The organism is Enterobacter cloacae complex sp. XAL002, from assembly GCF_049236805.1.
GTDB classification, from domain to species: Bacteria; Pseudomonadota; Gammaproteobacteria; order Enterobacterales; family Enterobacteriaceae; genus Enterobacter; species Enterobacter intestinihominis.
In genome coordinates this window covers 56401-114071 of the sequence record NZ_JBMKJN010000015.1, presented here as the reverse complement: position 1 = coordinate 114071, position 57671 = coordinate 56401, and the positions used below count along the sequence as shown (strand labels likewise).

At 55.1% G+C, this 57671-nt stretch carries 50 protein-coding genes (2 of these 50 only partly in view); 27 read left to right on the top strand and 23 right to left on the bottom strand.

The genetic code is table 11. The annotated features are described in order from the left end of the window. From dusB to ACOT0L_RS15695, 11 genes are all read right to left on the bottom strand, one after another. Positions 1-346: the 5' end (the start) of a tRNA dihydrouridine synthase DusB gene (gene dusB, locus ACOT0L_RS15745; protein ID WP_006812176.1), read on the bottom strand. Its footprint begins 620 nt before the window's first position; the window shows 346 of its 966 coding nt (coding positions 1-346); it begins with the start codon at positions 344-346; its stop codon lies beyond the left edge, outside the window. Positions 347-675: 329 nt separating this feature from the next. Continuing rightward, positions 676-1416: a carbonic anhydrase gene (locus ACOT0L_RS15740; RefSeq protein ID WP_023298748.1), complete on the bottom strand. Its 741-nt coding sequence runs from the start codon at positions 1414-1416 to the stop codon at positions 676-678. A 137-nt stretch (positions 1417-1553) separates the two neighbouring features. Continuing rightward, entirely contained in the window at positions 1554-2435 is an 882-nt protein-coding gene (prmA, locus tag ACOT0L_RS15735) for a 50S ribosomal protein L11 methyltransferase (protein WP_022649571.1), read from the bottom strand. 11 nt (positions 2436-2446) lie between these two features. Next, the gene (panF, locus tag ACOT0L_RS15730; protein ID WP_022649570.1) at positions 2447-3898 is read right to left on the bottom strand and encodes a sodium/pantothenate symporter; all 1452 of its coding nucleotides are present in this window, start codon (positions 3896-3898) and stop codon (positions 2447-2449) included. Continuing rightward, positions 3888-4130 (bottom strand): YhdT family protein, encoded by a 243-nt coding sequence (locus ACOT0L_RS15725; protein ID WP_022649569.1) that lies wholly within the window; start codon positions 4128-4130, stop codon positions 3888-3890. Before ACOT0L_RS15725 ends, panF begins: the two co-directional genes overlap by 11 nt. 108 nt (positions 4131-4238) lie before the next feature. Next, on the bottom strand, positions 4239-5588 hold the full coding sequence (accC, locus tag ACOT0L_RS15720; protein WP_003860388.1) for an acetyl-CoA carboxylase biotin carboxylase subunit: 1350 nt from the start codon (positions 5586-5588) through the stop codon (positions 4239-4241). A 10-nt stretch (positions 5589-5598) separates the two neighbouring features. Continuing rightward, complete coding sequence (gene accB / locus ACOT0L_RS15715) at positions 5599-6060, bottom strand: acetyl-CoA carboxylase biotin carboxyl carrier protein (protein ID WP_010436174.1); 462 nt, start codon at positions 6058-6060, stop codon at positions 5599-5601. 21 nt (positions 6061-6081) lie between these two features. Continuing rightward, positions 6082-6534, bottom strand: coding sequence for a type II 3-dehydroquinate dehydratase (gene aroQ, locus ACOT0L_RS15710; RefSeq protein ID WP_022649568.1), 453 nt, complete (start codon positions 6532-6534; stop codon positions 6082-6084). A gap of 234 nt (positions 6535-6768) precedes the next feature. After that, a complete protein-coding gene (gene msrQ, locus ACOT0L_RS15705; protein WP_022649567.1) occupies positions 6769-7368 on the bottom strand; it encodes a protein-methionine-sulfoxide reductase heme-binding subunit MsrQ in 600 nt (199 codons plus the stop codon). Beyond that, on the bottom strand, positions 7369-8370 hold the full coding sequence (msrP, locus tag ACOT0L_RS15700) for a protein-methionine-sulfoxide reductase catalytic subunit MsrP (protein ID WP_045309168.1): 1002 nt from the start codon (positions 8368-8370) through the stop codon (positions 7369-7371). 77 nt (positions 8371-8447) lie between these two features. Beyond that, positions 8448-9422: an MDR family oxidoreductase gene (locus ACOT0L_RS15695; protein ID WP_023298743.1), complete on the bottom strand. Its 975-nt coding sequence runs from the start codon at positions 9420-9422 to the stop codon at positions 8448-8450. A gap of 183 nt (positions 9423-9605) precedes the next feature. Here ACOT0L_RS15695 and csrD point away from each other — a divergent pair, with 183 nt between their 5' ends. The 8 genes from csrD to tldD all read left to right on the top strand — a co-directional run bounded on the left by csrD (position 9606) and on the right by tldD (position 21879). Beyond that, entirely contained in the window at positions 9606-11546 is a 1941-nt protein-coding gene (gene csrD, locus ACOT0L_RS15690; protein WP_022649564.1) for an RNase E specificity factor CsrD, read from the top strand. 282 nt (positions 11547-11828) lie between these two features. Further along, positions 11829-12872: a rod shape-determining protein MreB gene (mreB, locus tag ACOT0L_RS15685; RefSeq protein ID WP_000913396.1), complete on the top strand. Its 1044-nt coding sequence runs from the start codon at positions 11829-11831 to the stop codon at positions 12870-12872. 62 nt (positions 12873-12934) lie between these two features. Then, the gene (gene mreC / locus ACOT0L_RS15680) at positions 12935-13951 is read left to right on the top strand and encodes a rod shape-determining protein MreC (RefSeq protein ID WP_003860400.1); all 1017 of its coding nucleotides are present in this window, start codon (positions 12935-12937) and stop codon (positions 13949-13951) included. Beyond that, positions 13951-14439, top strand: a complete 489-nt coding sequence (gene mreD / locus ACOT0L_RS15675; protein ID WP_003860402.1) for a rod shape-determining protein MreD — start codon at positions 13951-13953, stop codon at positions 14437-14439. The genes mreC and mreD overlap by 1 nt, the downstream gene beginning before the upstream one ends. A gap of 9 nt (positions 14440-14448) precedes the next feature. Beyond that, positions 14449-15042 (top strand): Maf family protein, encoded by a 594-nt coding sequence (locus ACOT0L_RS15670; protein ID WP_023307082.1) that lies wholly within the window; start codon positions 14449-14451, stop codon positions 15040-15042. After that, the gene (gene rng / locus ACOT0L_RS15665) at positions 15032-16501 is read left to right on the top strand and encodes a ribonuclease G (protein ID WP_003860405.1); all 1470 of its coding nucleotides are present in this window, start codon (positions 15032-15034) and stop codon (positions 16499-16501) included. The genes ACOT0L_RS15670 and rng overlap by 11 nt, the downstream gene beginning before the upstream one ends. A 42-nt stretch (positions 16502-16543) precedes the next feature. After that, a complete protein-coding gene (gene yhdP / locus ACOT0L_RS15660) occupies positions 16544-20350 on the top strand; it encodes an AsmA2 domain-containing protein YhdP (RefSeq protein WP_126503505.1) in 3807 nt (1268 codons plus the stop codon). A gap of 83 nt (positions 20351-20433) precedes the next feature. Next, positions 20434-21879, top strand: a complete 1446-nt coding sequence (gene tldD, locus ACOT0L_RS15655) for a metalloprotease TldD (RefSeq protein ID WP_063146510.1) — start codon at positions 20434-20436, stop codon at positions 21877-21879. A gap of 113 nt (positions 21880-21992) precedes the next feature. Here tldD and aaeR read toward each other — a convergent pair whose 3' ends face one another. After that, entirely contained in the window at positions 21993-22919 is a 927-nt protein-coding gene (aaeR, locus tag ACOT0L_RS15650; protein WP_022649561.1) for an HTH-type transcriptional activator AaeR, read from the bottom strand. A 178-nt stretch (positions 22920-23097) separates the two neighbouring features. On the opposite strand from aaeR, the gene aaeX reads away from it, so the two are divergent. From aaeX to ACOT0L_RS15625, 5 genes are all read left to right on the top strand, one after another. Then, positions 23098-23301: a p-hydroxybenzoic acid efflux pump operon protein AaeX gene (aaeX, locus tag ACOT0L_RS15645; RefSeq protein ID WP_126503507.1), complete on the top strand. Its 204-nt coding sequence runs from the start codon at positions 23098-23100 to the stop codon at positions 23299-23301. 7 nt (positions 23302-23308) lie between these two features. Further along, a complete protein-coding gene (aaeA, locus tag ACOT0L_RS15640) occupies positions 23309-24241 on the top strand; it encodes a p-hydroxybenzoic acid efflux pump subunit AaeA (RefSeq protein WP_023298740.1) in 933 nt (310 codons plus the stop codon). A 5-nt stretch (positions 24242-24246) separates the two neighbouring features. Beyond that, the gene (gene aaeB, locus ACOT0L_RS15635; RefSeq protein ID WP_126503509.1) at positions 24247-26214 is read left to right on the top strand and encodes a p-hydroxybenzoic acid efflux pump subunit AaeB; all 1968 of its coding nucleotides are present in this window, start codon (positions 24247-24249) and stop codon (positions 26212-26214) included. An 86-nt stretch (positions 26215-26300) separates the two neighbouring features. Then, the gene (locus ACOT0L_RS15630; RefSeq protein WP_017382714.1) at positions 26301-27755 is read left to right on the top strand and encodes an NAD-dependent succinate-semialdehyde dehydrogenase; all 1455 of its coding nucleotides are present in this window, start codon (positions 26301-26303) and stop codon (positions 27753-27755) included. A gap of 45 nt (positions 27756-27800) precedes the next feature. Continuing rightward, entirely contained in the window at positions 27801-28073 is a 273-nt protein-coding gene (locus tag ACOT0L_RS15625; RefSeq protein ID WP_022649557.1) for a barstar family protein, read from the top strand. A 59-nt stretch (positions 28074-28132) separates the two neighbouring features. On the opposite strand, the gene yhcN is transcribed toward ACOT0L_RS15625, so the two are convergent. Both yhcN and argR read right to left on the bottom strand, forming a co-directional pair. Continuing rightward, positions 28133-28396, bottom strand: coding sequence for a peroxide/acid stress response protein YhcN (yhcN, locus tag ACOT0L_RS15620; RefSeq protein ID WP_006812160.1), 264 nt, complete (start codon positions 28394-28396; stop codon positions 28133-28135). A 378-nt stretch (positions 28397-28774) separates the two neighbouring features. Continuing rightward, positions 28775-29245 carry a transcriptional regulator ArgR gene (argR, locus tag ACOT0L_RS15615; RefSeq protein ID WP_003860428.1) on the bottom strand — a complete coding sequence of 157 codons (471 nt, stop codon included), beginning with the start codon at positions 29243-29245 and terminating at the stop codon, positions 28775-28777. Positions 29246-29642: 397 nt separating this feature from the next. Between argR and mdh the strand changes: the two genes are divergently transcribed. Next, positions 29643-30581 carry a malate dehydrogenase gene (gene mdh, locus ACOT0L_RS15610; RefSeq protein WP_126503511.1) on the top strand — a complete coding sequence of 313 codons (939 nt, stop codon included), beginning with the start codon at positions 29643-29645 and terminating at the stop codon, positions 30579-30581. A gap of 51 nt (positions 30582-30632) precedes the next feature. Here the strand turns inward: mdh and degS are convergent, their stop codons facing one another. From degS to zapG, 3 genes are all read right to left on the bottom strand, one after another. After that, positions 30633-31700, bottom strand: a complete 1068-nt coding sequence (gene degS / locus ACOT0L_RS15605) for an outer membrane-stress sensor serine endopeptidase DegS (RefSeq protein ID WP_003860430.1) — start codon at positions 31698-31700, stop codon at positions 30633-30635. Positions 31701-31792: 92 nt separating this feature from the next. After that, positions 31793-33160 carry a serine endoprotease DegQ gene (degQ, locus tag ACOT0L_RS15600; RefSeq protein WP_022649555.1) on the bottom strand — a complete coding sequence of 456 codons (1368 nt, stop codon included), beginning with the start codon at positions 33158-33160 and terminating at the stop codon, positions 31793-31795. Between the two features lie 170 nt (positions 33161-33330). Further along, the gene (gene zapG, locus ACOT0L_RS15595; RefSeq protein ID WP_022649554.1) at positions 33331-33729 is read right to left on the bottom strand and encodes a Z-ring associated protein ZapG; all 399 of its coding nucleotides are present in this window, start codon (positions 33727-33729) and stop codon (positions 33331-33333) included. Positions 33730-33918: 189 nt separating this feature from the next. Here zapG and zapE point away from each other — a divergent pair, with 189 nt between their 5' ends. The 11 genes from zapE to ACOT0L_RS15540 all read left to right on the top strand — a co-directional run bounded on the left by zapE (position 33919) and on the right by ACOT0L_RS15540 (position 43940). Beyond that, positions 33919-35043 (top strand): cell division protein ZapE, encoded by a 1125-nt coding sequence (zapE, locus tag ACOT0L_RS15590; protein ID WP_126503513.1) that lies wholly within the window; start codon positions 33919-33921, stop codon positions 35041-35043. A gap of 346 nt (positions 35044-35389) precedes the next feature. Continuing rightward, on the top strand, positions 35390-35818 hold the full coding sequence (gene rplM / locus ACOT0L_RS15585; protein WP_003860434.1) for a 50S ribosomal protein L13: 429 nt from the start codon (positions 35390-35392) through the stop codon (positions 35816-35818). 15 nt (positions 35819-35833) lie between these two features. After that, positions 35834-36226, top strand: coding sequence for a 30S ribosomal protein S9 (gene rpsI / locus ACOT0L_RS15580; RefSeq protein WP_003860436.1), 393 nt, complete (start codon positions 35834-35836; stop codon positions 36224-36226). A 307-nt stretch (positions 36227-36533) separates the two neighbouring features. Beyond that, positions 36534-37172, top strand: coding sequence for a stringent starvation protein SspA (gene sspA, locus ACOT0L_RS15575; RefSeq protein ID WP_003860438.1), 639 nt, complete (start codon positions 36534-36536; stop codon positions 37170-37172). A 5-nt stretch (positions 37173-37177) separates the two neighbouring features. Next, positions 37178-37675: a ClpXP protease specificity-enhancing factor gene (gene sspB, locus ACOT0L_RS15570; protein WP_032622090.1), complete on the top strand. Its 498-nt coding sequence runs from the start codon at positions 37178-37180 to the stop codon at positions 37673-37675. A 269-nt stretch (positions 37676-37944) separates the two neighbouring features. After that, a complete protein-coding gene (locus tag ACOT0L_RS15565; RefSeq protein WP_022649551.1) occupies positions 37945-38685 on the top strand; it encodes a DUF1120 domain-containing protein in 741 nt (246 codons plus the stop codon). A 49-nt stretch (positions 38686-38734) separates the two neighbouring features. After that, complete coding sequence (locus ACOT0L_RS15560) at positions 38735-39481, top strand: DUF1120 domain-containing protein (protein WP_022649550.1); 747 nt, start codon at positions 38735-38737, stop codon at positions 39479-39481. Between the two features lie 147 nt (positions 39482-39628). Then, positions 39629-40300 carry a fimbria/pilus chaperone family protein gene (locus tag ACOT0L_RS15555; RefSeq protein WP_022649549.1) on the top strand — a complete coding sequence of 224 codons (672 nt, stop codon included), beginning with the start codon at positions 39629-39631 and terminating at the stop codon, positions 40298-40300. Positions 40301-40324: 24 nt separating this feature from the next. After that, complete coding sequence (locus tag ACOT0L_RS15550; protein WP_045308046.1) at positions 40325-42712, top strand: fimbrial biogenesis usher protein; 2388 nt, start codon at positions 40325-40327, stop codon at positions 42710-42712. Next, positions 42709-43239 (top strand): hypothetical protein, encoded by a 531-nt coding sequence (locus tag ACOT0L_RS15545; protein ID WP_023307075.1) that lies wholly within the window; start codon positions 42709-42711, stop codon positions 43237-43239. Before ACOT0L_RS15550 ends, ACOT0L_RS15545 begins: the two co-directional genes overlap by 4 nt. Then, positions 43236-43940, top strand: coding sequence for a DUF1120 domain-containing protein (locus tag ACOT0L_RS15540; RefSeq protein WP_260473321.1), 705 nt, complete (start codon positions 43236-43238; stop codon positions 43938-43940). The genes ACOT0L_RS15545 and ACOT0L_RS15540 overlap by 4 nt, the downstream gene beginning before the upstream one ends. Before the next feature lie 150 nt (positions 43941-44090). Here ACOT0L_RS15540 and codA read toward each other — a convergent pair whose 3' ends face one another. The 4 genes from codA to gltB form a co-directional block, all read right to left on the bottom strand. Next, positions 44091-45371: a cytosine/isoguanine deaminase gene (gene codA / locus ACOT0L_RS15535; RefSeq protein WP_126503515.1), complete on the bottom strand. Its 1281-nt coding sequence runs from the start codon at positions 45369-45371 to the stop codon at positions 44091-44093. Beyond that, entirely contained in the window at positions 45361-46611 is a 1251-nt protein-coding gene (codB, locus tag ACOT0L_RS15530) for a cytosine permease (protein ID WP_126503517.1), read from the bottom strand. Before codB ends, codA begins: the two co-directional genes overlap by 11 nt. A gap of 187 nt (positions 46612-46798) precedes the next feature. Next, a complete protein-coding gene (gene gltD, locus ACOT0L_RS15525) occupies positions 46799-48217 on the bottom strand; it encodes a glutamate synthase subunit GltD (RefSeq protein WP_045622114.1) in 1419 nt (472 codons plus the stop codon). Between the two features lie 9 nt (positions 48218-48226). Then, positions 48227-52687 (bottom strand): glutamate synthase large subunit, encoded by a 4461-nt coding sequence (gene gltB / locus ACOT0L_RS15520; protein ID WP_022649542.1) that lies wholly within the window; start codon positions 52685-52687, stop codon positions 48227-48229. Between the two features lie 687 nt (positions 52688-53374). Between gltB and ACOT0L_RS15515 the strand changes: the two genes are divergently transcribed. Continuing rightward, positions 53375-54316: a TIGR01212 family radical SAM protein gene (locus tag ACOT0L_RS15515; RefSeq protein WP_096147825.1), complete on the top strand. Its 942-nt coding sequence runs from the start codon at positions 53375-53377 to the stop codon at positions 54314-54316. On the opposite strand, the gene ACOT0L_RS15510 is transcribed toward ACOT0L_RS15515, so the two are convergent. After that, positions 54296-55798 carry a helicase HerA-like C-terminal domain-containing protein gene (locus tag ACOT0L_RS15510; RefSeq protein WP_126503519.1) on the bottom strand — a complete coding sequence of 501 codons (1503 nt, stop codon included), beginning with the start codon at positions 55796-55798 and terminating at the stop codon, positions 54296-54298. The genes ACOT0L_RS15515 and ACOT0L_RS15510 overlap by 21 nt on opposite strands. Before the next feature lie 137 nt (positions 55799-55935). On the opposite strand from ACOT0L_RS15510, the gene ACOT0L_RS15505 reads away from it, so the two are divergent. Further along, complete coding sequence (locus ACOT0L_RS15505) at positions 55936-57576, top strand: dihydroxyacetone kinase subunit DhaK (protein ID WP_126503521.1); 1641 nt, start codon at positions 55936-55938, stop codon at positions 57574-57576. Between the two features lie 43 nt (positions 57577-57619). Here ACOT0L_RS15505 and ahr read toward each other — a convergent pair whose 3' ends face one another. Next, positions 57620-57671 carry the 3' portion of an NADPH-dependent aldehyde reductase Ahr gene (gene ahr, locus ACOT0L_RS15500; protein ID WP_022649538.1) on the bottom strand. The gene runs 968 nt beyond the window's last position, so 52 of the gene's 1020 nt are visible here — the last part of the coding sequence; the start codon falls outside the window, past its right edge; the stop codon is at positions 57620-57622.

Here is a 57671-nt window from a genome sequence, read left to right as displayed (position 1 = left end):
GCAGAAGGGCTGAACCTGCAAGCTTGCGATTCACCTTTTTGGCCGGGCAACCCATATTGATATCAATAATCTGGGCGCCACTTTCCACGTTAATACGCGCGGCATCTGCCATCTCTTCAGGCACGCTTCCGGCAATTTGCACGGTGCGGATACCTGGCTCATCCACGTGCACCATCCGAAGGCGGGACTTGTCGCTTTCCCAAACCTGCGGGTTAGACGACATCATCTCGGAAACGGTTAATCCTGCTCCCATCTCGTAGCACAGCGTCCTGAACGGCCGGTCGGTAATACCTGCCATTGGGGCTGCGATCAGGCGATTTCTAAGCTGGTGGTGTCCGATGCGCATGAGTTAAGAAATGACCATACTGTGACTGCAAGGCGGCGTATATTACGCATTTTTTGCACGAGATGAAAGGCCAAACTTTGAACAATCCTCTGTTGTAGATCAAGGAATCGCCAGTCATTCTTTTCGGATAAGATTATTCGCTATTTAAATCATTGTGTTATGAAGAAATGAACATTTTGTGGGCGCTTACAATTTCCCGTAACTTCTCATCATTTCTGAATAAATGAATCAATTGGCCGGGATAATCTGCTGCGATATGCAGCAGATTATGGCGCTTCTTTGCGATCTGCGTCGCATTTCAGCACAGGATATCAGCGCAAAAAATCGGCTTATTCAACAACCAGACGGCCATGAAGCGGCTGAACCGGGCGGCTGTTTTCGTGGTGCATAGTGTGAGTGAATTTTTGCAGCTGTTCAGCAGAGACGGTCAGCGGATGCTTGAGCACCAACCACGTCACCCCTTCTGAGCACGGTGGCGTGGTCAGGGAGCCGCTAAAACGCCAGTAGGTTTTATCCGCAGGCAGTAATTTATTCATATCGAGGGTTGGCTTAATTGTAACGTTCTGGTCAACCTGTCCTGGCATCACGCCCCAGAGTTTATCCAGTGCAGCGTTTGCCGCGCCCTGATCGAACATAACGGCAACGACCGTCAGTTCGCCGTCAGCGTTTTTATGGACCAGATGCATTTCCATTGCGTATTTTTTACCGTGCACCGTGTTTTCGGAAGGCGCATGGAAATGGAACTGCTGTAATGTCCAGGTCTGTTTATCAAGCGTGATGCTGTCGCGTGTATCGGCATTTTCACTCGCCTGGATAGTATGGCCGTTGTTTGTCAGGGTGACCGGGCCGTCGATATAGTGCGTTTCCAGCGGAGAGATGTGAGCTTTGACCGTATTATCAATGTTAACCGGCGACTGATACATCCCGCTTTTACACGTCTTGTACGCCTCGTCCAGTTCGCCCCAGTGTTCCGGTGCGCCTTCTCCTTGATAGCTCCAGTGTGAGGCGTAAGTTGAAGCCGAAATCACGCTCAGCGCCAGCAGCGCTGCCTTGCCTGAAATGTGTTTCATCGTATTCTTCCTGTGAATTTTATTATCCAAATCAATGATTAACATTGTGATTTGTGTGGTTATTTTATCGAAGAAAGGATGAAGGGGGGAGAAAAAGCCGAAGGGAAAAGGCGTGGTCAGACGACCACGCCAAAGGCTTATTTTTTACGACCGGTGATGCGACACCACTCTTCTTTCTCGACAACCGGGTCGAGCGCAAAGAGATCGGCGTAGGCTTCACAGACGCTGTCTGCCTGGCTGGCAAGGATACCGGACAGGCCCAGCAGACCGCCTTCAACCGGCAGCACGCTGATTAACGGCGCCAGCTCGCGTAACGGGCCAGCCAGGATATTCGCGACCACCACATCGGCTTTCATGGCCTCTGGCTGTGCATCGGGCAGATACAGTTCAAGGCGATCGGAAACGCCATTACGCTCGGCGTTATCACGGCTGGCCTGAATCGCCTGCGGATCGATGTCGATCCCGATGGCTTTTGCCGCGCCCAGTTTCAGCGCCGCGATAGCGAGGATCCCGGATCCGCAACCGAAGTCGATCACGGTTTTGCCTTCCAGATCCAGGCCATCCAGCCATTGCAGGCACAGGGAGGTTGTCGGGTGGGTACCGGTGCCGAACGCCAGACCCGGATCCAGCATTACGTTGACCGCATTTTCATCGGGAACGTCGCGCCAGCTTGGGCAGATCCACAGACGCTGACCAAACTGCATTGGATGGAAGTTGTCCATCCACTCGCGTTCCCAGTCTTTGTCTTCCAGCTGTTCGATTTTATGCGCGAAACCCGCGCCCAGCAGCGGATGGTTTTCCAGAATCGCCACGACCTCTTTCATGTCGGTTTCTGCATCGAACAGGCCGATAACGTCCGTATCACCCCACAGGCGCGTTTCGCCTGGTAGCGGCTCAAAGACCGGCGTGTCATGCGTGTCCTGGAACGTGATAGAGACCGAACCGGCCTCCATCAGCGCATCACTCAGTTCTTCGGCGTTCGCGCCGGTTGTGTTCAGTTTCAATTGGATCCACGGCATGGCAAAACTCTTTATTTATCAGTAGAAATCAGGGTGGCGGGTGGAACGGGACGGCCAAAACGGTTACCCACCACAAACGCCAGTAAACTTAACAGTAACGAAGGCACGATCGGGTGAAAGCCAAGATACTGAATTTTCAACGTGGCGAGAACGGCATACAGGACGCCCCCGACAATCATGCCGCTTAATGCACCCGCGGCATTCGCGCGTTCCCAGTACAGCCCCAGCACCAGCGGCCACAGGAAAACGGCTTCCAGCCCGCCAAAGGCGAGCAGGTTCAACCAGATGATCATCTCTGGTGGACGCCACGCGGCCAGCAGCAGCAACGCCCCCAGCACCAGGGTAATCACCGCCGACATGCGCTTGAGGCGTCGCTCATTTTCGACCTGTTCAGGGCGCAAATTCAGATAGAGATCTTTAATGATCGTAGCGGAACTTTGCAGCAACTGAGCGTTGATGGTCGACATAATGGCCGCCATGGGTGCGGCGAGGAAAATTCCGGCGGCAAACGGCGGAAGTACTTTCACCATCAGGGTTGGAATGACCAGATCCGGTACGGTAAGGTCAGGGATCACCGCGCGTCCCAGCGCGCCCGCCAGGTGCATACCAAACATCAGGATTGCCACCACAATTGTCCCGATAATAATCCCGCGGTGTACCGCTTTGCTGTCTTTATATGAGATGCAGCGCACGGCGGTATGCGGCAGGCCAATCACGCCAAAGCACACCAGCACCCAGAACGAGGTCATAAAGGTTGGAGAGAGGATGTCATCCGCCCCCTGCGGCGAGACCAGTTTCGGATCGATCGCTTCCAGGGTTTCAACCGCATGGCTCAGGCCCCCTGCGGCATGCACGATACCCACCAGCAGAACGAGAGTGCCAATGAGCATCACCATTCCCTGCATCGTGTCGTTCAGAACGCTGGCACGGAACCCGCCAAACGCGGTGTACAGCGCGATACTCACACCGAAAATGACCAGACCCGTCTCGTAGGGGATCCCGGCTGCCGTTTCCAGCAGACGTGCGCCGCCGATAAACTGCACCGTCATCGCACCAATAAACGCCACCAGCAGACTCAGGCTTGCCAGCCATACCAGCAAGCGACTCTGATAGCGGGCAAACAGCATATCGTTCAGCGTCACGGCATTGTAGCGACGGGCCAGAATGGCAAACTTTTTACCCAGTATGCCCAGAGAGAGCCAGATGGCAGGCAGCTGGATCATGGCCAGCAGTACCCAGCCCAGTCCGTACTTATAAGCGGCGCCCGGGCCACCGATAAACGAGCTGGCGCTGATGTAAGTAGCGGTCAGCGTCATGGCCAGCACGACGCCACCCATTGAGCGGCTCCCGAGGAAATACTCGTTCAGAAAGGTGCCGGTCGAACGTTTACGCATCGCATAAACCGACAGGCCAAACACCAGGAACAGGTAAGCGACAAGCGGCAGAATGACTTCAAGCTGCATCATCGTCCTCCAGGGAGATATCGCGATAGATGAATTTCACCATCGCCCAGCACAGCACAATAAACACCAGCGGCAGCAGCAGGCAGGCCATTTCAAACCAGTGCGGGAGGCCGGTAATGCCAATCGCTGAATCAGGTAAGTAAGCAGTTACTAACCATGCAGCGAGATAGAGAAGGGTCAGCCACAGCGCCCAGCGCGCTTCTTTATGGGCCTGAACAAAACGTTTGTCCATTTTTTGTCCCTTGTGGATGAAGAAAGCGGGGATTGTACATGATGGGGCTTTGCGATCCCCAGAAATAAAAAAGGCCGGATAATCCGGCCTTTTAGCAACACTGGTCTTTTACTTCTCGTTCAGACCGAGTTTTTTCTCCAGGTAGTGGATGTTAGTACCACCATTCTGGAAGTGCTCGTCGCTCATGATGCGCATCTGGAGATCTACGTTGGTTTTGATCCCGTCGATGATCAGCTCCTGAAGGGCGTTCTTCATGCGGGCAATGGCCACGTCACGGTTTTCGCCGTAGCAGATCAGCTTACCGATCATTGAGTCATAGTACGGCGGTACGGTGTAACCGGCGTAAATATGGGACTCCCAGCGCACACCAAAGCCACCCGGCGCGTGGAAACGCGTGATTTTACCCGGGCTTGGCAGGAAGGTGTTCGGGTCTTCGGCGTTGATACGGCACTCTACCGCATGGCCTTTAACCACAACTTCTTCCTGTTTGATGGACAGCGGCTGACCGGCTGCGATACGCAGCTGTTCTTTGATCAGGTCAACGCCGGTGATCATTTCGGTAACCGGGTGTTCAACCTGAATACGGGTGTTCATTTCAATGAAGTAGAACTCGCCGTTTTCGAACAGGAACTCAAAGGTACCCGCCCCGCGATAGCCGATATCGACACACGCTTTGGCGCAACGCTCACCGATGTAGCGACGCAGTTCCGGCGTAATGCCCGGCGCTGGCGCTTCTTCGACGACTTTCTGGTGACGACGCTGCATGGAGCAGTCACGTTCAGCCAGATAGATCGCGTTGCCCTGACCGTCAGCCAGCACCTGAATTTCGATGTGGCGTGGGTTTTCCAGGTATTTTTCCATGTACACCATGTCATTGCTGAAAGCCGCTTTCGCTTCCGCTTTGGTCATGGAGATGGACTGCGCCAGTTCAGCATCGCTGCGTACAACGCGCATACCGCGACCGCCGCCGCCGCCGGACGCTTTGATGATCACCGGGTAGCCAATGCGTTTAGCATGGGCGCGGTTAGCATCCATATCGTCGGTCAGCGGGCCGTCAGAGCCCGGTACGGTTGGCACGCCAGCTTTTTTCATCGCGGTGATGGCAGACACTTTGTCACCCATCAGGCGAATGGTGTCGGCTTTCGGGCCAATGAAGATAAAGCCAGAGCGTTCAACCTGCTCAGCAAAGTTGGCGTTCTCAGAGAGGAAACCATAACCCGGGTGAATCGCGACCGCGCCAGTGATTTCGGCGGCGCTGATGATCGCCGGGATGTTCAGATAGCTTTTTACGGACGGAGCCGGACCGATACAGACCGTCTCATCCGCCAGCAATACGTGTTTTAAATCGCGATCCGCGCTTGAGTGCACGGCCACGGTCTTGATGCCCAGTTCTTTACAGGCACGAAGAATACGCAGTGCAATCTCGCCACGGTTGGCGATAACAATTTTATCCAGCATGTTCGCCTCGTTACTCGATGACGACCAGCGGCTCGTCAAATTCTACCGGCTGACCACTTTCGACCAGAATCGCTTTCACAGTACCTGATTTGTCTGCTTCGATCTGGTTCATCATTTTCATGGCTTCAACGATGCACAGGGTATCGCCTACGTTGACTTTCTGACCCACTTCGATGAACGCTTTCGCGTCCGGGCTCGGGGTGCGGTAGAAAGTACCAACCATTGGGGAACGTACGATGTGACCACTGATTTCTGCAGCTGCTGCAGGTGCGGCTTCTGCTGCTGGTGCAACGGCTGCGGAGAGCGCAGGCTGCTGCACTGGCGCAGCATAAGCTTGCTGCATTACCGGGAAGCTAGCGGCTGGGGCTGCACGGCTGATGCGTACAGACTCTTCGCCTTCAGAAATTTCCAGTTCGGAGATGCCTGATTCTTCAACCAGCTCGATCAGTTTTTTAATCTTACGAATATCCATGAGTGGGTTCCGTACTCTTGTTTAGTGTGATTGTGACAAGCGTTTTACCGCTGTCTGTAAAGCGTATGAATAGCCGTCTGCACCCAGCCCACATATCACGCCAGCGGCGATATCTGACAAGTAGGAATGGTGGCGGAACGGCTCTCGGGCGTGCACGTTACTCAGATGGATCTCGATAAACGGGATACTCACCGCGAGCAGTGCGTCGCGTATAGCAACACTGGTGTGCGTAAACGCGGCCGGATTGATCAGGATATAGTCCACAGTGTCTTTAGCCTGATGAATACGGTCGATGATTGCGTACTCCGCGTTTGACTGAAAATGGTCCAAATCCACATTCAGCGAGGCTGCTTCCGTACCCAGACGGTTAACAATTTCGCTCAATGTCAGCGTGCCGTACTTCTCTGGCTCACGGGTGCCGAGCATGTTCAGGTTCGGTCCGTTCAATACTAAAATTTGGAATTTGTCAGCCATTGTGCCGCTATCTCCTGCGATTTTCGGGTAAAAAACAACATATACCCTCAACACGCAATTGTCACCCTTTCAGAGGCCAAAAACCCCTGTCCAGAAAACCGAAGTCGCACATTATAACGATTTCGTAGCATTTGGCAGCTAAATACTGGTCTTATCAGGGAAGATTATCAACCGCTATCCGAAAAAGATTCGCGGCTGATAAATAATCTGCGGGAAAACGCACAGTTTCGTGGACTATCGTACCCACTGGCGGAACTTCTTGTAACGCCATGCTAAAAGGGCCAATGCCAGCAGGGCGTAGATGACCGGCTGAGGAGATAATATCTTCACCGACCACAGGTAATGGATGGGCGCGAGGATCGCGACAAGATAGACGAAGTTGTGCAGCAGTTGCCAGCGCCGTCCCATTTTTCGCTGCGCGTACTGCGTGGATGTCAGCGTCAGCGCCAGTAAAACCAGCCAGCTTACGATACCCAGCGTCAGATAAGGACGCGTAACCAGTTCGCTGCCAAGGAGTGCCAGGTTGTTAATGCCCAGTTCCAGCAGGGCGTAACTGGTGAGATGCAGCGTCGCCCAGGCAAAACACCATAGCCCCAAAAGCCGACGGGTACGTATTAACAATGGCTGTTTAGCGTAGCGCGCCAGCGGTGAGACGAGCAAGGTCGCCAGCAAAAATTTCAGAGCCATCCGACCCGTAAAATGCTGAATATCTTTAGCCGGATCGGCACTGAACTGTCCCTGGCTGGCTGCCCAAAAGAGCCAGATAAAGGGGAGTAATCCGGCTAAATGCAGGAGTACCTTCAGCCAGGTTATCTGCTTTGCCGTTAAACGCACTTAGAAGTTCTCCCGTAAATTCAGCCCACGATAGAGGGATGCCACCTCATCTGCATAGCCGTTAAACAGCAGCGTTGGCTGGCGTTTAACATCCAGCGCGCCGCCGGAACCGATAAAACGTTCCGTCGCTTGCGACCAGCGTGGATGATCAACGTGCGGGTTAACGTTGGCAAAAAAACCATACTCATCTGGCGCTGCGAGGTTCCAGGTGGTGGGTGGGCGTTCACGGGTGAGCTTAATGCTGACGATCGATTTGATGCCCTTGAAACCGTATTTCCACGGTACGGTCAGGCGAATGGGCGCCCCGTTTTGCGGCGGCAGCGCTTTGCCGTAAACCCCGACGGTGAGCAGCGTAAGCGGATGCATGGCTTCGTCGAGACGTAAACCTTCAACGTAGGGATACTCCAGCCCGCCGCCGATAAACCGATCCTTCTGGCCTGGCATCTCGTCCGGGGCATAGCGCGTCTGGAAAGAAACATACTTCGCGTTGCTGGTGGGCTCAACCAGCGCCAGCAGTTTATGCAAAGGGAAACCTACCCACGGCACCACCATCGACCAGGCTTCCACACAGCGCATACGGTAAATGCGTTCTTCAAGTGGGAAGCGGGTGGTGAGGTCATGATGATCCAGCGTCAGCGGCTTTGCCACTTCGCCATCAATCTTCAGCGTCCAGGGATCGGTTTTCATGCTCCCGGCGTTGGCGGCAGGATCGGCCTTATCGAGCCCAAACTCATAGAAGTTGTTATAGCCGGTGACTTTATCTTCCGGCGTCAACGTCAGTTTATTCTGCCACTGCGCCGGTTTCGTGAAGTTAAGCGGTGCGCCAGAGGGGGCTTTCGGGCGGTCGTTGCCCTTAAACCAGTCGAGCAGATCGGCGTGGGCCGCAGGGGGGAGCGTCAGGGCAGTGGCGCTGATGCCAAGCATTTTCAGGATCTGGCGACGCTGTAGCATAAAGACAGACTCGGACGTTACGTCTGCTTCCGTCAGTTTTCGGGTTTTCATGGCATCCTCCGTCAGGCGTTTTTCTAAGCATGACGGAGGAGGAGGGTTAGCGCGAATATGTCACGAAAATTTGAAGATTAGGCGATTTTAACCAGCGCACGACCGTGGAACTGGTTGTCCATGATTTTATTGGCGTACTCTGGCGCCTGGCTCAGGGTAATCTCAGTGGCGCTCTGCTCATAGAATGAGGCTGGCAGATCCCGCGCCAGACGTTCCCAGGCCTCAGCCCGCCGCTCGGCTGGGGTCATGACCGAATCGACACCCTGAAGACGCACGTTACGCAGAATAAATGGCATCACCGTCGTCGGCAGGGCAAAACCACCCGCCAGACCACAGGCCGCCACGCAGCCACCGTAATTCATTTGCGCCAGTACCTTCGCCAGCACTTTGTCGCCGACGGTATCTACAGCGCCAGCCCAGACCTGTTTTTCCAGCGGACGGGTCTCGGCGAATTCGTCGCGGCTCAGAATACGGCTTGCGCCCAACTGACGTAGATAATCATGCGTACTTTCGCGGCCAGAGACGGCGGCGACCTGGTACCCCAGCTTGTGCAGCAGCGTGACGGCCGTGCTGCCCACGCCACCGCTGGCGCCGGTCACGACAATTTCGCCAGAGTCAGGACGGATCCCGGCCTCTTCCAGCGCCATCACGCAGAGCATGGCGGTGAAACCTGCCGTGCCGACGATCATCGCCTTACGGCCGTCCAGGCCTTTCGGCATCGGGACCAGCCAGTCACCTTTTACGCGCGCCTGCGCTGCCAGTCCTCCCCAGTGGTTTTCACCTACGCCCCAGCCGGTGAGCAGCACCTGCTGTCCGGCGTGAAAACGCGGATCTTCACTGGTATGCACGCGGCCAGCCAAGTCGATGCCTGGCACCATTGGGAAATTTCGGATGATTTTACCTTTTCCCGTAATGGCCAGTGCATCTTTATAGTTCAGGCTTGACCAGTCGATATCTACGGTCACGTCGCCCTCCGGCAGGCGGCTCTCGTCAATGGCTTGCACCGAGGCAACGGTTTTGCCGTCCTGCTGTTCTAAGATCAAAGCCTGCATACAGGGTCCTCACTAGGATTGATGATGGGAAAATATGTACTGAAGACTATACTCGCTCAATGAAACGCAGTGCCGATTTAACGCAATAAATTGCCAGATACACCAGGTTTGGTAGTATGCCGCATTTGAAATGCAAGTTAGCGCTCACTTGCGACCCCTTCAACCCACGGAGTAATCTCAAGGATGCGATTAACGACGAAGTTCTCAGCTTTTATCACCTTGCTGACGGGACTGACCATATTTGTCACGCTAATCGGCTGCTCGCTGAGCTTTTATAATGCCATCCAGGATAAGCTGGTTAACCGGGTAGAATCGGTTGCATCGGTTATCGACACTCGCCTGATTACAACCTCCTTCCCGGCACTTTCGCGTGAACTGGATGAGTTAATGGTGCCTGTGGATATCGTGCAGATCGACATTAAACAGGGGAAGCAGACCGTTTTCAGCCATACCCGTCAGGGCAGCTACCGTCCTGCCGGCACGGTAGATCAGTATCGGGACATAACGGTACGCTCACTTAAACATCCGGGTATGACAATCCATCTGATGTACCAGGATCCGATGAGCAACTATTTACGCTCGCTCATGACCACCGCGCCCTTAACCATCGCCGTTGCCTTGATCGTCCTGCTGATTTTCCTCGCCGTTCGCTGGCAGCGTCGTCAACTTTCCGGCCAGGAACTGCTGGAAACACGCTCGGTGCGAATACTGAATGGCGAGCGGGGTCCGCAGGTACGGGGATCGGTTTATGAATGGCCATCACGTACCAGTAGCGCCCTGGACGTGCTGCTCTCCGAAATCCAGTTTGCCAGCGATCAGCGTAGCCGTATGGACACGTTGATTCGCTCCTACGCCGCGCAGGATAACAAAACGGGCCTTAACAACCGTCTCTTCTTTGATAATCAGCTGGCTACGCTTCTTGATGATCCCGAAAAGGTGGGGACGCATGGCGTGGTAATGATGATTCGCCTGCCCGACTTCGATCTGCTCCGTGATACCTGGGGCCAGCGCGTGGCGGAAGAGAACCTCTTCACGCTGATTAACCTGCTGTCCACCTTTATTATGCGCTACCCCGGCGCGTTACTGGCACGCTACCACCGCAGCGACTTTGCCGTCTTGCTGCCGCATCGCACCTTAAAGGAGTCCGAGAGTATCGCCAGCCAGCTGTTGAAAGCCGTCGATGCGCTACCCCAGAGCAAAATGCTCGACCGCGACGACATGGTGCATATGGGCATCTGTGCCTGGCGCGGCGGTCAGTCGACGGAGCAGGTGATGGAACATGCAGAAGCGGCCACGCGCAACGCCGTATTGCAGGGGGCGAACGGCTGGGCGGTCTATGATGATACGCTACCGGAAAAAGGGCGCGGCAACGTACGCTGGCGAACCCTGATTGAACAGATGCTGAGCCGGGGTGGACCGCGCATCTATCAAAAACCGGCGGTCATAAAAAATGGTCATGTCCATCATCGTGAGCTGATGTGCCGTATTTTTGATGGGACCGAGGAGGTTATCTCCGCAGAGTATTTGCCGATGGTGCTGCAATTCGGATTGTCCGAAGAGTATGACCGCCAGCAAATCACCCGCCTCATTCCGTTTTTATCGTACTGGCCTGAAGAAAATCTGGCTTTACAGGTGACCGTCGAATCGCTGATCCGTCCGCGTTTTCAGCGTTGGTTACGTGACACGTTAATGCAATGCGAAAAATCGCAACGCAAACGCATTATTTTTGAACTTGCAGAGGCAGATGTAGGTCAACACATCAGCCGGTTGCGCTCGGTTGTGCGTTTAATCAATGCGCTTGGGGCTCGCGTGGCGGTAACACAGGCGGGTCTTACCCTGGTCAGCACCAGCTGGATCAAAGAGCTGGATGTCGAATTATTGAAGCTGCATCCAGGTCTGGTAAGGAATATCGAAAAGCGCACGGAAAACCAGCTGCTGGTACAAAGCCTGGTGGAGGCGTGCAAAGGAACGCAAACGCAAGTATTTGCCGCAGGCGTACGTTCACGCAGTGAATGGCAGATGTTGACAGAGCGCGGCGTGACGGGCGGTCAGGGGGATTTTTTTGCCGCCTCTCAGCCGCTTGACACCAATGTGAAAAAATATTTGCAAAGATACTCTGTTTGACCTGCCGTTTACTTTGTTTTCACGTAGAATATCGCGCCTGTAGCTTTGAGTAAGACGAGCATAAAAGCCAGTGAACGACCTTTTATAGGTTACAAGTGAAAGTGAGGGACGCTGCTGTTTACTCAGCCCTGAGGGATTCAGGGGATGAATTTGTAACAAAGGAAACGTGCTGCACTAATTTTCACCGTAGCAGACGATTTTTGCGCCTTGTCGCTGCTGCGTGTGGTTGGTAAAGTAAGCGGATTTTGTTTTCCGCCCCAGCTTTCAGGATTATCCCTTAGTATGTTGAAAAAATTTCGTGGCATGTTTTCCAATGACCTGTCCATTGACCTGGGTACCGCGAATACCCTTATCTATGTAAAAGGACAAGGCATCGTATTGAATGAGCCTTCCGTTGTGGCCATTCGTCAGGATCGTGCTGGCTCGCCAAAAAGCGTGGCCGCAGTAGGCCATGATGCGAAGCAGATGCTGGGCCGTACGCCGGGCAACATTGCCGCGATCCGCCCAATGAAAGATGGCGTTATTGCTGACTTCTTCGTGACCGAAAAAATGCTTCAGCACTTCATCAAGCAGGTTCACAGCAACAGCTTCATGCGCCCAAGCCCGCGCGTACTGGTGTGTGTGCCGGTTGGCGCAACCCAGGTTGAACGCCGTGCAATCCGTGAATCCGCTCAGGGTGCCGGTGCGCGTGAAGTGTTCCTGATTGAAGAACCGATGGCTGCGGCAATTGGTGCGGGTCTGCCGGTTTCTGAAGCAACCGGTTCTATGGTGGTGGATATCGGTGGCGGTACCACTGAAGTGGCCGTTATCTCCCTGAACGGCGTGGTGTACTCCTCTTCCGTGCGTATCGGCGGTGACCGTTTCGACGAAGCCATCATCAATTACGTTCGCCGTAACTACGGCTCTCTGATCGGTGAAGCGACCGCAGAGCGCATCAAGCATGAAATCGGTTCTGCCTATCCGGGTGATGAAGTTCGCGAGATCGAAGTTCGTGGTCGTAACCTGGCAGAAGGCGTGCCACGCGGATTCACCCTGAACTCCAACGAAATCCTGGAAGCGTTGCAGGAGCCGCTGACCGGCATCGTGAGCGCGGTGATGGTAGCGCTGGAACAGTGCCCGCCAGAGCTGGCCTCCGATATCTCCGAGCGCGGTATGGTTCTGACCGGTGGTGGTGCGCTGCTGCGTAACCTCGACCGCCTGTTAATGGAAGAGACAGGTATTCCTGTCGTAGTTGCAGAAGATCCACTGACTTGCGTCGCCCGTGGTGGTGGCAAGGCGCTGGAAATGATCGACATGCACGGCGGCGACTTGTTTAGCGAAGAGTAGTCGGGTGTGAGAGGGTAGCAAATGGCTACCCTTTCTCTCTGACGCGAGAATACGCATAGCCTATGAAGCCAATTTTTAGCCGTGGCCCGTCGCTACAGTTTCGCCTGATCCTGGCGGTTCTGGTGGCGCTCGGGGTCATTATTGCCGATAGCCGCCTCGGTACGTTCAGCCAGATCCGAACGTACATGGATACCGCCGTCAGTCCTTTCTACTTTATTTCAAATGGTCCCCGTGAACTGCTCGACTCCGTGTCGCAAACGCTTTCATCGCGTGACCAGCTCGAACTCGAAAACCGTGCATTACGCCAGGAACTGCTGCTGAAAAACAGCGAGCTACTGATGCTGGGGCAATATAAGCAGGAAAACGCGCGTCTGCGGGAACTGCTTGGCTCGCCGCTGCGCCAGGATGAACAGAAAATGGTCACCCAGGTGATCTCCACCGTAAACGATCCATACAGCGATCAGGTGGTGATTGATAAAGGCAGCGTGAACGGCGTATACGAAGGTCAGCCTGTCATCAGCGATAAAGGCGTTGTGGGCCAGGTCGTGGCGGTTGCCAAACTGACCAGCCGTGTGCTGCTGATTTGCGATGCCACCCATGCACTGCCGATTCAGGTGCTGCGTAACGATATTCGCGTAATTGCCGCCGGTAATGGTTGTACGGACGATCTGCAACTGGAACACCTGCCCGCCAACACGGATATCCGCGTGGGTGACGTGCTGGTGACGTCTGGTCTGGGCGGTCGTTTCCCTGAAGGCTACCCGGTTGCGGTTGTCTCTTCCGTGAAGCTCGACACTCAACGTGCCTACACCGTGATCCAGGCGCGTCCAACGGCTGGCTTGCAGCGTTTACGCTACCTGCTGCTGCTATGGGGCGCCGATCGCAACGGCGCTAACCCGATGACGCCGGAAGATGTGCATCGCGTGGCCAATGAGCGCCTGATGCAGATGATGCCGCAGGTGCTGCCTGCGCCGGATGCAATGGGGCCACCTGCGCCCGTACCGGCTCCGGCGACGGGGTTAACGCAGCCGCTACCGGATGCGCCGCCACCGCCGCAAGTCTCGGGTGGAGGGCAGTAGTGGCCAGTTATCGTAGCCAGGGGCGCTGGGTAATCTGGCTCTCATTCCTCGTTGCATTGTTGCTGCAAATTATGCCCTGGCCGGACGACATTCTTGTTTTCCGGCCAAACTGGGTATTACTCATTTTGCTCTACTGGATCCTTGCCCTGCCGCACCGCGTAAATGTCGGCACAGGTTTTGTGATGGGTGCCATACTGGATCTTATCAGTGGCTCTACGCTTGGCGTCCGCGCCTTATCCATGAGCATTATTGCGTATCTCGTTGCACTCAAATTCCAGCTCTTTCGTAACCTTGCGCTCTGGCAACAGGCGCTGGTGGTGATGTTGTTGTCGCTCGCTGCGGATATCGTTGTTTTCTGGGCAGAGTTTTTAGTGATCAACGTCTCTTTCCGACCGGAAGTGTTCTGGAGTAGTGTAGTAAACGGTGTGCTCTGGCCGTGGCTGTTCCTGCTGATGCGTAAAATTCGCCAGCAGTTTGCCGTGCAATAAAAGGTTTCTATGACGTCTTTGTATCTTGCCTCCGGTTCTCCGCGTCGCCAGGAACTGCTCGCGCAGTTGGGTGTATCCTTCGAACGCATCGTTACCGGTATCGAAGAAAAACGTGCTGAGGGCGAAAGCGCTCAGCAGTATGTCTCCCGTCTGGCGCGTGAAAAAGCGCAGGCGGGCGTTGCATGCGTGCCGCGTGACTTACCGGTGCTGGGGGCCGATACCATCGTCATCCTCAATGGTGAGGTGCTTGAGAAACCCCGCGACGCAGACCATGCTGCGCGGATGCTGCGTAACATGTCCGGACAAACCCATCAGGTGATGACGGCGGTAGCGCTGGCAGACAGCCAGTACGTTCTGGATTGCCTTGTGGTAACGGAAGTGACGTTCAGAGTCCTCACCGACGAGGAGATCGCCGGCTATGTCGCCAGCGGTGAACCTATGGATAAAGCAGGTGCATACGGTATTCAAGGGTTGGGTGGCTGTTTTGTCAGGAAGATAAATGGCAGCTATCACGCCGTAGTCGGCTTACCGCTGGTGGAAACGTATGAGTTGCTGAGCAATTTTAACTCACTGCGTGAGGGAAGGGATAATTATGACGGCTGAATTGTTGGTGAACGTAACGCCATCGGAAACCCGTGTGGCCTACATTGATGGTGGCATTCTTCAGGAAATTCATATTGAGCGTGAAGCGCGGCGCGGAATCGTAGGCAATATCTACAAAGGTCGTGTCAGTCGTGTACTGCCGGGTATGCAGGCGGCTTTTGTAGATATTGGGCTCGATAAAGCGGCGTTTTTGCACGCCTCCGACATCATGCCGCATACCGAATGCGTGGCAGGCGAAGAGCAAAAACAGTTTGCCGTGCGCGACATCTCTGAGCTGGTGCGTCAGGGCCAGGATCTGATGGTGCAGGTGGTAAAAGATCCGCTGGGCACCAAAGGCGCGCGTCTGACCACCGACATCACCCTTCCTTCACGTTATCTGGTCTTTATGCCGGGGGCGTCGCACGTCGGCGTGTCACAGCGTATTGAGAGCGAAAGCGAGCGTGAACGCCTGAAAAAGGTGGTCAGCGCCTACTGCGACGAGCAGGGCGGGTTTATTATCCGTACCGCAGCGGAAGGGATCAGCGAAGAAGACCTGGCCTCGGATGCGGCCTATCTGAAGCGCGTCTGGACCAAAGTGATGGAGCGTAAAAAACGCAACCAGACCCGCTACCGGCTGTACGGTGAGCTGGCGCTCGCTCAGCGCGTATTACGTGATTTCGCCGATGCGCAGCTCGACCGAATCCGCGTGGACTCCCGTCTGACGTACGAAGCCTTACTGGAGTTCACCGCCGAGTACATCCCGGAAATGCCGGGGCTGCTGGAGCATTACACCGGACGCCAGCCAATATTTGATCTCTATGACGTTGAAAACGAAATCCAGCGTGCGCTGGAGCGTAAGGTTGAGCTGAAATCGGGTGGCTATCTGATCATCGATCAAACCGAAGCGATGACCACCGTCGACATCAACACCGGCGCGTTTGTCGGCCATCGCAACCTCGATGACACCATCTTTAATACCAATATAGAAGCGACGCAGGCCATCGCACGCCAGCTTCGCCTGCGTAATCTGGGCGGTATTATCATCATCGACTTTATCGATATGAATAATGAAGACCACCGCCGTCGCGTGCTGCACTCCCTGGAGCAGGCGCTGAGTAAAGATCGCGTGAAAACCAGCATCAATGGCTTCTCGCAGCTCGGTCTGGTGGAAATGACCCGGAAACGGACCCGCGAAAGCGTGGAACATGTCCTATGTAATGAGTGTCCAACCTGCCATGGACGCGGAACGGTAAAGACGGTGGAGACGGTCTGCTACGAGATCATGCGTGAGATTGTCCGTGTCCATCATGCCTACGACTCAGACCGTTTTCTGGTCTATGCTTCCCCTGCGGTGGCAGAGGCCCTGAAAGGGGAAGAGTCGCACGCGCTGGCGGAAGTGGAAATCTTTGTCGGCAAACAGGTAAAAGTGCAAATTGAGCCGCTCTATAACCAGGAGCAGTTTGACGTCGTCATGATGTAAACGCAGTTCGCTGCGAGATTTAAGGCTGACAAGGAGAGACGCGTGAGGCGATTGCCGGGGATTTTACTGCTTACAGGGGCAACGCTGGTCGTGATTGTCGCGTTGCTCGTGAGCGGGCTGCGTCTCGCCTTGCCGCATCTGGACAGCTGGCGGCCGCAGATCCTGGCAAAAATCGAATCTGCCACCGGTCTGCCGGTGGACGTGAGCCATATCGAGGCAAGCTGGCAGAACTTTGGCCCGACGCTTGATGCGCGGGATATCAGCGCCAGCCTGAAAGATGGCGGCCATCTTAAAATCAAACGCGTCACCCTGGCGCTGGATGTCTGGCAAAGCCTGCTGCATCTGCGCTGGCAGTTTCGCGATCTCACCTTCTGGCAACTTCAGCTGATGACCAACACGCCGCTGCAAAGCGGCGACAGCGATCGTGGGCTGGAAACCAGCCGTATCAGCGATCTCTTCCTGCGTCAGTTCGATCATTTCGATCTCCGCGACAGCGAAGTGAGCTTTATAACCCTTTCCGGACAGCGCGCTGAGTTGGCGATCCCACAGCTGACCTGGCTAAACGGGAAAGATCGCCACCGCGCCGAGGGGCAGGTGAATCTCTCCAGCCTGAACGGGCAGCACGGCGTTATGCAGGTGCGGATGGATCTGCGCGACGACAATGGCCTGCTGAACAACGGCAGGGTGTGGCTACAGGCAGACGACGTGGACGTGAAGCCGTGGCTGGGTGAGTGGCTACAGCAGAACATGCAGCTGGAAACCGCGCGCTTCAGCCTGGAAGGCTGGATGACCCTGACGAACGGGGCATTCGCCAGCGGCGATATCTGGCTTAAGCAGGGGGGCGCGAGCTGGAAGGGGGAAAACCATCAGCATCAGCTTTCCGTCGATAACCTCACCGCACACGTGACGCAGGATAAAGGCGGCTGGCAGTTCGCTATTCCGGATACGCGCATCTCCATGGATAACAAACCCTGGCCGCGCGGCGCACTGACGCTGGCGTGGATGCCGGAGCAGGACGTCGGCGGGATAAACGGTAAACGCAGCGATGAGCTGCGTATCCGCGCCAGTAACCTGGATCTGACGGCGATCGAAGGGCTGCGTTCAATGGCCGCAAAACTCTCCCCGGAGCTGGGCGAAATCTGGCTGGCGACGCAGCCGAGCGGGCAGATAAACCGGCTGGCGCTGGATATTCCGCTCCAGGCCACGGAAAAGACGCGTTTTCAGGCGGCATGGAAAAATCTCGCATGGAAACAGTGGAAACTGCTGCCGGGTGCCGAGCACTTCAGCGGTAAACTGGAAGGAAGCGTGGAAAACGGCAGGCTGACGGCAGAAATGCAGGAAGCAAAAATGCCGTACGAAACGGTCTTCCGTGCGCCACTGGAGATCGAAAAGGGAAACGCCACCCTCAACTGGCTGAAGAATGACAAAGGTTTTCAGCTCGATGGTCGCGATATTGATGTAAAAGCCAAAGCGGTACATGCCCGCGGTAATTTCCGTTATCTACAGCCTGAAGGCGATGAGCCGTGGCTGGGCATTCTGGCGGGCATCAGCACGGATGACGGTTCGCAGGCGTGGCGCTACTTCCCGGAAAACCTGATGGGGAAAGCGCTGGTAGACTATCTCAGCGGCGCCATTCAGGGCGGTCAGGCGGATAACGCCACGCTGGTCTACGGCGGCAATCCGCACCTGTTCCCGTATAAGCATAACGAAGGCCAGTTCCAGGTTCTGGTGCCGCTACGCAACGCCACCTATGCCTTCCAGCCGGACTGGCCCGCGCTGAAGAATCTGAATATCGAACTCAACTTCCTGAATGACGGCTTGTGGATGAAGACGGACAGCGTTGCGCTGGGCGGCGTAACAGCAAGCAACCTGACGGCAAACATCCCGGATTACTCCAAAGAGAAACTGCTGATTGATGCGGATATTAAGGGGCCGGGTAAAGCGGTTGGCCCATATTTTGAAGATACGCCGCTGGATGACTCCCTGGCGGCCACTCTCCAGCAGTTGCAGTTAGATGGTGATGTGAATGCTCGCTTACATCTGGATATCCCGCTCGACGGTGAAATGACCACCGCCAAAGGCGATGTTCGTCTGAACAATAACAGCCTCTATATCAAGCCGCTGGACAGCACGCTGAAAAACCTTAGCGGTCAGTTCAGCTTTGTTAACGGCAATCTGAAAAGTAAGCCGCTGAAAGCGACCTGGTTCAATCAACCCGTCAATATCGATTTCTCCACCACCGAGGGCGATAAAGCCTACCAGGTGGCGGTCAATATGTACGCGAACTGGCAGCCGTCACGCATGGATCTTCTGCCGAAGCCGATTGAGAATGCGGTGGACGGCGCGGTGTCATGGAATGGCAAGGTCGCCATCGACCTGCCTTATCATGCCGGTGCGCGCTATAACGTCGACATTACGGGCGATCTAAAAAACCTCAGTAGCCAGCTTCCCGCACCGCTGAACAAGAAAAGCGGTGAAGCACTGCCCGTCAACGTTAAGGTTGCGGGCAACCTTAACAGCTTCGATTTAACCGGAAACGCTGGCGGAACAAACCACTTCAACAGCCGCTGGCTGCTTAACCGCAAGCTGACGCTGGACAGGGCGATCTGGACGACGGACAGCCGTACCACGCCGCCGCTGCCGGAGCAGGCGGGCATTGAACTGAATCTCCCGCCGATGGATGGCGCAGAGTGGCTGGCACTGTTTCAGAAAGGTGTCGGGCAAAACGTCGATCAAACGGCGCAGTTCCCGCAGTCCATTACCTTGCGCACGCCTGCGCTGACGCTGGGTGGGCAGCAGTGGAACAACCTGAGTATTGTCTCCCGGCCGACGGTGAACGGCTCAAAGGTCGAGGCGCAGGGGCGTGAAATTAACGGTTCGTTGACGATGCGCGATAACGCGCCATGGCAGGCGGCTATCCGTTATCTCTATTACAACCCGACCTTTACGGCGTCTAAAACACAGTCGACAAGTACGTCTCCTTTCAGCAGCAGTGGAACGTCGCGCGTGGATTTCAGCAACTGGCCCGATCTCCAGCTGCGCTGTGCGGAGTGCTGGCTGTGGGGACAGAAATATGGCCGTATCGACGGTGATTTTGCTATTCAGGGCAATACGCTGAGCCTCTCTGGTGGGCTGGTGGATACCGGCTTTGGCCGCATGACCGCCGCTGGCGAGTGGGTGAACAAACCGGGTGAACAGCGCACCTCGCTGAAGGGCGATATTAAAGGCAACAAGCTGGACGCAGCGGCTAACTTCTTTGGGATCAGCACGCCGCTTCGCGGATCGTCCTTCGATGTGAATTACGATCTGCACTGGCGCGCGGCACCGTGGCAGCCGGACGTTGCCTCGCTGAACGGTATCCTCAGAACCCGTTTTGGTAAGGGACAAATTGCCGATGTTAGCACCGGTCATGCAGGGCAAATACTGCGCCTGCTGAGCTTTGACGCGCTGCTGCGCAAGCTGCGCTTCGATTTCAGCGATACCTTCAACGACGGTTTCTATTATGACTCCATTCGCGGAACGGCCTGGATCAAGGACGGCGTGATGCATACCGATGATACGCTGCTGGACGGCCTGGAAGCGGACATCGCCATGAAAGGGTCAGTGAACCTCGTGCGCCGGGAGCTGGATATGGAAGCGGTTGTTGCCCCGGAAATCTCCGCTACAGTGGGTGTTGCTACCGCTTTTGTGGTCAATCCGATAATCGGCGCGGCGGTATTTGCCGCCAGCAAAGTGCTGGGGCCGCTCTGGAGCAAAGTCTCGATTCTGCGCTACCGCATTACGGGCCCAATCGATAAACCGCAGATTAATGAAGTGCTGCGCCAGCCGCGCAAAGAAGCACAGCAATGATTTGACGTGGGCAGGTAATTGCCTCACTCTCAATAATATTGATTTTATACCGCCACTGGCGGCAACGAACGAGTAGCAATACGATGAGTCTGAACCTGGTAAGTGAACATTTGCTCGCAGCGAACGGCCTGAGCCATCAGGACCTGTTCTCCATTCTTGGCCAACTGACCGAACGCCGCCTCGACTACGGCGATCTCTATTTCCAGTCGAGCTATCACGAATCCTGGGTTTTAGAAGACAGCATCATTAAAGATGGTTCTTATAACATTGACCAGGGCGTCGGCGTGCGCGCCGTCAGCGGCGAAAAAACCGGTTTTGCTTATGCAGACCAGATAAGCCTGGCCGCGCTGGAGCAGAGCGCGCAGGCGGCGCGAACCATTGTGCGTGATACCGGCGACGGTCGCGTGAAAACCCTGGGTGAAGTGCAGCACGCTGCGCTTTATACCAGCATCGACCCACTGCAAAGCATGAGCCGCGAAGAGAAGCTGGACATCCTGCGTCGCGTGGACAAAGTGGCTCGCGCGGCGGATAAACGCGTGCAGGAAGTCTCTGCCAGTCTGAGCGGGGTCTATGAACTGATCCTGGTGGCGGCGACGGACGGTACGCTGGCCGCCGACGTGCGTCCGCTTGTGCGCCTCTCTATCAGTGTGCAGGTGGAAGACGACGGCAAGCGCGAGCGCGGCTCAAGCGGTGGCGGCGGTCGTTTTGGCTACGACTGGTTCCTCGGCGACGTTGACGGCGAAGCGCGCGCGGATGCGTGGGCAAAAGAAGCCGTGCGCATGGCGCTGGTCAACCTGTCTGCCGTGGCGGCACCTGCCGGTACGCTGCCGGTGGTTCTGGGCGCAGGCTGGCCTGGCGTGCTGCTGCACGAAGCGGTCGGTCACGGCCTGGAGGGGGATTTCAACCGTCGCGGGACGTCAGTATTCAGCGGTCAGCTGGGGCAGCTTGTCTCCTCCGAACTGTGTACCGTGGTGGATGATGGCACCATGCTCGACCGTCGCGGCTCGATTTCTATCGACGATGAAGGCACGCCGGGCCAGTACAACGTGCTGATCGAAAATGGCGTACTGAAAGGTTACATGCAGGACAAGCTTAACGCGCGTCTGATGGGCGTTGCGCCAACGGGTAACGGTCGTCGCGAATCCTACGCGCACCTGCCGATGCCGCGCATGACCAACACCTACATGCTGCCGGGTAAATCCACGCCGCAGGAGATTATCGAATCCGTTGATTACGGTATCTTCGCGCCGAACTTTGGCGGCGGCCAGGTGGATATCACCTCCGGTAAATTTGTCTTCTCTACCTCAGAGGCGTATCTGATTGAGAAGGGCAAAGTGACCAAAGCGGTGAAGGGCGCAACCCTGATTGGCTCTGGCATTGAGGCCATGCAGCAGATTTCCATGGTGGGTAACGACCTGAAGCTGGATAACGGCGTGGGCGTTTGCGGCAAAGAGGGCCAGAGCCTGCCTGTGGGCGTCGGTCAGCCTACGCTGAAGGTTGATAACCTGACGGTGGGCGGCACGGCGTAATTTTTTCATTTTCCCCTCACCCTAACCCTCTCCCCAACGGGGAGAGGGGACTGCTCCGTGCCGTCTTTTCTCCCTCGCCCCTTTGGGGAGAGGGCCGGGGTGAGGGGGGAGGCCTACTCTTTCCTTCTTCCCCGCATCCCCTGAAACAGCTCTGCCACTTCCACAAAATAGTCCGTCAGATAGTTAATACAGACCTGCACCTTCAGCGGCAGCTTGTCCTTTTCGGTATAGAGCGCGTACACCGGGCGCGGATCCGACTGGTAGCGCGGGAAGAGGATCTCCAGTTCGCCGCTGTTGATCTCGTTGATCACCCACATCAGCGGCACGTAGGCGATCCCGGCCCCGGCCACCAGCCAGCGTGAGATGGTCATCGGATCGTTGGTCACGAAGCGGCCTTCAGGCAGTAGTTTGGTGGAAAGCCCTTCTGGCGCGATCAGTTCAAATTCGTTATCTGGGCGAACGCTGTATTCCAGCCACGAGTGGTTGCTAAGGTCGGCAGGTTTTTCCGGTACGCCATACTGTGCCAGATAGCTTTTCGAAGCGCAGACCACCATCGGCATGCTGCCCAGTCGACGCGAGAACAGGCTCGAGTCCTGCAATGCGCCAACGCGGATCACCACGTCTAACCCATCGGCAATCAGATCCGGTGCCGGAATACCCGTTACCAGATTAACGGTTAAACCGGGATACTCTTTCAGCATTTCCGCCGTCATGGCAGCGAGAACATTTTGTGCCATAGTTGAAGAACACCCGATACGCAGCGTGCCGATAGGCGTGTTGTTAAAGGCGTAGAGCTGCTCGTGAACATCCTGCACTTCATGCAGCATTCGACGGCAGCCCTGATAGTAAATTTTACCCGCTTCCGTCAGCCCAATGCTGCGGGTGCTGCGGTTGAGCAGCTTCACCTGGAGCTCATCTTCCAGTTTTGACACTGTCTGGCTAATGGATGAGACGCTCATTTGTAGCTGACGTGCTGCGGCGGTAAAAGAGCCTTGCTCAACCACTTTCGCAAAGACGGACATGCGTTTTAGACGTTCCATTATTCACTCTGGCTTAAAAGTGATTTAGATCACATATGATAGATAACAGCATAACAGTTACGTTAATATATTATTAATTACATAACGGCTGCGCCACTCTCGCCCGGCAATTCATGCTCTCCTGCGGCGGCGTGAGCTTAATAATCCAGTAACCTGCATCTCTTTAATCAAGGTCAACATGAGTCTGTTTCCCGTTATCGTGGTGTTCGGTCTGTCGTTCCCACCGATATTTTTCGAGCTTCTTTTATCACTGGCGATCTTCTGGCTGGTGCGCAAGGTGCTGGTCCCTACCGGGATTTATGATTTCGCCTGGCATCCTGCATTGTTTAATACCGCGCTGTATTGCTGCCTGTTCTATTTAATATCGCGCATGTTTGTCTGAGGTTGATGTGAAAACGCTAACAAGAAAAATCTCCCGCACTGCCATCACTATGGCGCTGGTCATCCTGGCGTTCATCGCTATTTTTCGCGCCTGGGTTTATTACACCGAATCCCCGTGGACGCGCGATGCGCGTTTCAGCGCGGAGGTGGTCGCGATAGCGCCCGATGTCGCCGGTCTCATTACGGCGGTCAATGTCCACGATAACCAGCTGGTGAAAAAAGATCAGGTACTGTTCACTATCGACCAGCCGCGCTATCAAAAAGCGCTGGAAGAAGCGGAAGCCGACGTAGCGTATTACAACGCGCTGGCCGCTGAAAAACGCCGTGAAGCAGGACGTCGTAACAAGCTGGGCATCCAGGCCATGTCCCGGGAAGAGATTGATCAGTCCAATAACGTGCTGCAAACCGTGCTGCATCAGCTGGCAAAAGCGCAGGCGACGCGCGATCTGGCGAAGCTCGATCTGGAACGTACCGTTATCCGCGCCCCGTCCGATGGCTGGGTAACCAACCTCAACGTCTATGCGGGTGAGTTTATCACGCGCGGCTCCACCGCCGTGGCGCTGGTGAAACAGAACTCTTTCTACGTCCTCGCCTATATGGAAGAGACCAAGCTGGAAGGCGTGCGTCCGGGCTATCGCGCCGAAATCACGCCGCTCGGCAGCAACCGGGTCCTGAAAGGAACCGTGGACAGCGTGGCCGCGGGGGTGACCAACGCCAGCAGTACCAATGATTCAAAGGGGATGGCGACCGTCGATTCTAACCTCGAGTGGGTTCGTCTGGCGCAGCGCGTACCGGTACGCATTCGTCTGGATGAGCAGCAGAGCAACCTCTGGCCCGCAGGCACCACGGCGACGGTAGTGATCACCGGTGAAAAAGACCGTGATGCCAGCCAGGATTCTATCTTCCGTCAAATCGCCCATCGCCTGCGCGAGTTTGGTTGATCGCTATGGGCATTTTTTCCATCGCCAGCCAGCACATCCGCTTCGCCGTGAAGCTGGCATGCGCCATTGTGCTGGCGCTGTTTGTTGGCTTCCATTTCCAGCTTGAAACGCCGCGCTGGGCTGTTCTGACCGCCGCGATCGTCGCCGCCGGTCCTGCCTTCGCGGCGGGTGGCGAGCCTTACTCCGGGGCAATTCGCTATCGCGGGATGCTGCGTATTATCGGCACCTTTATCGGCTGTATCGCCGCCCTGACCATTATCATCCTGATGATCCGCACGCCGCTGCTGATGCTGATTGTATGCTGTATCTGGGCGGGTTTTTGCACCTGGGTCTCTTCGCTGGTGAAGGTGGAGAACTCGTATGCCTGGGGCCTGGCGGGATATACCGCGCTGATTATTATCATCACCATTCAGAGTGAACCGCTGCTTGCTCCGCAGTTCGCCGTGGAACGTTGCAGCGAGATTGTCATTGGTATCGTCTGCGCGATTGTCGCCGATCTGCTCTTCTCTCCGCGATCCATCAAGCAGGAAGTCGATCGTGAGCTGGACGCGCTGATTGTTGCCCAGTACCAGCTCATGCAGCTGTGCATTAAGCACGGCGACAGCGAAGAGGTCGACAAGGCCTGGAGCGCGCTGGTGCGCCGCACGCAGGCGCTGGAAGGGATGCGCAGTAATCTCAATATGGAGTCTTCCCGCTGGGAGCGTGCCAATCGTCGTCTGAAAGCGATCAATACCGTCTCGTTAACGCTGATCACCCAGGCGTGTGAAACCTACCTGATTCAGAACACTCGCCCCGAAGTGGTAACGGATACCTTCCGCGAACTGTTTGATGAGCCTGTGGAGACGGTGCAGGGCGTGCATCGACAGCTTAAACGCATGCGTCGTGTGATTGCCTGGACGGGCGAACGGGATACGCCAGTCACCATTTATACCTGGGTTGGCGCCGCAACGCGCTACCTGCTTCTGAAACGCGGCGTGATTAGCAACACCAAAATCAGTGCGGCGGAAGAAGAGGTGTTACAGGGCGAAGTGGTGATCAAACCGGAATCCGCCGAGCGTCATCATGCGATGGTTAACTTCTGGCGTACCACCCTGGCCTGTATACTCGGCACGCTGTTCTGGCTGTGGACCGGCTGGACGTCCGGCAGCGGCGCGATGGTGATGATTGCCGTCGTTACCGCGCTGGCGATGCGTCTGCCCAACCCGCGCATGGTCGCTATTGATTTTCTGTACGGCACCATTGCGGCGTTACCCATTGGCGCGCTCTACTTCCTGGTAATCATCCCCTCAACGCAGCAAAGCATGCTTTTGCTCTGTATCAGCCTGGCGGTGATGGCGTTCTTTATCGGGATTGAGGTACAAAAACGCCGTCTGGGATCGTTAGGTGCGCTGGCGAGTACGATTAACATCCTCGTGCTGGATAACCCGATGACCTTCCATTTCAGCCAGTTCCTGGATAGCGCATTAGGCCAGCTGGTGGGCTGTTTCCTGGCGATGATGGTGATCCTGCTGGTGCGGGATAACTCTCAGGCGCGGACAGGGCGCGTGCTGCTCAATCAGTTTGTGTCGACCGCCGTATCGTCCTTGACCACCAACACCGCGCGGCGCAAGCAGAACCACCTTCCGGCCCTTTACCAGCAACTGTTCCTGCTGTTGAATAAATTCCCGGGCGATGTCGCTCGCTTCCGTCTGGCGTTAACCATGATTATCGCGCACCAGCGTCTGCGGAACGCGCCAGTGCCGATCAACGACGATTTGTCCGCTTTCCACCGCCAGCTACGGCGAACGGCGGACCATGTGATATCGGCATCCAGTGATGACAAACGTCGCCGCTACTTTAAGCAACTGCTGGAGGAGCTGGATATCTACCAGGAGAAACTGCGAGTCTGGGAAGCCCCGCCGCAGGTTACCGAGCCGGTAGAGCGGCTGGTGTTTATGCTGCACCGCTACCAGAATGCGCTGACAGACAGCTAACGAAGAGAAAACCGACGCCAAAAGCGTCGGTTTTTTTGTGGCTATACTTATTCTTGCAGGTTCAAACATTCAGGAAGGGAGGACACATGACAACCCAGGCTCTTCAGGACAGTATTCTTTTTCAGACCGGGTATCTGGTTAACGGTATCTGGAAAACACTCGACACCACGTTTGATGTGCTAAACCCGGCCACGGGCGAGGTGGTTGCGAAAGTGGCGAAAGCAGGGAAAGCCGAAACCGAAGAGGCCATTGCGGCCGCGACGAAAGCCTTTCCCGCATGGCGCGCAAAAACGGCAAAAGAGCGTTCCACGATCCTCTATCGCTGGTATGAACTGATTATCGAGAACAAAAGCTGGCTCGGGCGGCTGATGACCACCGAGCAGGGCAAGCCGCTGAAAGAGGCTGAGGGCGAGGTGGACTACGCTGCCAGCTTTATTCAGTGGTTTGCGGAGCAGGCCAAGCGCGCTAACGGTGAAATCATTCCTCCGGTTAAACCCGGCTCCCGTATTCTGGCCACTCGTGAACCTGTTGGGGTGGTTGCTGCTATCACGCCATGGAATTTCCCGATGGCTATGCTCACCCGTAAGCTCGGCCCGGCGCTGGCAGCAGGATGTACCGGCGTCATCAAGCCTGCAAACAACACGCCGCTGAGCGCCTTTGCGCTGCTGACGCTGGCGAAGCAGGCCGGTGTGCCGGATGGTGTGCTGAATGCGGTCGCGGGGAGCACCTCAGAAATTAGCGACGCCATTATGGCCAGCCATGACGTGCGCAAAATCTCGTTTACGGGGTCAACCGCCGTCGGGAAAACGCTGGTTCGCAATTCCGCTGAGACCATGAAAAAGGTATCGATGGAGCTGGGCGGCAATGCGCCGTATATCGTTTTCGAGGACGCGGATATTGAGGCCGCCGTCAAAGGCGCCATCGCCAATAAATTCCGTAACGCCGGGCAGGTCTGCGTCAGCGTAAACCGTTTCTATATTCAGGAGACGGTCTATGACAAGTTTGTCAATCAGCTTGCCGATGCGGTGAAGGCGCTGAAGGTGGGTAACGGTCTGGACGAGGGCGTCGTTGTCGGCCCGCTGATTGAGCCTTCGGCTGTCGAGAAAGTCCGTGAGCACGTCGAAGATGCGGTAGCGAAGGGGGCCACGGTGCTGGCTGGGGGTAAACCGCACGAACTTGGCGGCAACTTCTGGATGCCAACCGTACTCGGTGACTGCCATGAAGGCATGAAGCTGGCAGAAGAGGAGACCTTTGGTCCCGTTGCCGCCTGCTTCCGCTTCACGTCGGAAGACGAAGTGGTTATGCGCGCTAACAATACGCCTTACGGGCTGGCGGCCTACTTTTATACCCAGAATCTCTCGCGCGTGTTCCGCGTCTCACAGGCCATTGAGAGCGGCATGATCGGAATTAATGAATGTGCGGTCTCGACCGAGCTGGGTCCGTTTGGGGGCGTAAAAGAGTCCGGGCTGGGGCGCGAGGGGTCCGTGCTGGGGCTGGAGGAGTTTCTGGAAGTTAAAACCCTGCATATCGGGGGCTTATAATAAACAGGGCGGCATCTGCCGCCCGCCTGTACCGGGTGGCTGGCAATGAAAATTTATACCTTTGATTTTGACGAAATTGATAGTCAGGAAGACTTCTACCGCGAGTTTATCCGGGCGTTCGACCTGGAGCGGGGCAGCGTAAACAATCTTGATATGCTATGGGATGTGGTTACCGGCGACAGGCTGCCGTTACCGCTGGAGATCGAATTTACCCATCTGCCTGAAAAACTGCGCAGACGCTTTGGCGCATTGATTTTATTGTTTGATGAAGCGGAGGAGGAGCTGGAAGGGCAACTGCGTTTCAACGTGCGCCAGTGATAAAAAAGCCCCTGACCGGGAGGTCAGGGGCAAGTCGTATGATGAGATACGACGAGGGTTTATTTGTACAGTTCTGCGGTAGCGTGCCAGTGGTCGCCACTGCGCGCTTCGATGATGCGATAAGATGACGCACCCTGTTCTTCCGCTTTTTTGTTCAGCATTTCGTGCATGTCCATCGGAGAAGTACCGATGGCACCAACAGAAACGGTCCCGATAGCCTGACGGGATTGTGCCTGTTCGGCGTTAATAGTGTCGGCTGCAAACGCACCGAATGACAGGACTGACAGTACGCTCAGGGCAGCTACAGTGGTTTTAATTTTCATGATTATTTACCTCGTCAATTATTTTACTGGGGTCTTTGTTCTGTGACCCTCATCACAAAATCAAGTATACACTAATCACGGAAAAAATTAATACCAGACTAATGGTTTCGCCTGTTATTACGTGTTAAAAACATCATTTTTTATAACGGGAATGAATAAAAAAGGGCGTTACTCTGCAGGTGTTATGATTTTTTATTATGTAAATCAATTGGATAGGTGGCTTTGATTTTTAGTGCGATTTTACGGCAGATCATTCACTGAATGAATGTTAACAGGCGGTAAAAAGCACTATTTGCAAAAGCAGCAGGTAGAGAAAAGCAGGGTAAAACGAGGCGGCCGCAGAATGATCCCCGCAGCCAGGCGCTACGGGGCAGAAGATTACAGCTCCTGTTCGAACAGGACCAGAATCGCTTCGTAGAGGTCTTTCACCGAGAAACCATTTGCCGGGGTCGTAAAAATGGTGTCATCGCCGGCGATGGTCCCGAGGATCCCCTCTGCTTTACCCAGCGAGTCCAGCAGGCGGGCAATCAGCTGGGCTGCACCCGGGCTGGTGTGGATCACGACCACGGCATCGTTATAGTCAATGTCCAGAACCAGGTTTTTCAGCGGGCTGGAGGTCGTTGGCACGCCAAGTTCAGCAGGCAGGCAATAAACCATCTCCATTTTGGCGTTGCGCGTACGCACTGCACCAAACTTGGTTAACATGCGGGAGACCTTCGACTGGTTGATGTTGTCGAAGCCTTGCTCCTGCAACGCCTGAACAATTTCTCCCTGAGAACTGAATTTCTCTTCTTTGAGTAGCGCTTTAAACGCTTTCACTAATTCTTCTTGCTTAGACGAGCTTCGCATAAGTCACCCGGAATATGACGATAGAAACAACATTATTATGCATGTGGATGAATTTTTATGCAAATTATCTACCTGGCACCAGGCTGAAATAATGTTATGAAAGGGAGAGATTTTATCAGATTTCGTTATCAGAAAACATGCCTGGGTCACGCCGCGCAAATAAGCTTAAAAGTAAATTAAATGTTATCAAAATGATGTTGTTTTGGTGGCGTGGCAGGGTGTATTGTAACCCCCTCTTAATTCGTTGTTGCCCACAGCCTGATAGCATTCGGGTGAAGGTCAAAGACGTGCGACCTCAAATTCTTTAGCGATGAAAATTGTAATTAATGACGTGCTGAATTATGGTCGCCGCAACGGAGTTACAGATACTTAAGTTAACCATAATAAGGAGTTTAGGATGAAAGTCGCAGTCCTCGGCGCTGCTGGTGGTATCGGCCAGGCGCTTGCCCTACTACTGAAAACCCAACTGCCTTCAGGCTCAGAACTCTCCCTGTACGATATTGCTCCGGTAACCCCAGGTGTGGCGGTTGACCTGAGCCACATCCCGACAGCTGTGAAAATCAAAGGCTTCTCCGGTGAAGATGCGCGTCCTGCGTTGCAGGGTGCCGATGTGGTGCTGATCTCCGCGGGTGTTGCACGTAAACCGGGTATGGATCGTTCAGACCTGTTCAACGTCAACGCGGGCATCGTGAAAAACCTGGTTCAGCAGATCGCTGAAACCTGCCCGAAAGCGTGCATCGGTATCATCACCAACCCGGTGAACACCACCGTTGCCATCGCAGCAGAAGTGCTGAAGAAAGCGGGCGTTTACGACAAGAACAAACTGTTCGGCGTAACTACGCTGGATATCATCCGTTCCAATACCTTCGTGGCTGAGCTGAAAGGCAAGCAGCCAACGGAAGTGGAAGTGCCGGTTATCGGCGGACACTCTGGCGTGACCATCCTGCCTCTGCTGTCGCAGATCCAGGGCGTGAGCTTCACCGAGCAGGAAGTGGCTGACCTGACCAAACGTATTCAGAATGCAGGCACCGAAGTGGTGGAAGCGAAGGCGGGTGGCGGTTCTGCAACCCTGTCTATGGGCCAGGCGGCGGCGCGTTTCGGCCTGTCTCTGGTTCGCGCGCTGCAGGGCGAGAAAAACGTGGTTGAATGCGCTTACGTAGAAGGCGACGGTGAACACGCGCGCTTCTTCTCTCAGCCGCTGCTGCTGGGTAAAAACGGCGTTGAAGAGCGTAAGTCTATCGGCACGCTAAGCGCGTTTGAGCAAAACGCGATGGAAGGCATGCTGGATACGCTGAAGAAAGACATCACGCTGGGCGAAGAGTTCGTTAACAAGTGATCTTGTCCCGGTAAAAAAAACGGAGCGCTAAGCTCCGTTTTTTTATGCCCGTCAGTTAGTGGCCGGGTATTCCTGGATGGTGACCTGAATCGTGAGCTTCTTGTCATTACGCATGACTTCTACGGGGATGATAGAGCCCGGTCGAATTTCCGCCACCTGGTCCATCGTTTCAAGCGCAGAGACCGCCGGCGTGCCGTTGACGGAAAGAATAACGTCGTTCACCTGGATACCTGCATTGGCCGCCGGGCCGCCAGGTGCCACTTCGTTGACCACAATCCCCTGGATCTGATCGATACCACCGCCCTGCGTATGCATCGGCGCGATTTCTCGCCCGCCAATACCGATGTAGCCACGGATCACGCGGCCATCGCGGATCAGCTTGTCCATGATCTTGGTCGCCAGCTGGAACGGAATGGCAAAGCCAATCCCTTCCGGTGTTTCGCCATCGTTGCTCTTGTCAAAGGAGAGGGTGTTAATGCCCATCAGTTCGCCCAGAGAGTTCACCAGCGCACCGCCGGAGTTACCGTGGTTGATCGAGGCATCGGTTTGCAGGAAGTTCTGCCGCCCTGACGGGTTCAGTCCAATTCGACCTGTCGCGCTGATGATCCCCTGAGTGATGGTCTGGCCCAGGTTGTACGGGTTACCGATCGCCAGCACCACATCGCCGATGTGCGGCGTTCGTTTGCGATTAATCGGGATAGTCGGCAGACCGCCCGTGGCGTTGATCTTCAGCACCGCCAGATCGGTCAGGCTGTCCGACCCCACCAGCAGGGCTTCAAACACGCGGCCATCCTGCAAGGCGACGATAATCTGGTCGGCATCGTTGATCACGTGTTTATTGGTGATGATGTAACCCCGGTCATCCATGATCACACCGGAACCGAGCGTGCGGATCTCCAGCTGGTTATGAGCGGAACTGTTAAGCCCGCGGTTATAGACGTTAACCACGGCGGGGGCGGCACGGCGTACCGCCTGATTGTACGTTGCAGGCGTTTCATCCGTGCTGTCGAACTGAGGAGCCGACAGTTTGTTGAACTGGCGTAAAGATGGCATAGCCACCAGCAGCAGACCGGCAACGATCAAACCAATGACAATTGAACGAAAGAGCTTTAAAAGCATGATGCGTGTGTCGTTAAAAAAGGAACGGTTTGCAGCATAACATGAGTTATCCGGACATCACACGCAGCGGCGATGCCCGGAGTCGCAAATGGTTAACGCAGTAAAATGTAGAGGGTGTCGTTGCCACGGATAATTTGCAGGGCAATGACCGCCGGTTTACTCTCCAGCACCTTACGCATTTCGGCAATAGACTGCACGCGAGTGCGGTTCACGCCCACGATCACGTCGTCCTGATGTAAACCTGCCTGCGCGGCTGGACTGCTTTTCTCAACGGCAGTGACAGAAATGCCTTTCGTGCCGTCTTTAAGCTGACCGTCGCTCAGCGTTGCGCCCTGTAGCGCCGGGGAGATCTGTTCTGCACTGGCGGAAGAGGAAGTGCTCTTGTCCAGTGTGACTTCCACGGTCAGCGGTTTGCCCTCGCGGATCAGGCCCAGCTTCACTTTAGCGCCAGGCTCCGTGGTGGCAATACGCGAACGTAATTCAGCGAAGCTGCTCAGCGGTTTATCGTTCAGGCTGACAATAACGTCACCGGATTTCACGCCCGCTTTCGCAGATCCTGAGTTGGGCAGCACTTCGCTGACAAACGCCCCGCGCTGGACGTTGAGCTTAAAGGCTTTGGCGATATCGGCGCTCATCTCCATGCCTTTAATGCCCAGCAGCCCGCGCTTAACCTCGCCAAACTGTATCAGCTGTTGAGACAGGGTTTTAGCCATGTTACTCGGAATGGCAAAACCAATCCCGATGCTGCCGCCGCCTGGTGCGAGGATAGCGGTATTAATGCCGATCAGTTCGCCGTTCAGGTTAAGCAGCGCACCGCCGGAGTTGCCCCGGTTGATGGAGGCATCGGTCTGGATGAAATTTTCCAGCCCTTCGAGATTCAGGCCGCTGCGCCCCAGGGCAGAGACAATCCCGGAGGTGGCGGTCTGCCCTAAACCGAACGGATTACCGACCGCGACGGCAAAATCACCCACGCGCAGCTTATCGGAATCGGCGATGGCGATCTGGGTCAGGTTGCTGGGGTTTTGCACCTGTAGCAGGGCGATATCACTCTGATCGTCACCGCCGATCAGTTTGGCGTCAAACTCCCGGCCATCGTTCAGCTGAACGCTGATTTTATCAGCCTGGCTGATCACGTGGTTATTGGTCAGGATATAGCCTTTGGCCGCGTCGATAATCACGCCCGAACCAAGGCCTTCAAACGGCTGAGCCTGCTGATCCGGCGCCTCTTCGCCAAAATATTTCTTCAGCTCTTCGGGAATACGCTGGCTTTGGCGTGCCGTCCCTTCCACCTGAACGCTGACTACCGCAGGCAGGACTTTTTCAAGCATCGGCGCAAGGCTGGGAATGGCTTCTTGTCCTGGCACCTGCGAAGGTAGTGCCGCACTGGCGGGGAAGGACGCCGAGAGAGATAACCCGACACTTAACGCTAAGGCGCTCAACAGCTGGTTTTTTTTCTTCATCGATGCTGACTCTCGTATCCTGGAATGAAAAAGAACGGCCCCAAAAACATCTTGATGTTATTGAATTTTCAACCGCTGAACAATGAGGAGTTTGACTAAATAATAGCTGGGGACGGGAAGAAAGGACGGGCGCATAAGGTGCGCCCGTAAAATTTATTCAGGTTGTGCGATTAATCGCGTTTTACGCCACCGCGCAGCAGGCCGGACGCGCCGTCTGAATAGTCGCGTGGCATCTGAACCGGTGCCTGATCGTTACCGGCTTCAGAGTCCGCCAGACGATTGCGGAAGGGGTTGCTCTCCGCGGTCATTTCCGGCAGCAGGCTGCTGGAGCTTTTCGCCATGTGCTGGTAGAGCTGGCGATAATCTGTCGCCATGTTGTCCAGCAGCTCAGCGCTACGGGCAAAGTGGCTGACCAGCTCTTCGCGGTATTCTTCCAGTTCGGCTTTGTTCTTTTCCAGTTCGTATTGCAGTGACTGCTGCTGACGCAATTTGCGGTTACCGAAACGCATGGCCACAGCACCAATGATGATGCCGACGACTAAACCGATTAGCGCATATTCCCAGGTCATGAACTTCTCCCGTTGTCTTGTTGTTCCGTAGGGTGTTGGCTCGGCTCCTGCCTGTGCCTGATTATGCCACTATAACCGCTATTTCCGCAGAAGTGGAATCCTGACGTATCATCGCGTAGTGTAGAACGGCCTTTTTTTCATCAGCCACGGCCGCTGATGAGGTTTAACTAAAGGAATAACAATAACATCATGCAAAACCTGTCCCCATCGTCGCGTTACCAACTCGCCCTGAGTGAGGGCACACACCAGCCGGATGATGTCCAGCGTGAAGCGGTAAACCGCCTGGACACGATTTACCAGGAGCTTCTGGCGAAACCCGCCGATGCGGTGCAGAGCAGTGGGCTGAAGGCGGCATTCGGCCGTTTACTGGGCAAAAAAGAGCCCACGGTAAACGCACCGGTTCGTGGCTTATATATGTGGGGCGGCGTTGGGCGGGGTAAGACCTGGCTGATGGACATGTTCTACCAGAGCCTGCCCGGCACGCGTAAGCAGCGTCTGCACTTTCACCGTTTTATGCTGCGGGTTCATGAGGAGTTGACGGCGCTCCAGGGCGAAACCGACCCGCTGGAAATCGTGGCGGACCGCTTCAAGGCGGAAACGGACGTACTCTGCTTCGACGAATTCTTTGTTTCCGATATTACGGACGCGATGCTGCTGGGGGGGCTGATGAAAGCGCTGTTTGCGCGTGGGATCACCCTGGTGGCGACCTCAAATATCCCGCCGGATGAGCTTTATCGCAACGGTCTCCAGCGGGCGCGTTTCCTGCCAGCCATAGTTGCCATTAAGCAGCACTGCGACATCATGAATGTCGACGCTGGCGTCGACTATCGTTTGCGCACGCTGACGCAGGCGCACCTGTGGCTTTCACCGCTGAACGCCGACACAGCCAGCGAGATGGATAAACTCTGGCTGGCGCTGGCAGGGTCGCCGCGGGATAACGCGCCAACGCTGGAGATTAATCATCGTCCGTTGCCGACGCTTGGCGTAGAGAACCAGACGCTGGCCGTCTCGTTTGCAACGCTCTGCGTGGACGCCCGCAGCCAGCATGACTACATTGCGCTTTCGCGTCTGTTCCATACCGTTATGTTATGGGATGTGCCCGTCATGACCCCACTCATGGAGAGCGAAGCGCGCCGCTTCATCGCGCTGGTGGACGAGTTTTATGAGCGCCACGTCAAGCTGGTAGTCAGTGCCGAGGTGCCTTTATATGAGATCTATCAGGGCGAGCGCCTGAAGTTTGAGTTCCAGCGCTGCCTGTCGCGCCTGCAAGAGATGCAGAGCGAAGAGTACCTCAAGCGTGAGCATATGCCATAAATGCTACCCTCTCCCCGTGGGAGAGGGGCTGGGGGTGAGGGCACCAGGCCTTAACAAACGCTACCCTCTCCCTGTGGGAGAGGGGCTGGGGGTGAGGGCACCAGACCGCACAATACGCAACCCCGAAAAACCCATCCCAAATCACATTTAAGGGTCGATCTTTGACCTCAACTTCTCTATAATCTTGCGACCCCACGTTACGAGAAGGTTTTTTTCCCGAAACTTTCTATGTGTCGGCATGTGCTATTCGAAGGGGTAGGTTTGCCGGACTTTGTCGTGTGAACCTCAACTGACTAAACGTTTGGGTGTTCACCAACGTGTAACTTATTATTTGGGTAAGCTTTTAATGAAAACTTTTACAGCTAAACCAGAAACCGTACAGCGCGACTGGTATGTTGTTGACGCGACCGGTAAAACTCTGGGCCGTCTGGCTACTGAACTGGCTCGTCGCCTGCGCGGTAAGCATAAAGCGGAATATACTCCGCACGTTGATACCGGTGATTACATCATCGTTCTGAACGCTGACAAAGTTGCTGTTACCGGCAACAAGCGTACTGACAAAATGTACTACCACCACACCGGCCACATCGGTGGTATCAAAGAAGCGACCTTTGAAGAGATGATTGCCCGCCGTCCTGAGCGTGTGATTGAAATCGCGGTTAAAGGCATGCTGCCAAAAGGCCCGCTGGGTCGTGCTATGTTCCGTAAACTGAAAGTTTACGCAGGCAACGAGCACAACCACGCGGCACAGCAACCGCAAGTTCTTGACATCTAATCGGGATTATAGGCAATGGCTGAAAATCAATACTACGGCACTGGTCGCCGCAAAAGTTCCGCAGCTCGCGTTTTCATTAAACCGGGCAGTGGTAAAATCGTAATTAACCAGCGTTCTCTGGAACAATACTTCGGTCGCGAAACTGCCCGCATGGTAGTTCGCCAGCCGCTGGAACTGGTTGATATGGTAGAAAAACTGGATCTGTACATCACCGTTAAAGGTGGTGGTATCTCCGGTCAGGCAGGTGCGATCCGTCACGGTATCACCCGCGCGCTGATGGAGTACGACGAATCCCTGCGTTCTGAACTGCGTAAAGCTGGCTTCGTTACTCGTGACGCTCGTCAGGTTGAACGTAAGAAAGTGGGTCTGCGTAAAGCACGTCGTCGTCCACAGTTCTCCAAACGTTAATCTATTCTGCTTACGCAGAACGATTGGCGAAAAACCCGCTTCGGCGGGTTTTTTTATGGATAATGCGCAGGTTATCCACAGTAACATTTCATATATCTTCTCTTTTTCCACATTTCCGGCATCCCCTCACCACAAAGCCATCAAAATCTGGTAAACTATCATCCAATTTTATGCCCAAATATCGGTGAATACTCGATTTTTGTTCGATTCTTGAACAATGTGTTTTCTCTGGGATGGGCGATACATCATCTGGCTGGCCCCGTTGGGCTGGTAGCAGTAAAAATTCTGAATATACCTGGAGGTTTTCATGGCTGTCGCTGCCAACAAACGTTCGGTAATGACGCTGTTTTCTGGTCCTACTGACATTTATAGCCATCAGGTTCGTATCGTGCTGGCCGAGAAGGGTGTCAGTTTTGAGATCGAGCATGTGGAAAAGGATAACCCGCCTCAGGATCTGATCGATCTCAACCCGAGCCAAAGCGTACCGACGCTGGTGGATCGTGAGCTGACCCTGTGGGAATCCCGTATCATTATGGAATACCTGGATGAGCGTTTCCCGCATCCGCCGCTCATGCCTGTTTACCCTGTTGCGCGTGGTGAAAGCCGCCTGTACATGCAGCGTATCGAGAAAGACTGGTACTCGCTGATGAACGTTATCGTTAACGGTTCCTCTTCAGAAGCGGATGCTGCGCGTAAACAGCTGCGTGAAGAGCTGCTGGCGATTGCGCCGGTATTTGGTCAAAAACCTTTCTTCCTGAGCGATGAGTTCAGCCTGGTAGATTGCTACCTGGCACCGCTGCTGTGGCGCCTGCCAACCCTGGGCGTAGAATTCAGCGGTCCTGGCGCGAAAGAGCTGAAAGGCTACATGACTCGCGTATTCGAACGCGACTCTTTCCTGGCATCCTTAACTGAACCGGAGCGCGAAATGCGTCTCGGCCGAGGCTAATGACTGTGGAAATGTCACAACTTTCACCACGCCGTCCGTATCTGCTGCGCGCCTTCTATGAATGGCTGCTGGATAACCAGCTCACGCCGCACCTGGTTGTGGATGTGACGTTGCCGGGCGTGCAGGTTCCAATGGAATACGCACGCGACGGACAGATTGTACTGAATATTGCGCCACGTGCAGTGGGTAACCTGGAACTGGCTAACGACGAAGTGCGCTTTAATGCGCGTTTCGGCGGCGTGCCGCGTCAGGTTTCCGTTCCGCTGGCTGCGGTTCTGGCTATCTACGCCCGTGAAAACGGTGCAGGTACCATGTTCGAACCGGAAGCGGCTTATGATGAAGAGGTCGCCAGCCTGAACGATGATGGGACATCCGATGAACGTGAAAGCGACACGGTAATGTCTGTGATTGATGGCGATAAACCCGACCATCACGACGACAATGACCCTGATGACGATCCGCCTCCGCGCGGTGGTCGTCCGGCACTCCGTGTCGTCAAATAAACTTCATAAAGCACAATATTTTTTCCGAACCTGCACAACTGTGCAGGTTTTTTTATTTTCTGCATAAAATTACTCTCTAAAAAACTTGTGTCTTTGCAAAAGATATCGGTCTATTAATTGGCATGGGATTAATCTTGTTGGGTTATTTTCTGTAGGACAGTTAAATTTATCTTCAATAATGTTTTATTTTAATTTGATTGTATCCGATATCACCCTGTGAAAATATATATGTGCGTTAACAAAAACGGATTTTCTTTTAAGGACAAATTATGAATATCACTTTTAAAAAATTATTTTCATCTGCTGCTATTTGTGCAGCCCTCGCCATGTCAAATGCACACGCGGCTAATGATGTGACGTTGAAAGTTATTGGTAATATCGTTCCTGGTTCCTGCGTACCCTCACTGCCAAACGGTGGAGTGGTAGATTATGGCACAATGCCAGCTTCTACCATCAATCCAACTGGCACGGCGAATACACTGGTTCAGTTGGGGGCTAAAAGTATTACTCTCACTATTACCTGTGACAGCGATACCAGCGTTGGGGTGACTTCTACGGATAACCGCCATGATACTCGTGTGGGCCTGGGGAGCGCCGCTTATATTGAAAATGGGTTTTTCGATAATGTAAATGCTAACGCTTCAGGAAACGCCTATGGCTTGGGTAAAACGAGTGCGGGTGTGAATATTGGCTCCTATGTCATTGCAGCAGATCCCGTTAATACAACAACAGATGGTGTTGTCGCTGATCTCATTGCAGCCACAGGTACCGATACATCAAATTATACCTGGGTAAAATCCAGTACGGGTGCTTTTGCACCAGTTAACAGTGGCACAGGCCAGACACGTGTCTTTACGGCTGCTGCATCGGGAACCACCACACCAAAAGCTTTTAAAGTTATGAATATGCCGTTACGCATTACAACTGCGCTTCAGGACAACACTGTATTGGGTACAGGCGATACTATCACGCTTGACGGTAATGCCACGCTGAGCCTTGTTTATCTTTGATATTCGTTATTGCTAAATGCTGTAGAAAATAAATCGGGAAATGAAAATAATGGAATTTAAAAAAGTACTCTCGGCAGCAACCGTCGCCGTAGCCTTCGGTTTATCCGCTTTTGCTGCCCAGGCCGCTAACGATGTTACGCTGAAAGTTGTCGGTACGATTAACCCGGCTGCATGTACGCCGACCCTGCCTGATGGCGGCGTTGTAGATTATGGAACGGTACTGAACCAAAATATTGCACCGACCGGTGCGACAAACAAGCTGGTACAATTGGGGCAGAAAAGCATCACGCTAAATATCAGTTGCGAAAGCAACATGAGCGTTGCTTTTACCTCCACCGATAACCGCCTGGACAGTCGCGTTAACCTGTCTTCAACCGCGTTTATCGCAGGTAGCGGTACGGATAAATCAGACTTCAGCAACACCGCTGGTGCCTTTGGTCTGGGTAAAACCACCGCTGGCGTGAGCATTGGTGCTTACACCGTTGCCATCAATACTGAAGCGGTCACAGCGGATGGCGCGAATGTTGACACCCTGGTAACAGGGAGCATCACTGAAGGCCAGCGTTCCTGGGAGAAAGTTGCGCCAGGCCTGGGTTACCTCTGCTCGCTTAATGGCTGCACGGGCTACCAAAAAGCGAATACCGTAGCAACAGCCGGTACCACGCAGCCAAAAGCCTTCAAACAGCTTAGCGTGCCGTTGCTGGTTACCTCTGCAGTGCAGGATAACTCGGTATTAGGTACGACTGACGTAATTACGCTGGACGGTAACGCAACCATTAGTCTGGTATATCTCTAATAATTTAACGCTTAATTAACGTGGCAATGGTTAGAGTATTTAAAAGCCATTGTCACGCTTTTTTTGCATTAAAATAGCTTTCTCTGCCGCAAGAATAATAAAAATAATGCCGGTATGATTTTTATTTATTTATGTGAGTGGAAAGTCATGAAGAAAATTCTATATCTTGCGTTGTTGGCTGTAGCGACAAAGTGTTGTGCCACCGGTATGGTTCCAGAAACATCGGTTTTATTAGTCGATGCACAAAAAGGCGAAGCCAGTATGAATGTTAAAAATACGGATTCGCAACCTGCATTGCTTTATACAAACATTGTAGATTTACCTGATAGCGATAAATCTATTCGTTTAATCGTTTCTCAACCTGTAGTCCGTGTCGACGCCGGGGAAACACAGCGAATGCGTTTTCTGCTGCAAACCAGCAAACCCATGAAGTATGAAGAACTTAAACGCGTCACGTTCGAAGGCATTCCTCCAAAGGAGAAAGGAGAAGATAAAGTTGCGTTGACTATCCGCCAGGATCTTCCTGTTGTAATTCATCCTGCGGGTCTACCTGAGGAGACGCAGCCATGGAAATTTTTGACATGGAACAAAAAGGGTGATGGCCTGGTTATCAACAATCCCAGCGATTACGTTGTTCGTATAACGGCATCCTTTAAAACATTACCCTCAGGAAAAGCGGGTGTGCTGGATAAGACCTACATCCTTCCTCACACCTCGATAAAAACAACATTACCAAATTTCTCTGATAATAAAGTTGAATTCTATCCGGCGAGTCGTTACGGCTATAAAGGGGATCGCTTTACTACAGATTTGAAGTAAGCCTCTATAAGGACAGCAAAGGATATGCAGCAAAAAACGTTACTCGCCTGTCTCATTGGCCTGGTCTGTTCTGGCCAGGCGATGGCTCAGCAGATGGAGACTGCTGCCATTAATTTTGATCAGGAAACGCTTCGTTCACTGGGGATAAACCCGGACGTATCAAATTATTTCTCTCGCAAGACGAAGTATTTACCGGGTAGCGTTTCCGTCGCCCTGAAGGTGAATGGTGATAATAAAGGCAACGTTATTGCTCGTTTCGACAACAACGGCGATCTCTGTTTTGACAAACCTTTTATGGAGCAGGCAGGATTAAAAGTTCCCTCTGACTATGAGTCCGGCTGCTACGATTATACCGGTCATATCCCGAGCGCTATTGTGGAGGCTTCGCCTGCGCAAGAATCTCTAAGTCTGGTTGTACCGGCGGATCGGATAGCAAACAGCGAATCGGATATCGGAGCTTATACTTCCGGTGGCACTGCTGCGCTGTTGAATTATTCTCTTCTCTCCTCGCGCAATGAGTTTGGTGACGGGCACTCTGACTATTCACAGGCCATGCTGGACGGTGGGGTCAATTTCGACGACTGGATCTTACGTACTCAGCAACTGCTGAGCCGGAGCGACGGAGAATTCGAGAGTAATAACTCGTCGACCTATTTGCAGCATACTTTTGTCCCCCTGAAAAGTACCCTGAGGGCGGGCGAGGTCAATATCAATAACTCCCTTCTTCAGGGAACGGGAATTTATGGTATCGAGCTTTCACCGGAGAGCGCCTTACAACAGGGCGGTAGCGGAGTGAGCGTGTCCGGTATCGCCAATACGCCTCAGGCCCGTATTGAAGTGCGTCAGCAAAATGTTCTGGTGTACAGCACACTGGTGCCGGTCGGGCCGTTTAATCTCACCGATGTGCCGGTACGTAACGGCGTTAGCGATCTGAACGTGACGGTAGTGGAAACCGATGGCAGCCAGCACAGCTATGTGGTGCCCGCAGCGCTGTATAACCAGAGCGCAGGGGCGCCTTCAGGATATCACTTCGCGCTGGGACGAGTGAGCGATAGCTATAGTGAAACGCCATGGGTAGCCAGCCTTTCTGGAGGCTGGAAACTAAGCGAACGGGTGAATGTCAACGCAGGCTCAATCGTAGGCGAAGATTACCAGGCTGTCGCCACCAGCCTTGATACAGTGCCGCTACCAGCCTGGCTTGTTTCACTCCAGGCGAACCAGTCCAACGATTCGAAAGATTCACTGAAAGGGCAGAGGTACACGCTATCGGCAACATGGAGTTCTGACCCCGCATTTGGCATGGGGGCTAACGCCTCTGTTACGCATAAATCGCAAGACTATCGCGAACTTTTTGAAGCACTGGATGATGATTTCGACAGCGGTAATAAAAATGAGTATTCCGCCGGGCTGACCTGGAGTGTGCCCTACTTAGGCACGCTTAGCACCAGCTACTACCAAACGCAGGGTTATGATAAGTCAGATGATTCCCGCTTCATCTCTGCGGGTTGGAACAAGTCATTCAAGTACGCCACGATTTCCATGAACTGGCAACATCAGTTGAGTGCAGATGAGGAGAATGAGGATGATGGCGATCTGTTCTACGTCAACCTCAGTATTCCTTTTGGTGCCAGCAATAGCGTAAGCCTGTACAGCCGTCATGATGACCATAAAACGCGGTATGGCGCCTCTGCGCTTGGTGTTGTAAGTGATACCACATCCTGGTCGCTGGGAGCTGAACACGATCAGGCCACGAATCGCGATAATGTAAACGGTGGGATAAGCAGCAACCTTCACTATACGCAGCTTGGCCTGAGCGCCAGTTCGGATAACGAGAATAGCCGCAGCTATTCAGGATCGCTACAGGGGGGCATCGCGGTTCATGGACAAGGCGTTACGTTCTCTCCATGGGCGATCCGTGACACGTTCGCGATCGCTGCTCTGGATAAACCCGTCTCCGGTGTGAGGATTGACACGCCCCAGGGGCCGGTATGGACCGACTTCCGTGGTCAGGCAGTGGTACCGTCAGTGGGAGCCTGGCGCCCAGCGCGGGTAGAAGTGGATACGGAAACATTGCCGAAAAATATGGATATCGGGAATGGAACCCGTGTCGTCACGCTTGGCAAAGGAGCGGTAGGGCATCTTGATTTTACTGCGTTAACCCAGCGACGTGCACTGGTGAACGTTACCCTGGCAAACGGTAAAAAGCTGCCGAAAGGGATCGCCCTTGAGGATTCGCACGGAAATTATCTTACGACCTCAGTGGATGACGGCGTGGTCTTTTTTAACGATGTTGAACCTGCTCAACAGGTGGTGGCAAAACTGGATAACGGCACCTGTGCATTTGGTCTGAAGCTTCCGAAAGAGGCAAATACCGATACATTCTATGAAACTGTCAATGAGGTGTGTAAATGAAGGCGCTTTTTTTAGCCGTGTGCGCAATGGCGTTTTCTCTGCATGCTATGGCTGACTGCCAGTTAGTATCAAGCCAGCAAAAACTCAGCTATGGCCGTATGAGTGCCGCAGAGCGCCAGGCGGAAGGGAACACGTTGATTGAGATGCCGGAGAAACAGATTGTCCTGAACGTGATATGTGATGAACCGTCGCGTATTCGTCTCTTTCTGGGCAGTAACGTACCGAAAGGGCATGAATTTGGTTTTGGTGATAACGGCGTCATGCGCGTTACTGCCGCGCAGGCAACGGTGGACGATCGTACAGTCAATCTGGCGGCTATCCATGCCGGCGACCCGTGGGTTACCAATGGCGGCGTGAGAGAGATCGCGCCAGCGCTTAACGAAGGGATTGCGTTTATCAACGGTCAGGAGCTGCGGGGAAAAACGGCGTCTGTCACGCTTACCATCAAACCGCGCTTCAAAAGTAACCATATTACGGACAGAGAAGTGTGGCGCGGAAATTTACGCGTAAGGATGGATGTACAATGAAAAAGCGTATAGCGCTATTACTCTGCGGAATGTCTGCCGCTTCAGCGGTATGGGCAACTGATACGGTCAATATTGATGTGGATGTCACCGTTGACGCTGCCGCCTGTACACCGTCGTTGAGCAATGGCGGTGTGGCAGATTTCGGCACGCGCTATGCGGGGTCGCTCTCCTCCAGCGCATTCACACAGCTTGGTACTCGCGATCTTACACTATCGGTGACGTGTGAATCTTCTACGGGAGTTGCGATTACCGCGCGTGATACCCGCGCCAGTTCCGTGGTCGTTGGCAAAGATAAATCCGGGCAAGAAGGGGTAAAATTCCAGATAAATAACGGTGTCTATGTGCGTGATACGACCCGCCTGTTTGGTTTAGGATTGACCAGCGAGCAGAAGCCGATTGGCAGTTATGGGGTGCAAATTAACGCGGCAGGCGTGACGGCAGCCGACGAAAGTGCCGCTGTTCAGGTGGAGATCGCCGGGGCCGCGACCAAAAATGGTCCATGGACGCGCACGACGCTATTGCCCTTGCCGACCCAGCAGGACTTTTTCTATACGTTTGTGCAAAAAGGCACGGATATTCCGCAGCCGATCTCATCGGCGGTTGTTCCGCTACAGGTGAGCGCCGCTGTCGCCAACGGGCTTGGCAGCGGGCAAGAGATCAAGCTGGACGGCGAGGCGGTGATTACGCTGGTCTATTTATAATCTCTCTTCTGCAAAAGAATATCGAAAATAGACGCGCCAGTTCACCGCTGGCGCCGCGCTTACCAGGTCTGCAAAGAGGCTGCGATTTGTAGACCTGATAAAGCGTAAACAGGCTGATACGGCTCCGGATGAGATTTCCTGAATCGATAATTACCGTTTAAAGGTTACCGCTTCCGGCTGCGTCAGATGCAGCGTTGTCTGGCTGGGTACCGTCTCGGCGATAACCCGCCCGTGACGAACAGAATAACGCGCAGGCGTCTGGCGACGAACCGCATCAAAGCCATTTTCGGCCGGTAAAACAACCAGGTTCGCAGAATTACCCACCTTCACGCCGTAGTCCTGCAGGTTGAGCGTTTTCGCGCTGTGGGTGGTGATCAGATTCAGCCCGTCGTTAATCTGCCCGTACCCCATCAGCTGGCAGACGTGTAAACCCATATGCAGCACCTGCAACATATTGGCGGTGCCCAGGGGATACCACGGATCGAAAACGTCATCATGCCCAAAGCAGACGTTGATCCCCGCCTCCAGCATCTCTTTCACGCGCGTTACGCCGCGGCGCTTAGGATAGGTGTCGAAACGGCCCTGAAGGTGGATGTTCACCAGCGGATTGGCGACGAAGTTGATGCCCGACATTTTCAGCAAACGAAACAGGCGGGACGCGTAGGCGCCATTATAGGAGTGCATCGCTGTGGTATGGCTGGCGGTAACGCGCGCGCCCATCCCGTCACGGTGCGCCAGCGCGGCGACGGTTTCCACGAAGCGCGACTGTTCATCATCGATTTCGTCGCAGTGTACGTCGATCAGCCTGTCGTACTTCTGCGCCAGTGCGAAGGTTTTGTGCAACGACTCCACACCATACTCGCGGGTAAATTCAAAGTGCGGAATTGCGCCAATGACGTCCGCCCCCATACGCAACGCCTCTTCCAGCAACGCTTCACCGTTGGGATAAGAAAGAATGCCCTCCTGGGGGAACGCCACGATTTGCAGATCGACCCACGGGGCGACCTCCTGCTTCACTTCCAGCATCGCTTTCAGCGCCGTCAGCGTGGGATCGGAGACGTCAACGTGAGTACGCACATGCTGAATGCCGTTGGCCATCTGCCATTTCAGCGTCTGCATTGCGCGGGTCTTAACATCTTCGTGGGTGAGCAGCGCCTTACGTTCAGCCCAGCGCTCAATCCCCTCGAATAAGGTACCAGACTGGTTCCAGCTCGGTTCACCAGCCGTTTGAGTGGTATCCAGATGGATATGCGGCTCAACGAAAGGGGGAATGACCAGCCCGCCTTCAGCATCAAGCACCTGGCCCGCAGGTGACGATGCCGCGTCCTGCGGTTCAATACGGCTAAAGCGCCCGTTTTCAATTGCGATCTGCCATAACCCCTCTTGCCCCTGTAAACGGGCCTGACGAATGGTGAGGGTATTATTCTGCATGTGGAGCCTCCGGGGCGGTAGCAAAGGTACGTCTGACAAAGGGGGTTAACAGAAGGTAGCTGAATACGCCACCGAGGACCGCATTCACCGGCACTATACCGGGAATAATATTCCCGGCAGCCACGCCGAGCGCGACCGAAAGAATGGCTACCCAGTTGACCGGCACAAAGGTAGCGCTATGGAAGCTGGCGTAGCGGCGGCGGTTGATCAGATAGTCGGCGATAATCACCCCACCGACGGGAGGGATCGCCGCCGACAGAAAGGTGAGCCAGCCGACAAAGTTATTGTACAGCCACAGCGCGCAGAGCGTGCCGATAATACCGTTAACCACCGACAGCGTGCGGCTGGAAAGGCCGGTCACGTTGGCAAAGCCCAGACCCGACGCATAGAGCGCGTTGTCGTTGGTTGTCCAGATGTTCAGGCCGAGAACGATAATGGCGGGCAGCAGTAGCCCCTGAGCGATCATCACGTCCGAGATATCCGCCTGTCCAACTGCCGCGGCGCCTGCCGCACCGAAGATAAACATCAGCGAGTTGCCAAGGAAAAACGCCACCATTGCCACCACCACGGCGCCTTTCGCGTTACGCCCAAAGCGGACGAAGTCGGCGGTCAGCGTTCCGGCGCTGATGAAGGAGCCGACGACCAGCGCCAGCGCACCTGAAAAATTGAGCGGGGTCTGTGGCACCATCGCTTTTAAATGATCCAGCCCGCCCACGCCGTGCACCGCCAGCCAGACGGAGTAGCTGCCGAGGATAACTATCGCGGGAACGGCGATGATCGACAGAATCGTCAGTGCTGAGATACCAAAGAAGATGGTCATGGTCATCAACAGACCGGATACCGCGATCAGGATATTGACGTCGATGCCCGTGGCTTTACTCACCGGGATGGCAAACATCGCTACGCCGACGCCAAACCATCCTACCTGCGTACCGCCTAAAAGCATGGAGGGAAGCCAGGAACCTTTTATACCGAACGAGTAACGCGCAAGAAGATGGGTTGAGAGGCCGGTTTGTGCGCCAATGTAGCCAAGAAAAGCAGTGTAAATACCGAGGAGGAGATTGCCGAAGAGAACTGCGAGGAAGAAATCATTATAGGAAAGACCGGTACCGAGCATACCTCCGGTCCACATACTGGCGGAAAAAAAGGTTAACCCTAACATCACAAAAGTGAGTGGAACCACGCCTTTCCGCGCCGCCAGAGGGACGGGGCCCTGGCTATAATTGTTATCTTGCGACACAACGCCTCCTTGAATTTTGGCCAAAAAATCCGCCGCATAATATACATTTTTTTCATGAAAGCAAACGTTTACGTCAGGATCTACGCTGCTTTTTTGCTTAAAAAGGTATCATTAACTTAAGGGCAGGCTACTGAAAACAGGCTCCCCAGCGTTCCGCTTTATGCTTCTGCCGGGGAGTCAGAGGGGCTTACACTTCCAGGAAGTTCATGATCCCGTCAGCCGCTTTACGGCCTTCGGCAATCGCCGTCACCACCAGGTCAGAGCCGCGAACGATGTCGCCACCGGCGAAGATTTTCGGGTTGCTGGTCTGGAACGCGTTGTCGCTGCCTTCCGGCGCAATTATGCGGCCCTGAGAGTCCAGCTCTACGCTGTGCTTCGCCAGCCACTCCATGCTGTGAGGACGGAAACCAAACGCCATCACCACGGCGTCAGCCGGGATCACGTGTTCAGAACCGGCCACGATCTCCGCGCGACGACGGCCTTTCGCATCCGGCGCGCCCATCTCCGTGCGCGCCATCTTCACGCCGCTCACTCTACCGTTGGCATTCACCTCAATACCCAGAGGCTGGATGTTGAACTGGAACTCCACGCCCTCTTCACGCGCGTTTTTCACTTCGCGCTTAGAGCCCGGCATGTTCTCTTCGTCACGACGGTAAGCACAGATGACGTGCGCCGCGTTCTGACGAATGGAGGTACGCACGCAGTCCATCGCGGTATCACCGCCGCCCAGCACCACCACGCGTTTGCCTTCCATGCTGACGAACGGCTCATCGGCGGTCTCACCGTAGCCCATGATCTGCTTGGTGTTGGCAATCAGGAACGGCAGCGCGTCGTACACGCCCGGCGCATCTTCGTTCTCCAGACCACCGCGCATGGACTGATAAGTACCCACGCCCAGGAACACGGCGTCGTAATCCTTCAGCAGGTCGTCGAGCTGCACGTCACGGCCCACTTCCACGTTCAGTTTGAACTCAATGCCCATGCCGGTGAAGATTTCGCGGCGGCGGGTCATCACCTCTTTCTCCAGCTTGAAGGCCGGGATACCGAAGGTCAGCAGGCCGCCAATCTCAGGGTGGCGATCAAAGACCACCGCCTTCACGCCGTTACGGGTCAGCACGTCCGCACAGGCAAGGCCTGCCGGGCCCGCGCCAATAATCGCCACGCGCTTGTCGGTTTGACGCACACCGGTCATATCCGGACGCCAGCCCATTTCGAACGCTTTATCGTTGATATAGCGTTCGATGTTGCCGATGGTCACCGCGCCAAACTCGTCGTTCAGCGTACAGGAGCCTTCACACAGACGATCCTGAGGGCACACGCGGCCGCACACTTCCGGCAGGGTGTTGGTCTGATGAGACAGCTCGGCGGCTTCAAAAATACGCCCTTCGTTGGCCAGCTTCAGCCAGTTCGGGATGTAGTTATGGACCGGACACTTCCATTCGCAGTAAGGGTTACCGCAGGACAGGCAGCGGTCTGCCTGTGCTTTGGCCTGGCCTTCTGAAAATGGCTCGTAGATTTCAACAAATTCAATTTTACGGATCTTCAGCGGTTTCTTTGGCGGATCAACACGCTGAAGGTCGATAAACTGGTAAACGTTCTGGCTCATCTGAATTCCTTACTGCGCCTGCACGCGCAGCTCTGCTGCGCTACGACTACGGTGACCCAACAGGGCTTTAACATCGCTGGACTTCGGCTTAACCAGCGCAAATTTCGCAGAGAACGCCGGCCAGTTCGCCAGGATCTCTTCGCCGCGCGAAGAACCGGTATGCTGCACGTGTTCGGTAATTAAGCCGCGCAGGTGTTCTTCGTGGATGGCCAGCGTATCAACGTCCAGCACTTCCACCAGTTCCGGGTTCACGCGTTTGCGGAACTCACCGTCTTCATCCAGGACGTAGGCAAAACCGCCCGTCATGCCCGCGCCAAAGTTCACGCCGGTTTTACCCAGGACGCACACAATTCCGCCCGTCATGTATTCACAGCCGTTATCGCCGATGCCTTCCACCACGGTGATGGCACCGGAGTTACGCACCGCAAAACGCTCGCCCGCACGGCCCGCGGCAAACAGACGACCGCCGGTTGCACCGTACAGACAGGTATTGCCGATGATGCTTGCTTCATGGCTGCGGAAGGCTGAACCAACCGGAGGACGCACCGCCAGCAGACCGCCCGCCATGCCTTTTCCGACGTAGTCGTTGGCATCACCGGTCAGGTATAACTCAACGCCGCCCGCGTTCCACACACCGAAGCTCTGACCCGCGGTACCGCTGAAGTGCGCGGTAATCGGATCCGACGCCAGGCCCTGGTCACCGTGCGTTTGCGCGATGTAACCGGAGAGGGATGCACCCACGGAACGATCGGTGTTGCGGATATCAAACCAGAACGTTTTGCTCTGCTTCTCATCCACGTACGGCTTCGCCTGTTGCAGCAGCTGCGCGTTCAGCACGCCGTTGTCGAACGGCGGGTTGTTCTCGGTGCAGTAAACCGCTTTGCCAGGATGCGGCTGAGCGGTTTCCAGCAGCTTAGACAGCTCCAGCTTCTGCTGCTTGGCCGTGAAGCCCTCAAGCTCTTTCAGCAGGTCGGTACGGCCAATCAGATCCACCAGACGCTTCACGCCCAGCTGCGCCATCAGCTCGCGGGTTTCACGGGCGATGAAGTCAAAGTAGTTAGTCACTTTGAACGGGAGGCCGTGATAGTGATTCTTACGCAGCTTTTCGTCCTGGGTAGCAACGCCCGTTGCGCAGTTGTTCAGGTGGCAAATACGCAGGTATTTACAGCCGAGCGCAACCATCGGGCCGGTACCGAAGCCGAAGCTTTCCGCACCCAGAATCGCCGCTTTGATGATGTCGAGGCCGGTTTTCAGCCCGCCGTCTACCTGCAAACGGATCTTGTGACGCAGGCCGTTGGCGACCAGCGCCTGCTGGGTTTCCACCAGACCAAGCTCCCACGGACAACCCGCGTATTTTACGGAGGAGAGCGGGCTTGCGCCGGTGCCGCCGTCGTAGCCGGCGATGGTGATCAGATCCGCATAGGCTTTCGCCACGCCGGTGGCGATGGTGCCAACGCCCGGCTCGGAAACCAGCTTCACGGAGATCATCGCTTTCGGGTTGACCTGTTTCAGGTCGAAAATCAGCTGCGCCAGATCCTCGATAGAGTAAATATCGTGGTGCGGCGGCGGGGAGATCAGCGTCACGCCCGGCACCGAGTAGCGAAGCTTAGCGATGTACGGGGTGACTTTATCACCCGGCAGCTGACCGCCTTCACCCGGTTTCGCACCCTGCGCGACCTTAATCTGGATCACGTCGGCGTTAACCAGGTACGCAGGCGTTACGCCGAAACGGCCGGACGCTACCTGCTTGATACGGGACACTTTATTGGTGCCGTAACGGGCAGGATCTTCACCGCCTTCGCCGGAGTTGGAGTTGCCGCCGATGCTGTTCATGGCTTCCGCCAGCGCTTCGTGGGCTTCCGGGCTCAGCGCGCCGATGGACATCGCCGCGGTATCGAAACGTTTGAACAGCTCAGATGCGGGTTCAACCTCGTCAATGCTGACCGCTTCCTCACCCGGATTGAGGGCAATGAGATCGCGCAGCGTCGCCGCCGGACGGTTGTTCACCAGCTCAGCATACTGCTGATAATCGCTGTACTCGCCGCTTTGCACCGCCTGTTGCAGTGTGCGCACCACGTCCGGGTTATAAGCGTGATACTCACCCCCGTGAACATATTTCAGCAGACCGCCCTGTTCCAGCGGCTTACGTGCCAGCCAGGCGCGTTTCGACAGGTTCACCAGATCCTGCTGGAAGTCAGCAAAGCCTGCGCCACCAATACGGCTGATCACGCCCTGGAAGCAGAGGTTGGCAACGTCGTCATGCAGACCGACCGCTTCAAACAGCTTCGAGCAGCGGTATGAGGCGATGGTCGAGATGCCCATTTTGGACATGATCTTGTACAGACCTTTGTTGATGCCGTTACGGTAGTTCAGCATCACAGCACGGTAGTCTTTGTCGATCGCGCGGGTATCCACCAGGCGGGCCAGTGTTTCGTAAGCCAGATACGGGTAGATCGCCGTGGCGCCAAAGCCTAACAGCACCGCAAAGTGGTGCGGGTCGCGCGCGCTCGCAGTTTCAACGATGATGTTGGCATCGCAGCGCAGGCTCTTGTCCACCAGACGCGTCTGGATAGCCCCCACCGCCATGGGGGCAGGCACCGGCAGACGGTTTTTCGCGATGTTGCGGTCAGACAGCACCAGCAGAACGGTGCCGTTACGCACCATCTGCTCGGCTTTGTCGCACAGCGCGTTCACCGTCTCTTCGAGGCTCGTTTCGGTCACGTCGAAGGTGATATCGAGCGTGTCGGCGCGATAGTGCTCCTCGGTCATGGTGGTGAGCTGTTTGAAATCGGAGTACAGCAGGATCGGTGATTTAAAGGTCAGACGGTGCGCCTGGCCTTCGGCTTCACAGAATACGTTCATCTCACGGCCGATGCTGGTGGCCAGCGACATGACGTGGGCTTCGCGCAGCGGATCGATTGGCGGGTTGGTGACCTGCGCAAACTGCTGACGGAAATAGTCGTAAATAATGCGTGGCTGGCTGGAGAGCACAGCAAACGGGGTATCGTCACCCATTGAGCCGACCGCTTCCTGGCCGTTTTCGCCGAGCACGCGAATAACCGAGTCCAGCTCTTCCGCGCTGTAGTTAAACTGCTTCTGGAAGCTCGCGAGGGTGTCATCGTCCAGCTCGCGGCTACCCACTTCTTCGTCCGACAGATCTTCAAACGGCACCAGACGACGCACGTTTTTCTCCATCCACTCTTTGTACGGATGGCGGCTCTTCAGATCGTTGTCGGTTTCAGCAGAGTGCAGAATACGCCCACCGCGGGTGTCAATCACCATCAGCTCGCCCGGTCCGACGCGGCCTTTCTCGACCACTTCGTCTGGCTGGTAATCCCAGATACCCACTTCAGAGGCACAGGTGATGAGCTTGTCTTTGGTAATGACATAGCGCGCCGGACGCAGACCGTTACGGTCCAGGTTACAGGCGGCAAAACGTCCGTCGGACATAACGATGCCTGCCGGGCCATCCCACGGCTCCATGTGCATGGAGTTAAAGTCAAAGAACGCGCGCAGCTCAGGGTCCATATCCGGGTTGTTCTGCCAGGCCGGCGGTACAAGCAGACGCATGGCGCGCACGATATCCATCCCGCCCGCCAGCAGCAGTTCCAGCATGTTATCCATTGAGCTGGAGTCCGAGCCGGTTTCGTTCACGAACGGCGCGGCATCGTGCAGGTCCGGGATCAGCGGGGTCTGGAACTTATAGGTACGGGCGCGGGCCCACTGGCGGTTACCGGTGATGGTGTTGATCTCACCGTTGTGCGCCAGGTAGCGGAACGGCTGAGCCAGCGGCCAGCGTGGAACGGTGTTGGTGGAGAAGCGCTGGTGGAACAGGCAAATGGCCGATTCCAGACGCAGATCCGCCAGGTCCAGGTAGAAGCGCGGCAGGTCAGCCGGCATGCACAGACCTTTATAGATGTTCACCAGGTTAGAGAGGCTACAGACGTAGAACTCTTTATCGTCCTGAAGACGTTTTTCAATGCGGCGGCGGGCAATAAACAGACGGCGTTCCATATCACGCGGACGCCAGCCCGCAGGCGCGTTGACGAAAATCTGTTCAATACGAGGCAGCGAGGAGAGGGCGATTTCACCGAGCACCCCTTCGTTGGTTGGCACATCGCGCCAGCCGACAATCGACAGGGTTTCACGCTGAAGTTCTTCTTCAACGATGCGGCGTGACGCGGCAGCTTTTTCAGGATCCTGATTCAGGAACAGCATACCGACAGCGTAGTTTTTGGCTAAACGCCAGCCGCGCTCTTCCGCCACGATGCGGAAGAAACGATCCGGTTTTTGCAGCAGCAGACCGCAACCGTCGCCGGTTTTACCATCGGCAAGGATGGCGCCACGGTGCTGCATACGGGCCAGTGCGTGAATAGCAGTACGCACTACCTTGTGGCTAGGTTCGCCTTCTATGTGGGCGATCAGGCCGAAACCACAGTTATCCTTCTCAAGGGATTTATCGTACAACATATCAGTGAACCTCCCCAGGCTCGTCGGGCTTCCCACTGAACTTTACCGTGGCGCACAGGCGCAGAAAGAGCATGGCGACGGGGTTAGCGTTTCATACGCGGACCTCGCATTCGCCCTCTTTTTCATCCTTTCGCGCAGGTAAACAAGTTTGAGGACTTGCTTCAGAGGGAATCTCAATTACTGCATAAATATGATGAGCAGGCCGCTCATCCAGAAAGCTTCCAGCGGATTTCCAACTTATCGGGAATTGGTACACAGGTCAAATGGCAATCTTATTTATACAAAAATGTGCTAAAGAGTGGTCATATTGTTGTTTTTATTGATGATTTCACTATTTTTACAACCACTTAAAGCGCCGGGAAGGTGCAGGGGAGTGTGATCTGACTCACTATATGAAAGCGGTATTATCAATGCAGCGTGCTGAAATGCAGATTTATAGCAGAATAATAATCTGGGGTGGCATTCAAACCCGCATAAAATCACTGTTTTTCAGACCTGGCGCTATAAATGAAAAAAACCATCAGAACATAAGGAAAAGTAATTACGTGCAAGGTGAATGAAATCTCGGTAATCGTGATTATTTATTCAAATAGATAAAGGCCGTCCAGGGCGATTGATCCAGGTCATCGCCGACAGAGGCTAAAAATGGCAGGCTTGTCCCCTTTCTTCGGGACGGTCTATCAGATTATGCAGTTACAGAAATTAGTCAATATGTTTGGTGGGGATCTTTTGCAGCGCTACGGACAAAAGGTTCACAAACTGACGCTGCACGGCGGCTTTAGCTGTCCGAACCGCGATGGCACCATCGGGCGTGGTGGCTGCACCTTCTGTAACGTGGCCTCGTTTGCTGATGAAGCTCAACAGCATAAATCTATCGCTGAACAGCTCGCCCATCAGGCGAGTCTGGTGAACCGCGCGAAGCAATATCTGGCCTATTTCCAGGCCTACACCAGCACGTGGGCGGAGGTGCAGGTGCTGCGCGCTATGTATCAACAGGCGGTTGCTCAAGCGAACATTGTCGGGCTGTGCGTGGGGACGCGTCCGGACTGCGTGCCGGACGCCGTGCTGGATTTACTTAGCGAGTACAAAGAGAAGGGCTACGAGATCTGGCTGGAGCTGGGCTTGCAGACCGCGCACGACAAAACCCTGCACCGTATCAATCGCGGGCATGATTTTGCCTGCTACCAGCGCACCACGCGTCTCGCCCGCGAGCGTGGATTAAAAGTCTGCTCGCATCTGATTGTCGGCTTGCCGGGAGAAGGGCAGCAGCATGGCCTTGAAACGCTGGAAAAAGTCGTCGAGACCGGCGTGGACGGCATTAAGCTGCACCCGCTGCATATTGTTACGGGAAGCATTATGGCGAAAGCCTGGGAAGCGGGGCGGTTAAGTGGCATCGAACTCGACGATTATACGGTGACGGCGGGGGAGATGATTCGCCACACGCCGCCGGAGATTGTTTACCACCGCATCTCGGCAAGCGCCCGCCGCCCAACGCTTCTGGCACCGCTCTGGTGTGAGAACCGCTGGACGGGGATGCTGGAAATCGACCGCTATCTACAGGAGAACGGCGTACAGGGGTCGGCGCTTGGCCGCCCGTGGGTTCCACCGCTACCGGCGACGGCCGCCTAACAGACTTCCCAGCATGCCGCGCACTATCTGGTTGGTAATCTGACGCGTCGCGCTTTTTGCCATGGTCTGCACCACGCCATCGCGTTTGCCGCCGCGCGGCCCGGTGCTGCCGAACAGAATATCTTTCAGCCCGCCGAGAATGCCGTCGTCCACGGCTACAAATTGCCCTTTGGCGGCAGGCGCATTCTGCGATTCGGCAGTCGCCTGCACCCCTTTTTGCAGCATCTCGAACGCGGATTCGCGATCCACCTCGTCTTCATATTTCCCGTACACCGGGGAGTGGTTGATCAGGCCGTTGCGTTCATCGTCCGTTACTGGCCCCATGCGCGAGCAGGGCGCAATCACCATCGCGCGCTCGACAACTGTCGGGCTGCCTTTTGCATCGAGGAACGAAATCAGCGCTTCACCGGTGCCTAGCGCCTGAATGGCGGTTTCGGTATCAAAGGCCGGATTGGCACGCATGGTTTGCGCCGCGGCTTTCACCGCTTTCTGATCTTTCGGCGTAAAGGCGCGCAGGGCGTGCTGCACGCGGTTACCCAGTTGCCCCAGTACGTTGTCCGGAATATCCGACGGGTTTTGCGACACAAACCAGACCCCGACGCCTTTGGAGCGGATCAGGCGGATAACCTGTTCAATTTTATCCAGCAGCACCTGCGGCGCGTCGTTAAACAACAGGTGCGCTTCGTCAAAGAAGAACACCAGTTTGGGTTTTTCCAGATCGCCTGCTTCCGGCAGTTGTTCGTAGAGTTCAGAGAGCATCCACAGCAGGCTGGCGGCGTAGAGCTTCGGCATCTGGTAGAGCTTCTCTGCGCTCAGAATGTTGATGATGCCTTTGCCGCTGCTGTCGGTGCGCATCCAGTCTTTGATATCCAGCATTGGCTCGCCGAAGAAATGCTCGGCGCCCTGTTGCTCCAGCGTCAGGAGCCCGCGCTGAATGGCGCCCACCGAGGCGCTGCTGATATTGCCGTACTGGTTCTGGAAGGATTTGGCGTTATCGCCAATGTACTGGGTGATGGCGCGCAGATCTTTGAAGTCGAGCAGCAGTAAGCCCTGATCGTCGGCGATACGGAAGATAATGTTCAGCACCCCGGACTGCACGTCGTTAAGATTAAGCAGACGGGCCAGCAGCAAAGGGCCGAGGTCGGAGACGGTGGCGCGCACCGGATGCCCTTTTTCGCCGAAGATATCCCAGACCACCACTGGATTACCGTGCGGCGTCCAGTCCGTGATGCCGATATTTTTCAGGCGCTCGAGCAGTTTTTCTGACGCCGTGCCTTCCTGAGCCACCCCGGTTAAATCGCCCTTCACGTCAGCCATAAAAACCGGCACGCCAGCCTCGGACAACGACTCAGCCAGCTTTTGCAGGGTGACGGTTTTTCCCGTCCCGGTCGCGCCTGTGATCAGGCCATGACGGTTCGCCATCGCGGGCAGTAAAAACAGCTCTTTTTCCAGCGTCCTGGCGATTAACAATGGTGTACTCATGATGCACGTCCTCTCGTAGTCCTGGGTGGAGTATAGGCAACCTGACGGCAAAATGTCTGCGTAAATTCCTCACTTTGCGGCGCATTATCCAGTGCGGACTATGCTTTTGCATACGGTAAACAAAATTTTGGGAAACTATGTCCAGATTCTTTTTTAACGACCGCAAACAGCTTGTCAACGATGCCATTGAAGGCATACTTCTCTCCGCGCCGCACGGTAATCTCGTCAAACTGGATATCGATCCGGCCATCCGCGTGGTGGCACGCGGCGACTGGGATAAAAGCCGCGTGGCGGTGATCTCCGGTGGCGGCTCCGGCCATGAACCGGCACATGCCGGGTTCGTCGGTAAAGGCATGCTTACCGCAGCGGTGTGTGGCGATTTGTTCGCCTCCCCAAGCGTGGATGCGGTCCTCAATGCCATTGTGGCGGTGACGGGCGATCGTGGCTGCCTGCTGATTGTGAAAAACTACACCGGCGACCGGCTTAACTTTGGCCTGGCGGCGGAAAAAGCCAAACGCTACGGCCTGAAGGTGGAGATGGTTATCGTCGCGGATGATATTGCCCTGCCGGATAACAAGCAGCCGCGTGGTATCGCGGGAACGGCGCTGGTGCATAAGATTGCGGGATATGCGGCAGAGCAGGGGAAATCGCTAAACGACGTGCGGGATATAGCGCAACAGGCCTGCGATAACCTCTGGAGCCTGGGCGTGGCGATGCAAACGTGCAACCTGCCGGGCAGCGATGATGAAGAGGGGCGCATAAAACAAGGCCATGTCGAGCTGGGTTTGGGCATTCACGGCGAGCCGGGGGCATCGGTGGTGGATACGCAAAACAGCAAAGCCATTATCGACACGCTGGTGACGCCGTTACGCGCGCAGGCGGGGGACGGGCGCTTTGCGGTGCTGATCAACAACCTCGGCGGCGTGTCAGCGCTGGAGATGGCTCTGCTCACCAAAGAGCTGGCGCATTCGGCGCTGAAAGAGAACATAGCGTATCTGATTGGCCCGGCGCCGCTGGTGAGTGCGCTGGATATGAAAGGGTTTTCGCTAACGCTGTTAAAGCTCAGCGATTTTTTCGAGAAGGCGATACACGCCGAGGTCGAGACGCTGGGCTGGCAGAAGCCCGTCGCGTTCGCGCCCCTGCGTACCGTCCCCCATAGCGCCCTTCATGACCGCGTGGAATATACCCCATCGGACAATCCGCAGGTGAGCGAGGCCGTCGCTTCGGTAACGAAGACATTGATCCAGCTGGAAAACCGCCTCAACGCGCTGGATGCCAAAGTAGGCGATGGCGATACGGGCTCCACCTTTGCGCAAGGGGCGCGGGATATTGCGCAGCGACTTGAGGAGAACAACCTGCCCCTTAACGACGTGCCGACATTACTCCTGCTGGTGGGGGAGCGGCTGGCTACGGTAATGGGCGGGTCGAGCGGGGTGCTGATGTCGATCTTCTTCACGGCGGCAGGACAAAAGCTTCACGATGGACAGCCGCTACCAGAAGCATTGTTGAGCGGACTGGCGCAGATGAAGCAGTATGGCGGTGCAGATCTCGGCGATCGTACGCTGATCGATGCCCTGCAACCGGCGCTGGAGGCATTAAGGGATGGCGATCTGCGGACGGCGGCGCAGGCTGCGCAGCAGGGTGCCGAAGCAACGGCGAAAATGGCGAAAGCCGGCGCGGGACGCTCGTCGTATGTCAATAAAGAGAGCCTGGATGGGGTGATGGATCCGGGAGCGGTCGCGGTGGCAGAAGTACTTAACGTATTGGCGCGGCAGTGAAAGTAGGCCGGGTCAGGCGAAGCCGCCACCCGGCAAACTCACATCAGAAATCCGCTTTCAACACTACGCGGTAGCGGGCTTTGCCGTCGCGCACG

Bases quoted from the DNA above. Each gene is read 5' to 3' on its own strand.
- ACOT0L_RS15630 (WP_017382714.1), top strand. From the start codon at position 26,301: ATGACAACCCAGGCTCTTCAGGACAGTATTCTTTTTCAGACCGGGTAT.
- ACOT0L_RS15625 (WP_022649557.1), top strand. From the start codon at position 27,801: ATGAAAATTTATACCTTTGATTTTGACGAAATTGATAGTCAGGAAGAC.
- aaeB (WP_126503509.1), top strand. From the start codon at position 24,247: ATGGGCATTTTTTCCATCGCCAGCCAGCACATCCGCTTCGCCGTGAAG.
- argR (WP_003860428.1), bottom strand. From the start codon at position 29,245: ATGCGAAGCTCGTCTAAGCAAGAAGAATTAGTGAAAGCGTTTAAAGCG.
- ACOT0L_RS15740 (WP_023298748.1), bottom strand. From the start codon at position 1,416: ATGAAACACATTTCAGGCAAGGCAGCGCTGCTGGCGCTGAGCGTGATT.
- accC (WP_003860388.1), bottom strand. From the start codon at position 5,588: ATGCTGGATAAAATTGTTATCGCCAACCGTGGCGAGATTGCACTGCGT.
- ACOT0L_RS15515 (WP_096147825.1), top strand. From the start codon at position 53,375: ATGCAGTTACAGAAATTAGTCAATATGTTTGGTGGGGATCTTTTGCAG.
- mreC (WP_003860400.1), top strand. From the start codon at position 12,935: ATGAAGCCAATTTTTAGCCGTGGCCCGTCGCTACAGTTTCGCCTGATC.
- ACOT0L_RS15510 (WP_126503519.1), bottom strand. From the start codon at position 55,798: ATGAGTACACCATTGTTAATCGCCAGGACGCTGGAAAAAGAGCTGTTT.
- ACOT0L_RS15555 (WP_022649549.1), top strand. From the start codon at position 39,629: ATGAAGAAAATTCTATATCTTGCGTTGTTGGCTGTAGCGACAAAGTGT.
- ACOT0L_RS15560 (WP_022649550.1), top strand. From the start codon at position 38,735: ATGGAATTTAAAAAAGTACTCTCGGCAGCAACCGTCGCCGTAGCCTTC.
- codA (WP_126503515.1), bottom strand. From the start codon at position 45,371: ATGCAGAATAATACCCTCACCATTCGTCAGGCCCGTTTACAGGGGCAA.
- ACOT0L_RS15545 (WP_023307075.1), top strand. From the start codon at position 42,709: ATGAAGGCGCTTTTTTTAGCCGTGTGCGCAATGGCGTTTTCTCTGCAT.
- gltD (WP_045622114.1), bottom strand. From the start codon at position 48,217: ATGAGCCAGAACGTTTACCAGTTTATCGACCTTCAGCGTGTTGATCCG.
- ACOT0L_RS15695 (WP_023298743.1), bottom strand. From the start codon at position 9,422: ATGCAGGCTTTGATCTTAGAACAGCAGGACGGCAAAACCGTTGCCTCG.
- gltB (WP_022649542.1), bottom strand. From the start codon at position 52,687: ATGTTGTACGATAAATCCCTTGAGAAGGATAACTGTGGTTTCGGCCTG.
- ACOT0L_RS15550 (WP_045308046.1), top strand. From the start codon at position 40,325: ATGCAGCAAAAAACGTTACTCGCCTGTCTCATTGGCCTGGTCTGTTCT.
- accB (WP_010436174.1), bottom strand. From the start codon at position 6,060: ATGGATATTCGTAAGATTAAAAAACTGATCGAGCTGGTTGAAGAATCA.
- zapE (WP_126503513.1), top strand. From the start codon at position 33,919: ATGCAAAACCTGTCCCCATCGTCGCGTTACCAACTCGCCCTGAGTGAG.
- aaeR (WP_022649561.1), bottom strand. From the start codon at position 22,919: ATGGAACGTCTAAAACGCATGTCCGTCTTTGCGAAAGTGGTTGAGCAA.
- aroQ (WP_022649568.1), bottom strand. From the start codon at position 6,534: ATGGCTGACAAATTCCAAATTTTAGTATTGAACGGACCGAACCTGAAC.
- ACOT0L_RS15670 (WP_023307082.1), top strand. From the start codon at position 14,449: ATGACGTCTTTGTATCTTGCCTCCGGTTCTCCGCGTCGCCAGGAACTG.
- aaeX (WP_126503507.1), top strand. From the start codon at position 23,098: ATGAGTCTGTTTCCCGTTATCGTGGTGTTCGGTCTGTCGTTCCCACCG.
- panF (WP_022649570.1), bottom strand. From the start codon at position 3,898: ATGCAGCTTGAAGTCATTCTGCCGCTTGTCGCTTACCTGTTCCTGGTG.
- mdh (WP_126503511.1), top strand. From the start codon at position 29,643: ATGAAAGTCGCAGTCCTCGGCGCTGCTGGTGGTATCGGCCAGGCGCTT.
- zapG (WP_022649554.1), bottom strand. From the start codon at position 33,729: ATGACCTGGGAATATGCGCTAATCGGTTTAGTCGTCGGCATCATCATT.
- degQ (WP_022649555.1), bottom strand. From the start codon at position 33,160: ATGAAGAAAAAAAACCAGCTGTTGAGCGCCTTAGCGTTAAGTGTCGGG.
- ACOT0L_RS15540 (WP_260473321.1), top strand. From the start codon at position 43,236: ATGAAAAAGCGTATAGCGCTATTACTCTGCGGAATGTCTGCCGCTTCA.
- degS (WP_003860430.1), bottom strand. From the start codon at position 31,700: ATGCTTTTAAAGCTCTTTCGTTCAATTGTCATTGGTTTGATCGTTGCC.
- yhcN (WP_006812160.1), bottom strand. From the start codon at position 28,396: ATGAAAATTAAAACCACTGTAGCTGCCCTGAGCGTACTGTCAGTCCTG.
- sspA (WP_003860438.1), top strand. From the start codon at position 36,534: ATGGCTGTCGCTGCCAACAAACGTTCGGTAATGACGCTGTTTTCTGGT.
- tldD (WP_063146510.1), top strand. From the start codon at position 20,434: ATGAGTCTGAACCTGGTAAGTGAACATTTGCTCGCAGCGAACGGCCTG.
- csrD (WP_022649564.1), top strand. From the start codon at position 9,606: ATGCGATTAACGACGAAGTTCTCAGCTTTTATCACCTTGCTGACGGGA.
- mreB (WP_000913396.1), top strand. From the start codon at position 11,829: ATGTTGAAAAAATTTCGTGGCATGTTTTCCAATGACCTGTCCATTGAC.
- rpsI (WP_003860436.1), top strand. From the start codon at position 35,834: ATGGCTGAAAATCAATACTACGGCACTGGTCGCCGCAAAAGTTCCGCA.
- prmA (WP_022649571.1), bottom strand. From the start codon at position 2,435: ATGCCGTGGATCCAATTGAAACTGAACACAACCGGCGCGAACGCCGAA.
- rng (WP_003860405.1), top strand. From the start codon at position 15,032: ATGACGGCTGAATTGTTGGTGAACGTAACGCCATCGGAAACCCGTGTG.
- ACOT0L_RS15725 (WP_022649569.1), bottom strand. From the start codon at position 4,130: ATGGACAAACGTTTTGTTCAGGCCCATAAAGAAGCGCGCTGGGCGCTG.
- msrP (WP_045309168.1), bottom strand. From the start codon at position 8,370: ATGAAAACCCGAAAACTGACGGAAGCAGACGTAACGTCCGAGTCTGTC.
- ACOT0L_RS15505 (WP_126503521.1), top strand. From the start codon at position 55,936: ATGTCCAGATTCTTTTTTAACGACCGCAAACAGCTTGTCAACGATGCC.
- rplM (WP_003860434.1), top strand. From the start codon at position 35,390: ATGAAAACTTTTACAGCTAAACCAGAAACCGTACAGCGCGACTGGTAT.
- ACOT0L_RS15565 (WP_022649551.1), top strand. From the start codon at position 37,945: ATGAATATCACTTTTAAAAAATTATTTTCATCTGCTGCTATTTGTGCA.